This is a genomic window from Microvirga terricola (genome assembly GCF_011777495.1).
GTDB lineage: Bacteria > Pseudomonadota > Alphaproteobacteria > Rhizobiales > Beijerinckiaceae > Microvirga > Microvirga terricola.
Genome location: NZ_JAATJS010000001.1, coordinates 731,245 through 788,915, shown reverse-complemented (window position 1 = coordinate 788,915; position 57,671 = coordinate 731,245). Strand labels below are relative to the sequence as shown.

General features: G+C 60.9%; 48 protein-coding genes and 1 pseudogene (1 of these 49 running past the window's edge). 24 read left to right on the top strand and 25 right to left on the bottom strand.

Going from position 1 to position 57,671, the window contains the following annotated elements; all coding sequences use genetic code 11:
* The first annotated feature begins 109 nt into the window (after window positions 1–109).
* Window positions 110–328, top strand: coding sequence for a DUF1127 domain-containing protein (locus HB375_RS03765; RefSeq protein ID WP_167671591.1), 219 nt, complete (start codon window positions 110–112; stop codon window positions 326–328).
* Between the two features lie 33 nt (window positions 329–361).
* Here the strand turns inward: HB375_RS03765 and HB375_RS03760 are convergent, their stop codons facing one another.
* Complete coding sequence (locus tag HB375_RS03760; protein ID WP_167671590.1) at window positions 362–991, bottom strand: 2-hydroxychromene-2-carboxylate isomerase; 630 nt, start codon at window positions 989–991, stop codon at window positions 362–364.
* A 215-nt stretch (window positions 992–1,206) separates the two neighbouring features.
* On the opposite strand from HB375_RS03760, the gene HB375_RS03755 reads away from it, so the two are divergent.
* The 3 genes from HB375_RS03755 to HB375_RS03745 all read left to right on the top strand — a co-directional run bounded on the left by HB375_RS03755 (window position 1,207) and on the right by HB375_RS03745 (window position 5,743).
* Window positions 1,207–2,439, top strand: coding sequence for an argininosuccinate synthase (locus HB375_RS03755; RefSeq protein WP_167671589.1), 1,233 nt, complete (start codon window positions 1,207–1,209; stop codon window positions 2,437–2,439).
* 178 nt (window positions 2,440–2,617) lie between these two features.
* Window positions 2,618–4,564 carry a cadherin domain-containing protein gene (locus HB375_RS03750; protein ID WP_167671588.1) on the top strand — a complete coding sequence of 649 codons (1,947 nt, stop codon included), beginning with the start codon at window positions 2,618–2,620 and terminating at the stop codon, window positions 4,562–4,564.
* Window positions 4,565–4,639: 75 nt separating this feature from the next.
* Window positions 4,640–5,743 (top strand): site-2 protease family protein, encoded by a 1,104-nt coding sequence (locus HB375_RS03745; protein WP_167671587.1) that lies wholly within the window; start codon window positions 4,640–4,642, stop codon window positions 5,741–5,743.
* Between the two features lie 9 nt (window positions 5,744–5,752).
* Here HB375_RS03745 and HB375_RS03740 read toward each other — a convergent pair whose 3' ends face one another.
* Window positions 5,753–6,139 (bottom strand): YybH family protein, encoded by a 387-nt coding sequence (locus HB375_RS03740; protein WP_167671586.1) that lies wholly within the window; start codon window positions 6,137–6,139, stop codon window positions 5,753–5,755.
* 296 nt (window positions 6,140–6,435) lie between these two features.
* On the opposite strand from HB375_RS03740, the gene typA reads away from it, so the two are divergent.
* On the top strand, window positions 6,436–8,265 hold the full coding sequence (gene typA, locus HB375_RS03735) for a translational GTPase TypA (RefSeq protein ID WP_167671585.1): 1,830 nt from the start codon (window positions 6,436–6,438) through the stop codon (window positions 8,263–8,265).
* Window positions 8,266–8,517: 252 nt separating this feature from the next.
* Here typA and HB375_RS03730 read toward each other — a convergent pair whose 3' ends face one another.
* Entirely contained in the window at window positions 8,518–9,207 is a 690-nt protein-coding gene (locus tag HB375_RS03730; RefSeq protein WP_167671584.1) for a glutathione S-transferase family protein, read from the bottom strand.
* A gap of 100 nt (window positions 9,208–9,307) precedes the next feature.
* On the opposite strand from HB375_RS03730, the pseudogene HB375_RS18570 reads away from it, so the two are divergent.
* Window positions 9,308–9,439 (top strand): annotated as a pseudogene (locus HB375_RS18570) (hypothetical protein); the annotation flags it as partial.
* A 330-nt stretch (window positions 9,440–9,769) separates the two neighbouring features.
* Here the strand turns inward: HB375_RS18570 and cysK are convergent.
* The 6 genes from cysK to ubiE form a co-directional block, all read right to left on the bottom strand.
* A complete protein-coding gene (cysK, locus tag HB375_RS03720; RefSeq protein WP_167671583.1) occupies window positions 9,770–10,732 on the bottom strand; it encodes a cysteine synthase A in 963 nt (320 codons plus the stop codon).
* 77 nt (window positions 10,733–10,809) lie between these two features.
* On the bottom strand, window positions 10,810–11,253 hold the full coding sequence (locus HB375_RS03715) for an RrF2 family transcriptional regulator (protein WP_167671582.1): 444 nt from the start codon (window positions 11,251–11,253) through the stop codon (window positions 10,810–10,812).
* Between the two features lie 10 nt (window positions 11,254–11,263).
* Entirely contained in the window at window positions 11,264–11,716 is a 453-nt protein-coding gene (dut, locus tag HB375_RS03710; RefSeq protein ID WP_167671581.1) for a dUTP diphosphatase, read from the bottom strand.
* Window positions 11,713–12,924 carry a bifunctional phosphopantothenoylcysteine decarboxylase/phosphopantothenate--cysteine ligase CoaBC gene (coaBC, locus tag HB375_RS03705; protein WP_167671749.1) on the bottom strand — a complete coding sequence of 404 codons (1,212 nt, stop codon included), beginning with the start codon at window positions 12,922–12,924 and terminating at the stop codon, window positions 11,713–11,715. Before coaBC ends, dut begins: the two co-directional genes overlap by 4 nt.
* Window positions 12,925–12,926: 2 nt before the next feature.
* On the bottom strand, window positions 12,927–14,498 hold the full coding sequence (gene ubiB / locus HB375_RS03700; RefSeq protein ID WP_167671580.1) for a 2-polyprenylphenol 6-hydroxylase: 1,572 nt from the start codon (window positions 14,496–14,498) through the stop codon (window positions 12,927–12,929).
* Between the two features lies 1 nt (window position 14,499).
* Window positions 14,500–15,249 (bottom strand): bifunctional demethylmenaquinone methyltransferase/2-methoxy-6-polyprenyl-1,4-benzoquinol methylase UbiE, encoded by a 750-nt coding sequence (gene ubiE / locus HB375_RS03695; protein WP_167671579.1) that lies wholly within the window; start codon window positions 15,247–15,249, stop codon window positions 14,500–14,502.
* A 203-nt stretch (window positions 15,250–15,452) separates the two neighbouring features.
* On the opposite strand from ubiE, the gene mutM reads away from it, so the two are divergent.
* The 11 genes from mutM to gyrB all read left to right on the top strand — a co-directional run bounded on the left by mutM (window position 15,453) and on the right by gyrB (window position 28,473).
* Window positions 15,453–16,334: a bifunctional DNA-formamidopyrimidine glycosylase/DNA-(apurinic or apyrimidinic site) lyase gene (gene mutM, locus HB375_RS03690; protein ID WP_167671578.1), complete on the top strand. Its 882-nt coding sequence runs from the start codon at window positions 15,453–15,455 to the stop codon at window positions 16,332–16,334.
* Between the two features lie 199 nt (window positions 16,335–16,533).
* Window positions 16,534–17,331 carry a DUF2189 domain-containing protein gene (locus HB375_RS03685; protein ID WP_167671577.1) on the top strand — a complete coding sequence of 266 codons (798 nt, stop codon included), beginning with the start codon at window positions 16,534–16,536 and terminating at the stop codon, window positions 17,329–17,331.
* A 75-nt stretch (window positions 17,332–17,406) separates the two neighbouring features.
* Window positions 17,407–18,180, top strand: a complete 774-nt coding sequence (locus HB375_RS03680; RefSeq protein WP_167671576.1) for an enoyl-CoA hydratase — start codon at window positions 17,407–17,409, stop codon at window positions 18,178–18,180.
* Between the two features lie 3 nt (window positions 18,181–18,183).
* Entirely contained in the window at window positions 18,184–18,975 is a 792-nt protein-coding gene (locus tag HB375_RS03675) for a TSUP family transporter (RefSeq protein WP_167671575.1), read from the top strand.
* A gap of 166 nt (window positions 18,976–19,141) precedes the next feature.
* Window positions 19,142–19,408: a 30S ribosomal protein S20 gene (rpsT, locus tag HB375_RS03670; protein ID WP_167671574.1), complete on the top strand. Its 267-nt coding sequence runs from the start codon at window positions 19,142–19,144 to the stop codon at window positions 19,406–19,408.
* Between the two features lie 772 nt (window positions 19,409–20,180).
* The gene (gene dnaA / locus HB375_RS03665) at window positions 20,181–21,638 is read left to right on the top strand and encodes a chromosomal replication initiator protein DnaA (RefSeq protein ID WP_167671573.1); all 1,458 of its coding nucleotides are present in this window, start codon (window positions 20,181–20,183) and stop codon (window positions 21,636–21,638) included.
* Window positions 21,639–21,790: 152 nt separating this feature from the next.
* Entirely contained in the window at window positions 21,791–22,909 is a 1,119-nt protein-coding gene (dnaN, locus tag HB375_RS03660; RefSeq protein ID WP_167671572.1) for a DNA polymerase III subunit beta, read from the top strand.
* A 195-nt stretch (window positions 22,910–23,104) separates the two neighbouring features.
* A complete protein-coding gene (gene recF, locus HB375_RS03655) occupies window positions 23,105–24,268 on the top strand; it encodes a DNA replication/repair protein RecF (RefSeq protein ID WP_167671571.1) in 1,164 nt (387 codons plus the stop codon).
* A gap of 181 nt (window positions 24,269–24,449) precedes the next feature.
* The gene (locus HB375_RS03650) at window positions 24,450–25,145 is read left to right on the top strand and encodes a VIT1/CCC1 transporter family protein (protein ID WP_167671570.1); all 696 of its coding nucleotides are present in this window, start codon (window positions 24,450–24,452) and stop codon (window positions 25,143–25,145) included.
* Between the two features lie 118 nt (window positions 25,146–25,263).
* The gene (locus HB375_RS03645) at window positions 25,264–25,878 is read left to right on the top strand and encodes a LysE family translocator (RefSeq protein ID WP_167671569.1); all 615 of its coding nucleotides are present in this window, start codon (window positions 25,264–25,266) and stop codon (window positions 25,876–25,878) included.
* A gap of 168 nt (window positions 25,879–26,046) precedes the next feature.
* Window positions 26,047–28,473: a DNA topoisomerase (ATP-hydrolyzing) subunit B gene (gyrB, locus tag HB375_RS03640; RefSeq protein WP_167671568.1), complete on the top strand. Its 2,427-nt coding sequence runs from the start codon at window positions 26,047–26,049 to the stop codon at window positions 28,471–28,473.
* 146 nt (window positions 28,474–28,619) lie between these two features.
* Here gyrB and HB375_RS03635 read toward each other — a convergent pair whose 3' ends face one another.
* The 4 genes from HB375_RS03635 to HB375_RS18470 form a co-directional block, all read right to left on the bottom strand.
* Window positions 28,620–30,014, bottom strand: coding sequence for an HlyD family type I secretion periplasmic adaptor subunit (locus HB375_RS03635; protein WP_425515157.1), 1,395 nt, complete (start codon window positions 30,012–30,014; stop codon window positions 28,620–28,622).
* Window positions 30,014–32,161 (bottom strand): ABC transporter transmembrane domain-containing protein, encoded by a 2,148-nt coding sequence (locus tag HB375_RS03630; protein WP_167671566.1) that lies wholly within the window; start codon window positions 32,159–32,161, stop codon window positions 30,014–30,016. Before HB375_RS03630 ends, HB375_RS03635 begins: the two co-directional genes overlap by 1 nt.
* An 18-nt stretch (window positions 32,162–32,179) precedes the next feature.
* Window positions 32,180–32,503: a hypothetical protein gene (locus tag HB375_RS03625; RefSeq protein ID WP_167671565.1), complete on the bottom strand. Its 324-nt coding sequence runs from the start codon at window positions 32,501–32,503 to the stop codon at window positions 32,180–32,182.
* Window positions 32,504–32,598: 95 nt separating this feature from the next.
* Window positions 32,599–36,522: a DUF4082 domain-containing protein gene (locus tag HB375_RS18470; protein ID WP_167671564.1), complete on the bottom strand. Its 3,924-nt coding sequence runs from the start codon at window positions 36,520–36,522 to the stop codon at window positions 32,599–32,601.
* A gap of 948 nt (window positions 36,523–37,470) precedes the next feature.
* Here HB375_RS18470 and HB375_RS03615 point away from each other — a divergent pair.
* The gene (locus HB375_RS03615) at window positions 37,471–38,526 is read left to right on the top strand and encodes an AraC family transcriptional regulator (protein ID WP_167671563.1); all 1,056 of its coding nucleotides are present in this window, start codon (window positions 37,471–37,473) and stop codon (window positions 38,524–38,526) included.
* Window positions 38,527–38,550: 24 nt separating this feature from the next.
* On the opposite strand, the gene wecB is transcribed toward HB375_RS03615, so the two are convergent.
* Together wecB and wecC are read right to left on the bottom strand one after the other, a co-directional pair.
* Window positions 38,551–39,630 (bottom strand): non-hydrolyzing UDP-N-acetylglucosamine 2-epimerase, encoded by a 1,080-nt coding sequence (gene wecB / locus HB375_RS03610; RefSeq protein ID WP_343232349.1) that lies wholly within the window; start codon window positions 39,628–39,630, stop codon window positions 38,551–38,553.
* A gap of 103 nt (window positions 39,631–39,733) precedes the next feature.
* Window positions 39,734–41,065 (bottom strand): UDP-N-acetyl-D-mannosamine dehydrogenase, encoded by a 1,332-nt coding sequence (gene wecC / locus HB375_RS03605; RefSeq protein WP_167671562.1) that lies wholly within the window; start codon window positions 41,063–41,065, stop codon window positions 39,734–39,736.
* A gap of 623 nt (window positions 41,066–41,688) precedes the next feature.
* Between wecC and HB375_RS03600 the strand changes: the two genes are divergently transcribed.
* From HB375_RS03600 to HB375_RS03590, 3 genes are read left to right on the top strand one after another with little or no spacing between them, the layout of a single operon-like run.
* Complete coding sequence (locus HB375_RS03600; protein ID WP_167671561.1) at window positions 41,689–42,465, top strand: sugar transferase; 777 nt, start codon at window positions 41,689–41,691, stop codon at window positions 42,463–42,465.
* A 41-nt stretch (window positions 42,466–42,506) separates the two neighbouring features.
* Window positions 42,507–43,016: an acyltransferase gene (locus tag HB375_RS03595; protein WP_167671560.1), complete on the top strand. Its 510-nt coding sequence runs from the start codon at window positions 42,507–42,509 to the stop codon at window positions 43,014–43,016.
* Window positions 43,017–43,070: 54 nt separating this feature from the next.
* Window positions 43,071–44,531 (top strand): oligosaccharide flippase family protein, encoded by a 1,461-nt coding sequence (locus HB375_RS03590; protein WP_167671559.1) that lies wholly within the window; start codon window positions 43,071–43,073, stop codon window positions 44,529–44,531.
* A 12-nt stretch (window positions 44,532–44,543) separates the two neighbouring features.
* Here HB375_RS03590 and HB375_RS03585 read toward each other — a convergent pair whose 3' ends face one another.
* From HB375_RS03585 to HB375_RS03545, 9 genes are all read right to left on the bottom strand, one after another.
* A complete protein-coding gene (locus HB375_RS03585) occupies window positions 44,544–45,680 on the bottom strand; it encodes a DegT/DnrJ/EryC1/StrS family aminotransferase (RefSeq protein WP_167671558.1) in 1,137 nt (378 codons plus the stop codon).
* Complete coding sequence (locus tag HB375_RS03580; RefSeq protein WP_205800020.1) at window positions 45,680–46,660, bottom strand: NAD-dependent epimerase/dehydratase family protein; 981 nt, start codon at window positions 46,658–46,660, stop codon at window positions 45,680–45,682. The genes HB375_RS03585 and HB375_RS03580 overlap by 1 nt, the downstream gene beginning before the upstream one ends.
* Before the next feature lie 66 nt (window positions 46,661–46,726).
* Window positions 46,727–47,842 carry a DegT/DnrJ/EryC1/StrS family aminotransferase gene (locus tag HB375_RS03575; RefSeq protein ID WP_167671556.1) on the bottom strand — a complete coding sequence of 372 codons (1,116 nt, stop codon included), beginning with the start codon at window positions 47,840–47,842 and terminating at the stop codon, window positions 46,727–46,729.
* Window positions 47,839–48,885: a Gfo/Idh/MocA family protein gene (locus HB375_RS03570; RefSeq protein WP_167671555.1), complete on the bottom strand. Its 1,047-nt coding sequence runs from the start codon at window positions 48,883–48,885 to the stop codon at window positions 47,839–47,841. The genes HB375_RS03575 and HB375_RS03570 overlap by 4 nt, the downstream gene beginning before the upstream one ends.
* A 10-nt stretch (window positions 48,886–48,895) precedes the next feature.
* Window positions 48,896–49,417 carry an acyltransferase gene (locus HB375_RS03565; RefSeq protein ID WP_167671747.1) on the bottom strand — a complete coding sequence of 174 codons (522 nt, stop codon included), beginning with the start codon at window positions 49,415–49,417 and terminating at the stop codon, window positions 48,896–48,898.
* A gap of 134 nt (window positions 49,418–49,551) precedes the next feature.
* On the bottom strand, window positions 49,552–50,430 hold the full coding sequence (locus HB375_RS03560; RefSeq protein WP_167671554.1) for a glycosyltransferase: 879 nt from the start codon (window positions 50,428–50,430) through the stop codon (window positions 49,552–49,554).
* Window positions 50,427–51,233, bottom strand: coding sequence for a class I SAM-dependent methyltransferase (locus HB375_RS03555; protein ID WP_167671553.1), 807 nt, complete (start codon window positions 51,231–51,233; stop codon window positions 50,427–50,429). Before HB375_RS03555 ends, HB375_RS03560 begins: the two co-directional genes overlap by 4 nt.
* A gap of 45 nt (window positions 51,234–51,278) precedes the next feature.
* Window positions 51,279–52,205 carry a glycosyltransferase family 2 protein gene (locus HB375_RS03550; protein WP_167671552.1) on the bottom strand — a complete coding sequence of 309 codons (927 nt, stop codon included), beginning with the start codon at window positions 52,203–52,205 and terminating at the stop codon, window positions 51,279–51,281.
* On the bottom strand, window positions 52,206–53,474 hold the full coding sequence (locus HB375_RS03545) for a hypothetical protein (protein ID WP_167671551.1): 1,269 nt from the start codon (window positions 53,472–53,474) through the stop codon (window positions 52,206–52,208).
* A gap of 197 nt (window positions 53,475–53,671) precedes the next feature.
* Here HB375_RS03545 and HB375_RS03540 point away from each other — a divergent pair, with 197 nt between their 5' ends.
* Window positions 53,672–54,910: a glycosyltransferase family 4 protein gene (locus HB375_RS03540; protein WP_167671550.1), complete on the top strand. Its 1,239-nt coding sequence runs from the start codon at window positions 53,672–53,674 to the stop codon at window positions 54,908–54,910.
* 65 nt (window positions 54,911–54,975) lie between these two features.
* A complete protein-coding gene (locus HB375_RS03535; protein ID WP_167671549.1) occupies window positions 54,976–56,100 on the top strand; it encodes a glycosyltransferase in 1,125 nt (374 codons plus the stop codon).
* Window positions 56,101–56,114: 14 nt separating this feature from the next.
* Here HB375_RS03535 and HB375_RS03530 read toward each other — a convergent pair whose 3' ends face one another.
* The gene (locus HB375_RS03530; RefSeq protein WP_167671548.1) at window positions 56,115–56,465 is read right to left on the bottom strand and encodes a VanZ family protein; all 351 of its coding nucleotides are present in this window, start codon (window positions 56,463–56,465) and stop codon (window positions 56,115–56,117) included.
* A 557-nt stretch (window positions 56,466–57,022) separates the two neighbouring features.
* On the opposite strand from HB375_RS03530, the gene HB375_RS03525 reads away from it, so the two are divergent.
* On the top strand, window positions 57,023–57,671 hold the 5' portion of the coding sequence (locus HB375_RS03525) for a calcium-binding protein (protein WP_167671547.1). It continues 800 nt past the right edge of the window; 649 of the gene's 1,449 nt are visible here — the first part of the coding sequence; its start codon is at window positions 57,023–57,025; the stop codon falls past the right edge of the window.

The window sequence follows — 57,671 nt, the reverse complement described above, 5'->3', positions numbered from 1 at the left end:
CTATTGCCCAAGTTTTCCTTGGCTGAAGCTCAAGGACTTCTCGTTTGAATGCAGTTTAGAACAGGAGCATTGCTTCGCCTAGAACAACCTGATGTCGAGGAGCCCGACCATGGCTGCCGCCCTTTGCGTAGAAAATCTTCTGCCCCATCCCGCGCGGACGACCCGCGGGACCGCGTGGCTGGAGCTGCTCATGAAAGTGGAAGCCTGGCTCGACGACCGGGCGAGCCGTCGCGCGCTCTACCGCCTGGACGAAGCGGCCTTGGCGGATCTCGCGTTGTCGCAGGCGGATGTGGAGCGCATCAACAAGACCGCCGGAGACGCCTCGTAGGGCGGTCCCAAAAACATCCTACTTTCGCGCCGCTCAGACCACGAAGCCGCTGCGCCGGGCGCGGTCGCCCATGGCCCATTCGAGCGCCCGCTCCAGCCGGTCGTTGCCCCAGAACATTTCCCCATCCTCGGCAAAAAAGGTGGGCGCGCCAAAAATGCCGCGGGACTGCGCTTCTTCCCCCAAGCGACGCAGGCGAGTCTTGGTGGCTTCCGTCTCGGCCTCCTCCAGGGTCGACGCCGCGTCGACGCCGAGTTCGGCCAAAACCTCACTGAGGATCACCGGATCGCTGATGTTGCGGCCCTTGGCGAATTCCGCCGTGTAGACCGCTTTCGTGAAGGCCGGGCCCCAGCCCCGGTCGCCGCCGAGGAGCGCGATGCGCGCGGCCAAAAGGCCGTTTTGCGGAAAGGGATCGGGCCGGCAGAACGGCAGGCCGAGACGGGCCGCCTCCCGCTCCATGTCGCGCCACATGTAGCGGCCCTTGCCGGGAAAGACGTTGAAGGGCGAGGAAGTCCAGCCCTGGGCGGCGAAGATCGGCCCGAGCAGGAACGGACGCCACACCAGCGCTACTCCCGCCTCCTCGGCCGCCGCCTCGATGCGCATGGCGGACAGGTAGGAATAGGTGGAGGCGAAGTCGTACCAGAATTCGAGGACCGGCTTGGGCATCGCACTCACCTCTTCCAGGGCTTGAGATTTCCACTTGGGGCCGGACTCGACCGGGTGGGGCTGCCTAGCCCATTCCGAGAAATCCTGGCAGCACCGCCGCCACGCGCCGGGGATGCTTTGGACGCATACCAGTTGCCGCAGCTCAATTGTCAGGTTGCGCTGCTCAAGCTTCCGTTCTAAGTCGCGAACTCCCGATCATTTTGGACATGAAGACTATGGCTTCGAAGCGCGTGAACAAGGTCGTGCTCGCCTATTCCGGCGGCCTCGACACCTCGATCATCCTCAAGTGGCTGCAGACCACCTATGGCTGTGAGGTCGTGACCTTCACCGCCGATCTCGGCCAGGGCGAGGAGCTGGAGCCCGCGCGCAAGAAGGCCGAGCTTCTGGGCATCAAGCCGGAAAACATCTTCATCGAGGACCTTCGCGACGAGTTCGTGCGCGATTACGTGTTTCCGATGTTCCGCGCCAACGCGCAGTACGAGGGCCTCTATCTGCTCGGCACCTCGATTGCCCGCCCGCTGATCGCCAAGAAGCAGATCGAGATCGCCGAAAAGGTCGGCGCGGACGCTGTCGCCCACGGCGCGACGGGCAAGGGCAACGACCAGGTACGCTTCGAGCTCGGCTATTACGCTTTGAAGCCCGACGTGACGGTCATCGCCCCCTGGCGCGAATGGGATCTGCGCTCCCGCGAGCAGCTCATCGCTTTCGCCGAACAACACCAGATTCCGATTGCCAAGGATAAGCGCGGCGAGGCTCCGTTCTCGGTCGACGCGAACCTTCTGCACGCCTCCTCCGAAGGCAAGGTGCTGGAAGACCCGGCGGCGGAAGTGCCGGACTACGTCTATTCCCGCACCGGCGACCCGGAGAGCGCGCCCGACAAGCCCACCGTCATCTCGATCACCTTCGAGAAGGGCGACCCGGTCGCCATCGACGGCAAGAAGCTCGGCCCGGCGGATCTTCTCGCCAAGCTCAATGAGCTCGGCCGCATCAACGGCATCGGCCGCCTCGACCTCGTCGAGAACCGCTTCGTCGGCATGAAGAGCCGCGGCATGTACGAGACCCCCGGCGGCACGATCCTCTACGTCGCCCATCGCGGCATCGAATCCATCACGCTGGATCGCGGCGCGGCTCACCTCAAGGACGAGCTGATGCCGAAATATGCCGAGCTGATCTACAATGGCTTCTGGTTCTCGCCGGAACGCGAGATGCTCCAGGCGATGATCGACAAGAGCCAGGAATTCGTCACCGGCGAAGTGAAGCTGAAGCTCTACAAGGGCGGCGTCCACCTCATCGGCCGCACGAGCCCCTACACACTCTACGACCAGGACCTCGTGACCTTCGAGGAAGGCGCCGTGGCTTATGACCACCGCGACGCTGCCGGTTTCATCAAGCTCAACGCGCTTCGGCTTCGCACGCTGGCGCAGAGGAAGAAGAAGCTAGGGCTGTAAGGCTCGGCCCACGGCGCTTCCAATCGGGAATTTTGCAGCCCCGCGAGGTTCGCCTCGCGGGGTTTTTTATGCCCGAGCGAGATCGTAAGTGCCGTTTCGGCAAGCGGATAACCTGCGTTTACAGTCTAATACTGTTGCAATACAAGCTGCAGTTGCCGCATCTCCAAAAGAGACAACCATGGCCCGTATTGAAGTGACTGCCGCCAATTTTCCGGGAAGCGCCCTCAAAGGCTCCGGAACTGACACTCTCGTGCTTGTCGGAGGCGGTATATTCGATTTCTCTTATGTGACGATGTCCGGTTTCTCCGCAATCGTTGCCGGGTCGCCGGCCTCATATGCAACCGTGAAGATCTCCGGAGAGATGCTAGCGGGCATTGTGTCGGTCAGCAGCTTGTACGGCCTTACGAGTGTTTACCTGACCGGGGAGACAATCGACCTGAGCGGCAAGATCTTCGATAAGATCAACGGGATTTTTATAGCCGACGACAACGCGACGGTTACTGTCAGCAGTCTCCCCCTTGCCCTGAGGCTCAACGCATTCGAGCGCCAAGGAGAGAAGATCGTCCTCAACGGACCGATCGCGACTCCAGCGGCCCGAGATGACCTTCACCGCAATGGATTCGACGCTATTGTGGAGGGTACGAATGTCTGGACGGATGCAGCACCAACGCTTTCCCAGCTCGCCGGTGGCCATCTTTATGTTAAAGAAAGTCAAAGCGTACGTATTGACCCTGAAGGCGACGCCTTCGTTACCGATGACAAAGGTCGGATAGCTTTTCTCGATATTACTTTATCGAACAAAGGCTATTTCTTCACAATGAATCATTTCAAACTTGGAACTAAGTTTAGGATAGTCGACGGCTCTTTTAGTCAAAATTTATTTTATAAGGGGTCTCTTATCGGCACCATACAGGACATCGGTCACAGTGGCCCTGCAAGAATTTCGTTCGATGAGACTGTGACACCCGAGATTGTCTCCGAGTTTATACAAAACCTCGCATACACGCCGGGTGACTTCGTTCACTATCGCAACGTCATTCTCTCAATTGCAGCCGGGGATCAGGGCGGCCGCAAATCGGAAGTGGCCGTTTTCGATGTGACTGCCGAGCCGAGATGGACGCCTACCCAACCGACCCTCAATGGGACTTCGGTCGCCGAGAATTCCGTTGCCGGTACCGTTGTTGGTACTCTGAAAGCGACCGATGCCAATGGCGATCCGATAACATATGTACTTATTGATGATGCAGGGGGGCGCTTTGCCATCCAAAACGACAAACTCGTCGTCTCCGGCAACGTACCGCTTGATTATGAACAGGCCACGCAACACACCATTACCGTCGTTGCGAATGACGGTTGGAGAGACGGTCTACCTGCGACGTTCGTCATTACCATTCTGGACGTCAGGGAAGGGCCGAATGTTGCACCTTCACAGCCGACACTCAGCCGCGCGTCAATCGCGGAGGATGCCGCGGCCAGTACAATCGTCGGCACCCTCAAGGCGACGGACGGCGACGGGGATCCGGTCAATTACGTACTTAGCGACGATGCCGGGGGACGTTTCTCCATCAAAGGCGACAAGCTCGTCGTTTCCGGCAAGGTTCCGCTCGACTTTGAAACTGCATCCCAGCACACGATCACAGTGATCGCTAGTGATGGAGACAAGAACGGCCTCCCCACAACATTCACCATTACCGTCAATGACGTGCTGGAGCGGTTGATTGGCACCGGTGGGAAAAACAAACTGGCGGGGTCCAAGGGGAAAGACCTCCTCAACGGCAAGCTTGGCAACGACACCTTGAGCGGCGGCAGCGATAAGGACATTTTCGTCTTCGACACCAAACTCGGGAAGACCAACATCGACCGGATCACCGACTTCGCGCGGAAGCTAGACAAGATCCATTTCGAAAACGCGATCTTCAAGAAGCTCGGCAAGGCCGGAGCTTTGAAGAAAGGCGCCTTCTACGAGGGAAGCGCAGCTCACGATCAGGACGACCGAATCATCTACAACAAGAAGACGGGCGCGCTTTACTACGATGAGGACGGAACAGGGGCTGCGAAAGCGGTGCAGTTCGCCATCCTCTCAAACAAGCCAAAGCTCGCCTACACTGACTTCTTGGTGATCTGATCAGGCTTCGCCGGATAACCTTCCGAAACCCCTCCGTGCGCCCCACCTTAAGGGCAAGCCCGCGCGGAGGCCCTTATGCTCTGGTCCATTCCCATCGCGCGCATCGGCGAAACGGCGGTGCGTATTCATGTGACGTTCGTGCTGTTCCTCATCTGGATCGGCGCGGCGCAATGGCAGATGGGCGGGCGAGATGCGGCGGTTCCGGGCGTGGCGTTCATGGTGCTTCTGTTCGCCTGCGTGCTCGCTCATGAATTCGGCCATATCCTCGTGGCGCGCCGTTTCGGCATCAAGACTCCGGAAGTAACGCTCTGGCCCATCGGCGGCATCGCGAGTCTCGAGCGCATTCCCGACGATCCGCGCGAGGAACTGCTGATCGCCATTGCCGGGCCTCTGGTGAACGTGGTGATCGCGGCAGTGCTGATCCTGATCCTTGGGATCGGTTTCCATGAGGCTGTCGCGACGGGGCTCGACGATCCGCGGGCGAAGCTTCTTGCACGCATCGCCTCGGCCAACATCATTCTCTTCGCCTTCAACCTGATTCCGGCTTTCCCCATGGATGGCGGGCGGGTGCTGCGTGCGCTGCTCGCCATGAAGCTCGATCACGCGGAAGCGACCCGCATCGCCGCACGCATCGGCCAGGCGACGGCCTTTGTCTTCGCGCTTGCGGGGCTTTTCGTGAGCCCCATCCTGATCCTGATCGGGCTGTTCGTTTATCTCGCCGCGACCGCCGAATCCCAGCATGTCGCTCTGCAGGACGGCACGCGCGGGCTCGCCGTGCGCGCGGTGATGGTGAGGTCGGTGGAAGCGCTCACCGTCTCCGCCACCCTCGACGAGGCGGTGGACCTGATGCTGCGCACATCGCAGAAGGAATTTCCGGTGGTGGACGACGCGGGGCGGCCTGCGGGCCTCCTGACCCGCGACGGCTTGATCCTCGCTCTGCGCGATCACGGACCGGCCGCGCCGGTGCGTGAGGTAATGGACCGCAACGTCACGACCGTGGGAGACTGGCAACCCTTCGAGACGGCGCTGACCCTGCTGAACAACGCGAAGGCCCCGGCGCTTCTCGTCCTCGACCGGGCGCACTGCCTCGTCGGGCTCGTCACGCCCGAGACCATTGCGGAAATGATGATGGTGACGAGCGTCAAGCCGGGCTGGCGCTTCGGACGCCGCCCGGCCTGAAGCTGCTCTTTAAGGCTTCTGCACTTCCGACCGGGTCGGGCCGCCGCCATCGAGGACGTATTTCCACGACCCGTCGGGCTGCTTCTTCCAGATTGTCCCATAGACGCCGTGCTGCTTGATCTCGTTGCCGTCGCGGATCTTGTAGCGACCGAAGGTGTAGCCGAGGTCCTGGCTCGCGGCGATCTCAGCCTTGAGCGGCTCCCAGGTCAGCGACGAGCCCGACACCTTCGAGAAGACATCGATCAGCTCGGTCTTGTTGAGGATCGGCAGGTTCCCCTGGCGCATGAGAACCGTCCCGTCATCGGCGGCAAAGGCGATGAAGGCTTTGCCGACTCCCTCCTTCTGGCCCATGGCGTTGAAGGCCCTGTCGGCCTCCATCAACTGCTCGGCTGACATGGTCTGTCCTGTCGCTTAGGAGATCCCGACCAGGGTCAGAAGGCAGGCGACAATCGCTTTACGCACCGGAAGCATCGGAATCGTCATCGTTGAATGATATTTCGATACGTTATCCGAGTGTCCCGGCCCTGCCTAGGTCCCTTTCGGGGCCGGCCCCGCCTCGAAAAGCGCCCGCCCTATTGCCCAAAAGCCCTCATCGCTATATTGCATCGCAACGAATTCCCTTATTCCGGTTCCGAGAGTGTGCGCGACGCGGGCCCCCGCAGCCGGACGGTTTTGCCTTTGAAAGAGCCCTTATGAAGCTGCGCAATATCGCCATCATCGCCCACGTCGACCACGGCAAGACGACCCTCGTCGACAAGCTGCTCTCCCAGTCAGGCAGCTTCCGCGAGAACCAGCGCGTGGAAGAGCGCGCCATGGACTCGAACGATCTCGAGAAAGAGCGCGGCATCACGATTCTCGCCAAGGCGACCTCGGTCGTCTGGAAGGACACCCGGATCAACATCGTCGACACCCCCGGCCACGCCGATTTCGGCGGCGAGGTGGAGCGCATCCTGAGCATGGTCGACGGCGCCATCGTGCTGGTGGACGCGGCCGAGGGCCCGATGCCGCAGACCAAGTTCGTGGTGTCCAAGGCCCTCAAGATCGGCCTGCGCCCCATCGTCGCGATCAACAAGATCGACCGGCCGGATGCCCGCTACCAGGAGGTCATCAACGAGGTGTTCGACCTGTTCGCGGCGCTCGACGCCACCGACGAGCAGCTCGACTTCCCGATCCTCTACGGTTCGGGCCGTAACGGCTGGATGGCCAAGTCCCCCGAAGGCCCGAGCGACCAGGGCCTCGCGCCGCTCTTTGACCTCGTGCTGGAGCACGTGCCGCAGGCGAAGACCGAGGAAGGCTCCTTCCGCATGCTCGGCACGCTGCTTGAAGCCAACCCCTTCCTGGGCCGCATCGTCACCGGCCGCATCACCTCCGGTTCGGTGAAGCCGAACCAGGCGATCAAGGTTCTGGACCGTGAGGGCAATGTGGTCGAGACAGGCCGCGTGTCCAAGATCCTCGCCTTCCGTGGCCTTGAGCGCCAGCCCATCGAATTGGGTGAGGCCGGCGACATCGTCTCCATCGCGGGCCTCGTCAAGGGCTCGGTGGCCGACACCTTCTGCGCGCCGGAGAACGAGATCGCGATCCAGGCCCAGCCCATCGATCCGCCGACCGTCACCATGTCCTTCATCGTCAACGATAGCCCGCTCGCGGGCACGGAAGGCGACAAGGTCACGAGCCGTATGATCCGCGACCGTCTGTTCAAGGAAGCGGAAGGCAACGTGACGCTCAAGATCGAGGAGGCGGCGGACAAGGATTCGTTCTACGTCTCCGGCCGCGGCGAATTGCAGCTCGCGATCCTCATCGAAACCATGCGCCGCGAGGGCTTCGAACTCGCCGTGTCGCGTCCCCGCGTGGTGTTCAAGAAGGACGACACCACCGGCCAGACCCTCGAGCCCATCGAGGAAGTGGTCATCGACGTGGACGAGGAGCATTCCGGCGTCGTGGTGCAAAAGATGTCTGAGCGCCGCGCCGAGATGGTCGAGATGCGCCCCTCCGGCGGCAATCGCCAGCGCCTGGTGTTCTACGCTCCCACCCGTGGCCTCATCGGCTACCAGAGCGAGCTTTTGACCGACACGCGCGGCACGGCGATCATGAACCGCCTGTTCCACGCCTACGAGCCCTACAAGGGCGAGATCGCGGGCCGCCGCAACGGCGTGCTGATCTCCAACGACCAGGGCGAGGCCGTGGCCTACGCGCTGTGGAACCTGGAAGATCGCGGCCCGATGATGATCGAGCCCGGCTGGAAGGTCTATCAGGGCATGATCGTCGGCGAGCACAACCGCGAGAACGATCTCGAAGTGAACGTGCTCAAGGGCAAGAAGCTCACGAACATCCGCACGACCTCCAAGGACGAAGCGGTGCGTCTGACTCCGCCGATCCGCATGACGCTGGAAAAGTCGCTCGCCTGGATTCAGGACGACGAACTGGTGGAAGTGACGCCGAAGTCGATCCGCATCCGCAAGGCCGTTCTCGACCCGAACGACCGCAAGCGTGCCGAAAAGCAGAAGGAAGCGCTGAGCGCGTAAAGGCTGAAGGCGCGTTCTGGCGAAAAGGCAGAGGCCGCCCTTTGGGGGCGGCCTTTCTCTTTGCGCACGTCATCCCCGATCACCTTCGCAGCCCTCATTGCTTGTCATGGCCGGGCTTACGCCGGCCATCCATGTCTTTGTGCGCCAGAACCGAAGACGTGGAGGCCAGCAACAGGTACGGGCATGACGATGGATCGCCGCCCTGCCAGATTCTCAGGATGAGGAAGGTGGTGTCTGCGGCTCGCCCTGCAATCAAACCGGCGCGAAGCGCTTCATGAAGTCCGGCAGCGGGCGCCCTTCGGATACCAGGAAAGTCGCCATCGGCCCGACCACCTGTTTCACGGCGGGGCGGGCCGACATCCGCTCGCGCCACTGCAGCAATTTCGGCGTCGTCCCGGTCATACCCGCCCCCATACGCGCGCCGAAGAGCTGCGCCATGTAGAAGGCGATATCCGCGAAGGAAAACGACTCGGCGAGATAGTCGTTGTCGCCAAGCACCACCTCCATCTCGTCGTAGAAGCGGGCGGCATTGTCGCGCGATGCGACGGCAGTCGGATCCTGCGGCGCATGCTGAAGGGACATCAGGCGGATGATCGCGGGAAAGTAGACCTCGTCGGATTTCAGTTCGAGCAGGCGCGCCCGCGCCCGCGCCTTCACGTCGGCGGGCCAAAGGGCGGGCTCAGGCTTGAGGTCTTCCAGATATTCGAAGATCTGGGTCGAATCGAAAATCTCGAGCCCGTCGTGGACAAGCACCGGGACCTGCTTCTTCGGATTGATCCGCGCCACCTCCGGATGCTTCGGCTCGTAAAGCTTCTGCATGTGGAAGGGTACTACGACGAGGTCGAAATCGAGCTCCTTTTCCAAAGCCGCGATCTGCGCCTTGGCGCCGAACATGCTCAGGGGACCGGAGAAAAGACGCAGCGGCGCGGTGGACGAGATCATTGGCGGGTCCCTGCGAATCGATGGCGAAGAAACGTACCGCAAGGGCGGGAGCTCGGCAAAAGAAGAGGGCGGCCAAAGCCGCCCTTGGAGCAGGCGCCGAAGGTTTACAGCGCCGATCCGCACCGCACTGGAAAAGTCGCTCGCGTGGATTCAGGGCGACGGGCTGGCGGAAGTGACGCCGAAGTCGATCCGTGTGCGCAAGGCGATCCTCGATGCGAACGATCGCAAGCGCGCCGGCACCGAACGGCCATTTCACCCCGTCGTCGAATCCGCCTCGTCGCCGCCGCCGGGCCGTGGCAGAGAGCCTGTGCCGGGGGTGGCGTCCTCGTTGGTCAGTTCGGGCTTGGCGTGCGGCCCCGCCGCGGGCGGCGGTTCGGAGCGGGGCGGGGTGCCCCTTCGCTCAGGTGTTGCAGACGGTCTTTTCTTCTCGCCCATCGGCCGCTCCTCGAACCACAGATCGAAGATAACTGCGCCGATAGAGTGACGTTCCGGCCGCATTCGCCGGATACAAAACGAAAAGGGCGGCTTAACGCCGCCCTCGAAAAGTCTCTGACGCGAAGGCTCAGATGCCTTCGAACAGCGCGCTCGAAATGTAGCGCTCGGCGAAGGACGGCGCGACGGTGACGATGCGCCTGCCCTTGAACTCAGGGCGCGCCGCAATCTCCAACGCCGCCGCGACATTCGCGCCGGTCGAGATGCCGCCGGGAATGCCCTCCTGCTTCGCGAGTTTGCGCGCCACGTCGAAGGCGGTCTGGTTGCCTACGGTGACGATGCCGTCGATGACGGAGCGGTCCAGCACTTCCGGCACGAAGCCGGCGCCGATGCCCTGGATCTTGTGCGGGCCGGGCTGGCCGCCGGAGAGAACCGGCGAATCCTCCGGCTCCACCGCGAACACCTTGAGGTTCGGCAGGCGGGGCTTCAGCACCTGGCCGACGCCCGTGATGGTGCCGCCCGTGCCGACGCCCGCAACGAAGGCATCGAGCTTACCGTCGGTGTCGTTCCAGATCTCTTCCGCCGTGGTCTTGCGGTGGATCTCAGGGTTCGCCGGGTTGCGGAATTGCTGCGGAATGATGGAGCCAGGAATTTCCTTGTTCAGCTCTTCGGCGCGGGCCACCGCGCCCTTCATGCCGAGCGGGCCGGGCGTGAGGTCGAGCTGCGCGCCGAGGAAGGCGAGCATCTTGCGGCGCTCGATCGACATGGTTTCCGGCATGACCAGGATCAGCTTGTAGCCTCGCGCGGCGGCGACGAAAGCGAGCGCAATGCCGGTGTTGCCCGAGGTCGGCTCGATCAGCGTGGCGCCTGGCTTGATGATCCCTTGCGCTTCCAGCGCATCGATCATGCTCACGCCGATGCGATCCTTGACGCTTGAAATCGGGTTGAAAAACTCAAGTTTGAGAAGAATCTCGGCGTCGACGCCATATTCTTTCGGCAGGCGGTTCAGGCGCACGAGCGGGGTGTTGCCGATCGTATCCGTGATCGAACCGTAGATCTTGCCGTGACCGGGCTTGCGGGCGGATTCAGCCATGGAGCTCTCCTCAGAGTGACTTTGGGCTTTTTATCCCTTTTTGCGAAACCTGTCGATAATTAGATTATATTACATTTCTAGATTGTGAAATCGACGGGAGATGCCATCTCCACCGCCATTTCGGCCTGCGCCTTGTTGCAGAGATCGTCCACCGTCACCCGATCCAATTCAGCCAGGAAGGCCTCGGTTCCGCGCTGCACGAGCGGCGCGACGACGACCTCGGCCAAGCGCGATACCGGGACCGCTCCCTCCTCATCCTGCGCCGCCATGGCCACCCGCACGATGTCCCCCGCCGTGATGCGGCGACGCTCGCGCGCCAGTTCATAGCCACCGCGCGGGCCGCGCACCCCCTTCAGGATGCCGTGGCGCACGAGCGCCTGGAGCACCGGCTCGAGATGGCGTGGCGGCAGGCTATGGCGCGCCGCTAGCGCCTTCGCGGAGACTGGCGTCGGACGCGCATGAAGCGCGATGTCCGTGACGGCCGCGATGGCGAGAAGCGAGCGGCGGGAGAGGAAGTTCATCCCCGATTCCTCACATGCCGGTCGATCCGAAGCCGTTGGCGGAGCGCGCGGTGTCGTCCACGCTTCCCACCTCGACGGGTGTCACGCTGGTCACGGGCGCGACCACCATCTGCGCGATGCGCATGCCGCGCGTGATCGCAAACGGCGCATCGCCGAGATTGACCAAAAGCACCTGCACCTCGCCGCGATAATCCGCATCGATGGTGCCCGGCGCATTCAGAACCGTCACGCCATGCTTGAGCGCAAGCCCCGAACGCGGGCGCACCTGCGCCTCGAAACCGGGCTCCAGCTGAATCACGAGACCGGTGGGAACAAGCGCGCGCTGCAAGGGCGACAGCATGACGGGCGCGTCTTCCGCATTCGCTGCAATGAGATCCATGCCCGCTGCGCCAGCGGTTTCATAGCGCGGCAGCGGCAGACCCTTGGAATGGGCGAGACGCTGGATGCGAAGACGATGAGTCATGCCTTTGATGCTCCGGCGAGAACGCTCAAGTGCTCCACGAGCTTGCGAGCCACGTCGGTTTTCGCCAGGGTCGGCCATGTCTCGACACCAGCGGCCGAGACAAGATGCACTGTGTTCTGATCGCCGCCCATGACGCCTGTAGCGGTCGAGACATCATTGGCGACGATGAGATCGCAGCCCTTTCGCAGAAGCTTCTGCTTCGCGTTCTCGATGACGTTTTCGGTTTCGGCGGCAAACCCCACCATGAGCGGCGGGCGACCTTCCTTGCGGTGAGAAAGGGTGGCGAGAATGTCCGGATTTTCGACAAGCGAGAGCGCGGGCGAGGCCTCGCCGATCTTTTTCAGCTTCTGCGCACCCTCATGGACCACGCGCCAATCGGCGACGGCGGCGGCGAAGATGCCGATATCGGCGGGAAGCGCGATCTCAACGCTTGCCAGCATATCTCGCGCACTCTCCACGCGCACCACGCTGACCCCGGGCGGATCGGCAAGGTCCACCGGACCGGAGACGAGCGTCACCCGCGCGCCCGCTTCCGCCGCAGCGCGCGCGATGGCGTAGCCCTGCTTGCCGGAAGAACGGTTGGCGATGTAGCGCACCGGATCGATGGGCTCATGCGTCGGCCCTGCTGTGACGAGCACGTGCTTGCCTTTGAGCGGGCCTGACGGCGCGAAAAATTTTTCGGCGGCAGCGACGATTTCGAGCGGCTCGGCCATACGGCCCGGACCCGTTTCGGCTTCCGCCATCGGCCCCTCGTTAGGTCCCACCACATGAACGCCGTCGGCGGTCAGCGTCGCGAGATTGCGCTGTGTCGCGGCGTGCAGCCACATGCGCACATTCATGGCGGGCGCGATCAGGATCGGCAGCGTGGTTGCGAGCAGAACCGTCGAGGCGAGATCGTCCGCGTGCCCGCCCGCCATCTTGGCCATGGTGTTGGCGGTGGCGGGCGCGACGATGACGAGATCGGCATCGCGCGCGAGACGGATATGGCCGATATCGGCCTCGTCCTCGCGGTCAAACAGATCGGTATGCGTGCGCTGCCCGGTGAGCGCGGAGGCCGCGAGCGGCGTGATGAATTGTTGCGCGCCGGCAGTGAGAATGCAGCGCACCGACGCGCCGCGTTCGCGCAGGCGGCGGATGAGATCGAGGGATTTATAGGCCGCGATGCCGCCGCCGATGACGAGGAGGACACGCTTGCCCGACAGCACCATCGTCAGAACCCTCCGAACAACAGCATGATCAGCGATGCGGCGATGATCCACAAGGCCACCGTGCCCCATCGGTTGCCGCGTGCTTTCGCGCGACCAATGGCGTCGAGGCTCTCGTCGGTGAGCGCGACGCCCTTGGCGGTGACGTCCTCAACCTGCGCCAGCACGCGCCCGGCGCGCAGCGCCAGATCGGGCAGAGTGGCGGCAAAGCCCGCGAGCGTCCATATTCCCTGGCCCGCCTGCTCGATGCGCCCGATGGGGCCGAGGTGACGCTCCATCCATTCGCGCACGACAGGTTCGGAGGTGGTCCACATGTCAAGTTTGGGGTCAAGATTGCGCGCCACGCCTTCGACCACGACCATGGTCTTCTGCAGCATGACGAGTTCGGTGCGCGTCGCCATGTCGAACAAAGCCGTGATCTCGAAGAGCAAGGTCAACAGCTTCGCCATGGAGATTTCATCGGCACGGCGATCATGGATCGGCTCGCCGATGGCGCGTAGAGCCTGCGCGAAGTCCTCCACCGAGTGGTGCGGCGGCACGTAACCGGCCTCAAAGTGCACCTCCGCCACCCGGCGATAATCGCGACGGATGAAGCCCAAAAGGATTTCCGCAAGGAAGCGGCGCTCCTTCATGCCGAGCCGACCCATGATGCCGAAATCGACGGCGACGAGGCGGCCTTTTGCATCCACGAACAGATTGCCCGGATGCATGTCCGCATGAAAAAACCCATCACGGATGGCATGGCGCAGGAAGGATTGCAGAACCGTACGCGCCAGCACGACCCGGTCGAGGCCCGCCTTCTCGATGGCAGCGATGTCGTTGAGGCGAATGCCGTCGATCCACGTCGTGGTCAGCACGTCGCGCGCGGTGAGCGTCCACTCGGGAGAGGGAACGCGAAAATCCGCATCGTCCTTGGTGTTTTCCGCCAGCTCGGACATCGCCGCCGCTTCGAGACGCAGGTCCATTTCGATGGCGACGGAGCGCGCGAGCGTCTCCACCACTTCCATCGGCTTCAAGCGGCGCGCATCCGGCACTACGCGCTCGAAGAGCCGCGCCGCCGCGCGCATGGCCTGAAGATCGCGGGCAAAACCTTCGCGCACGCCGGGGCGCACCACCTTCACCGCGACGATCTCTTCGCCCTCCGGCGTCGTGATGCGCGCCTTGTGCACCTGCGCGATGGAGGCCGCCGCGATCGGCTCGGAGAATTCAAGGAAGAGTTCGTCGACAGGACGACCCAGAGCCGCCTCGATCACGCGCACCGCCTGCTCGCGCGGGAAGGGCGGCATCCGGTCTTGCAACTGCTCGAGATCGCGCGCCGCCGCCACGCCGACGATGTCGGGGCGGGTGGCCAGAAATTGGCCGAACTTCACATAAGACGGGCCAAGCCGCGTCAACGCCACAGAGAGCCGCGCCGCGCCATCGCCCAGGCCGCGCCGCTCGATGATGCGCGCGAAGCGTAAACTGAGCCGCGCAGCAGGCGGCAGGAAGTTAGGGTCGACCAGCGCCAGCGCGCCCTCGCGCGCCAGAACCCAACCGGCGCGCAGATTGCGGAAGAAATGGACGAGGCTGCCGATCACGTCAGATCTTCCAGCCGGAATGGATGTTGACGACGCCCGCCGTCAGCGCCCGGTGCGTGACGCGCTTGAAGCCCGCCTCCTCGATCATCCGCGCGAAGGCGGCGGGTGTCGGGAAGCGGCGGATCGACTCGACGAGGTACTGATAAGAATCCGCATCCCCCGTCACCATCTGCCCGATCTTCGGAATGACATTGAAGGAATACGCATCATAGATCTTGTCGAGGACGGGAACGTCGACCCTGGAGAATTCTAGGCACATGAAGCGCCCGCCGGGCTTCAATACCCGGTAGGCCTCTTTCAGCGCCACATCGATGCGCGGCACGTTCCGGATGCCGAAGGCAATGGTGTAAGCGTCAAAGGTCTTGTCCGGGAGGGGCAGTTCCTCGGCATTGGCTTCGACGAAATCGATGCGCCCCTCATATGTATGCCCGGCGCGCTCGCGCCCGACCTCCAGCATGTCGCCGTTGATGTCGAGCACAGTCACATGGGTCTGCGGGCCGCCTGCATCGAGAATGCGGAAGGCCACGTCGCCCGTGCCGCCGGCGACATCGAGATGGCGGAAGGCCCGGTCGCGCGGCGGGCGCAACGACGTGACGAGGGCATTCTTCCAGAGCCGGTGGAGACCCGCCGACATGAGGTCGTTCATGAGGTCGTAGCGGCTCGCGACCGAGTGAAACACCTCGTTGACCCGGCCCTGCTTCTCGCCGAGCGGCACGGACTGGAACCCGAAATGGGTCTTTTCCTCGGTCATGGCTCTCAAAAGATCCTCTCGTCGCCTCTACAGCTTGATCATGTCTCCTTGAAACACGATCAAGCTTTCGATTCCTTATTGCCGCATGATCCGAGCGAACAACCGGTTTCCACTGGTCTCGATCATGCTCTCTTGCCGCGATCCATAGCGGAACCGCGCCCGGAAGGCTATGTAAGCGGCCTCAACAAAGACAGAGATGGTTGATGCCCGAGCTGCCCGAAGTCGAAACCGTCCGCCGGGGATTGGCGCCCGCCATGGTCGGCGCGCGCTTCACCAAGGTCGCCCAGAACCGGCCGGATCTGCGCTTTCCCTTCCCCGAGCGCTTCGCCAAGCGGCTCGAGGGGCAGGAGGTGACGAGCCTCGGCCGCCGGGCCAAGTACCTTCTGGCTGATCTCTCTTCCGGCGAGGTGCTGGTGATGCATCTCGGCATGTCGGGGCGCTTTCTGGTGACGAAGGACGGCGCCACCGCCGAGCCCGGCAGCTTCTATCAGACCCCTGGCGGCCAGAGCCCGCACGACCATGTGGTGTTCACCCTCTCGAACGGTGCGGTCATTACCTATAACGACACCCGCCGCTTCGGCTTCATGGATCTGGTGCCCCGCCCCGAAATCGCAACCTGTCGCCATTTCGCCGGCATGGGGATCGAGCCCTTGGGCAACGAACTCTCGGGCGAGACCATCGCCCGGCTTTTCGAGGGCAAGCGCACCCCGCTGAAAGCGGCGCTCCTCGACCAAAGGCTGATCGCGGGCTTAGGCAATATCTATGTTTGCGAGGCCCTGTTTCGGACCGGCCTGCACCCCGAGGCAGCAGCCGGATCGCTCGTCTCCAAAAAGGGCCAGCCGACGCAGAAGGCGCATGTTCTCGCCGAGGTCATCCGCGACGTGCTGAACGAGGCGGTGGCGGCCGGGGGCTCCACATTACGCGACCACGCTCAGGTCGACGGCACGCTCGGCTATTTCCAGCACCGCTTCAAGGTCTATGACCGGGAGGGCGAGGCCTGCGTCACGCCCGGCTGCAAGGGCACCGTGGCGCGCCTTGTGCAATCGGGCCGCTCCACCTTCTATTGCCCGAAGTGCCAGAAATAGACGGAACCGGGCCGCAAAAGCCGTCGTTGCCAACATGTGATCGGCTTTCAGGCGACAGCTTGGCCCGAAAAAGGTACAATTGCCTTAAGTCGATCTGCAGGTTGCGACTCCCACGATAACAGCGGCCTTTGGGGGCGGGGTTCACTGCATCGGGTGGCGTCGTGACCGCTTGAACTTAAAAGTTCGGGAGGTGAACGCCATGGCGAAAATCGACGCCATCGACAATATCAATGCCCCGTTGGATCAGCCCGTCGTGCGCAAGATCGGGATTGCCGATCTCAAGCAATCCCTCCTGGAGGGGCTCGACGATTTCAAGGCCATGCCGACGCACGCCCTCTTCATCGTCCTGATCTATCCCGTGATCGGCCTGTTTCTCGCCCGCTACAGCTTCGGCTCAAAGGTGCTGCCGCTGCTCTTTCCGCTCATGGCGGGCTTCGGGCTCCTCGGCCCCTTCGCCGCTCTGGGCCTCTACGAGCTGAGTCGGCAGCGGGAGCGGGGCGAGGTGTTTTCGTGGACGACGGCCTCGAACGTACTGAAAGGGCCGAGCCTTGGCGCCATCGTGGCACTGGGTGTTTGGCTGCTCGCCATCTTCCTTGTGTGGATGGGCACGGCGCAGGCGATCTACAAAGCGGCTTTCGGCAACAAGCATGTGCCGGAATCGGTCTCCATGTTTCTGCAGGAGATCTTTTTGACCCCTCAGGGATGGACGGTCATCATCGTCGGCAACCTGGTGGGCATCGTCTTCAGCGCCGTGGTGCTCGCCATCAGCGTCGTGTCCTTCCCCATGCTCATCGATCGCCCCGTGAGCCTGGGCACCGCCATCCAGACCTCGATCCGGGCCGTCATGGCCAATCCGGGGCCGATGGTTGTGTGGGCGCTCATCGTGGCGGTGGGGCTCTTCATCGGCTTCGTGCCGGTCTTCTTCGGCCTTGCGGTCACGCTGCCGATCCTGGGCCACTCCACTTGGCACCTTTATCGCAAGCTTGTGGCGCCTTGAGGAAAGATCGCCGATTTTCCTTGCCGCGCCTCGCCGCCTCGCTTAACCGATTGCCCATCATCGAGAGAGGCGGCCATGGCTTATGAAACGATTCTCGTCGAGACACGCGGCAAGGTCGGTCTCATCACCCTCAACCGGCCGCAAGCCCTGAACGCTCTCAATTCGACCCTTCTTGGCGAGGTAAACCGGGCGCTCGATGCCCTCGAGGCGGATCACGGCATCGGCTGCATCGTCATCACCGGCTCGGAGAAAGCCTTCGCCGCCGGCGCGGATATCAAGGAGATGGCCAACCTCTCCTATCCGCAGATCTATTCCGACGACCAATTCGCCGGCTGGGACCGGGTGGCGGGCCGGCGGAAACCCATGATCGCAGCGGTGGCGGGTTTTGCGCTCGGCGGGGGCTGCGAATTCGCCATGATGTGCGACTTCATCGTCGCCGCCGACAACGCCAAGTTCGGGCAGCCTGAAATCAAGCTCGGCGTGATGCCCGGCATGGGCGGCACGCAACGCCTGACCCGCCTCATCGGCAAGGCGAAGGCCATGGAGATGTGCCTCACCGGCCGCCTGATGGGTGCGGAAGAGGCCGAGCGCTCCGGCCTCGTCGCGAAGGTCGTGCCGCTCGCCGACCTTTTGACCGAAGCCCTCAAGACGGCGGAGACCATCGCCTCCCTATCGCTCCCCATCGTCATGATGACGAAGGAGACCATCAACCGCGCCGATGAGACCTCGCTTTCCGAGGGCATCCGCTTCGAGCGGCGCATCTTCCATTCCATGTTCGCCACCGCCGACCAGAAGGAAGGCATGGCCGCCTTCGTCGAGAAGCGCGCGCCCCAATTCAAAGACCGCTGAACCGTGCCCGATCTCGGATTTGATACGATCGCGGCGCTCGCCGCGATCTCGCTTCTGGCCGGTTTCGTCGATTCCATCGCCGGAGGTGGAGGGCTTCTGACCCTGCCCGCCCTGCTGCTGGCCGGGGTCGATCCCGCGCACGCCATTGCCACCAACAAGGTGCAGGGTTCGTTTGCCGCCGCCTCCGCCACCTATACCTTCGGCCGCAAGGGGCTGATCGACTGGGGCGTGACCTGGCCGCTGGCCGTCATCGCCTTCCTCAGCGGAATTGCCGGGGCGCTCAGCGTCGGCTTCCTTCCGCGCCCGGTCCTCGACGGGGTCATTCCCGTGCTGCTCATCGGGATCGCCCTGTTCTTCGCCCTGTCGCCGAAAGTGCGGGATGCGGACGCTCATGCGCGCCTGTCGGCGCTGACCTTCGGCGTGACCGTCCCGGTCGCCATCGGCTTTTATGACGGTATCTTCGGCCCCGGCGCCGGCTCCTTCTATATGCTCGGCTTCGTCACCCTGCTCGGCTACGGGGTGGTGCGGGCGACGGCCCATACGAAATTGCTCAATCTGGCCAGCAATTGCGGCAGCCTCGCGCTGTTTGCCGCCACCGGCACGGTGATCTGGCCGCTCGGCCTCGTCATGGCGGCCGGCTCGTTTCTCGGAGCGCAGATCGGCGCGCGGCTCGCCATGCGCCTTGGCTCCCGGCTCATCCGCCCGCTGCTCGTGATGGTGTCGAGCCTGATGGCCCTAAAGCTCCTCCTCGACCCGGCGAATCCCTGGCGGCTGGCGCTCAGGGCGCTTTTTTGACGCTCAAAGGCAAGCCGGCGTTGACGTTCCAGCCGGTCACGTCTATAAGCCGCCTCACACGAGCCCGCGCGTCCCGCGGGCTCTTCGGTTTCCATTCAATCAACCGGTGCTACGAGCTTGAATAAAGCTTGCCGGCTGCATCGGAGTTCAAGAACGAGGATTGGCCATGGCCAACACCGTGTCCGCCAAGAAGATGACCCGCAAGATCGCGAAGCGTACCGCGATCAACCGGTCGCGCCGCAGCCGCATGCGCACCTTCGTCCGCAAGGTCGAGGAAGCCATCGCCGCCGGCAACAAGAACGAGGCCGCAGCCGCCCTTCGCGCCGCCGAGCCGGAACTGATGCGCGCTGCCCAGAAGGGCATCGTGCATGCCAACACCGCCTCGCGGAAGGTGTCGCGCCTCGCTCACAGCATCAAGGCTCTGAGCGCGTAACGCGCTTAACCCCTTTTGACGTTCAGGAACCCGGCCGCGAGGCCGGGTTTTTTTGTGTCTGAAGTGCGGCGGACACAGGCTCTCTTTTATCCACACAGCCCCTTGACTTGGGCCCTTGTTTTCGGGGTGAGAAGCGCTTTGCCACAATTGTAAACTGCGCATAAAAAGATGATTTAATTCAATATCTTAGCAGGCAAAGGTTCGGAAGGCATCGGAATTCGTGCCTAAATTTACCCGAATCAATCCTGAATCATTGTTGCTGAAAAAGTCTTTTTTGCAGCCCCGATTGGATTGTGGCGAAACCGTGAATCGGTTGAAGAGTCAGGGCTTTGTCGCATCTCCGGAAAAGCTGTGGACGAGCTGGTGACCCCCTCCGATGGGGATGGAAGCTTAGCCGGACGATTGACCCGTGTTGCGCCCCCCACCCCCCCTGTGTAAGGTCGCCTCACTTCGACGGTCCGCCGCGAAGTCATCCTTTCAAGTTGCAAGGTTTAGAGCTCATAAAGACGGGGATAGAGCATTGTTTCATATGTCTAGGAAGCAAGCGAAAGCCTACCCCGGCCCAGAGATCACTTGGATTAGCTTGAGAGGATGTTCTTGAGGGGCCCAGTCAGGCTCTCTCAACTTAAACACAAAAAGTATAGTCTTCAGTTCAATTGGGACGTCAGGTTGGGGGCGACCTGCGAGACCATAGTGTCTTTCGCATTCAAGAACCGGTCGTGGCGTCGGGACGCGGACCTTTAAAGGCCCGGTCCCGCAAAGGGGGATATTGATGTCTAGCATCGCTGCTTCAAATGAGCAGACCGCTTCGGACGTGTGGGTACGGGTGAAGCGCCGTCTGCGGGCGGAACTCGGCGAGGATATTTTTGCAAGCTGGTTCGGACGCCTGGAGCTGGACGCGATCACCGACGGCTGCGCCTATCTGACGGTGCCGACCCGCTTCCTGAAGAGCTGGATCGAGTCTCACTATTCCGACCGGGTTCTCACGCTTTATCGCGCCGAGTCCCCCCATGTAGAGCGCATCACCATCGGCGTGCGCTCGACCGTTGGCAGGGATGCCGCGCCCGCCCGGCGCGCGCCCGAAGCGCCGCGCCCGAGCAATGTCACGACCCTCGCGGCCGGCCCAGCAGCGGAACCGAAGCCGCTTGTCGCCCCAGCGCCCGCCGAAGAGCGCGGCGAAGGCTCCGATCTCGGCGGCGCGCCGCTCGATGCGCGCCTGACCTTCGACACCTTCATCATCGGCCGTTCCAACGCGCTGGCGCATGCGGCGGCCGACCGGGTCGCTCACCATCAGGCGGGTCCGGCCCTCTACAATCCGCTTTATCTTCATGCTGGCGTGGGCTTGGGCAAGACGCACCTGCTGCATGCCATCGGCCATGAGATGCGCGCGCAAGGTCGCCGCGTCATCTATCTCACCGCCGACCGCTTCATGTATGGCTTCGTTGCGTCCCTGAAGGCGCAGACGTCGCTGGCCTTCAAGGAGCGTCTTCGAGGCATCGACCTTCTGATCATCGACGACGTACAGTTCATTCAAGGCAAGCAGATCCAGCAGGAATTCGGCCACACCCTGAATGCGCTCATCGACGCGGGTCGCCAGATCGTGGTGGCGGCGGACCGGCCTCCGGCGGACCTGGAGAGCCTCGACGAGCGCGTGCGCTCGCGCCTTGCGGGCGGCCTCGTGGTCGAGGTCGGCGCGCTGGACGAGGCCCTGCGCGCCTCGATCCTGACCACCCGCATCGAGGCCCTGAAAACCGTGCACCCGACTTTCGATGTCAGCCCGAACGTGGTCTCCTACGTCGCGCGCGCCATCACCGCGAATGGCCGGGATCTCGAAGGCGCCGTGAACCGGCTCCTGGCCCACGCGACCCTGACCGGCTCCGCGATCACGCTGGAGACCGCCGAGGCCGCGATCCGCGACCTCGTGCGCAACCGCGAGCCGAAGCGGGTCAAGATCGAGGACATCCAGAAGCTGGTGGCCTCGCGCTACAACGTCTCCCGCTCGGACATCCTCTCCGAGCGCCGGACCGCCGCCGTTGTCCGCCCGCGCCAGATCGCCATGTATCTGTCGAAGGTGCTGACCCTGCGCTCCCTGCCGGAGATCGGCCGCCGCTTCGGCGGGCGCGACCACACCACCGTGCTCCACGCGGTGCGCAAGATCGAAAAGGCTTTGGGCGAGGACAATGCGCTCAACGACGAGGTCGAGCTCCTGAAGCGGATGCTGCAGGAGTAATCCTTGCAATCACAAATGGGGGCTGTTGACGAAAGCAAGCCACGCGCTTGCTTTCTCCGGCAACCTTAGCCAATCTTGCCGCCCGCTTGATCACCCGGCCTTCCGGCCGCGGGGGAATCGGCTGACGGCTTCCAACGAGAACGGTGTTGGGTATGAGAGTTACTGTTGAGCGCGCCGCCCTTTTGAAGGCGCTGGGCCATGTTCACCGCGTCGTCGAGCGCCGCAACACCATTCCGATCCTGTCGAACGTCCTTCTGCGCGCGGAAGACGGCTCGCTGCGTCTGAGGGCGACCGACCTCGACATCGAGGTGACGGAGACCATCCCCGCCGACATCACCGATGCGGGCTCGACCACGGTCCCCGCCTACATGATCTACGACATCGTCCGCAAACTGCCGGACGGCGCGCAGGTCTCGCTGGAGATGACCGGCGACACGGGCCAGATGCAGATCCGCTCCGGCCGCTCGCGCTTCATGCTGCAAGCGCTGCCGGAGAGCGACTTCCCCGATCTCGCCGCGGGCGATCTGCCGCACAGCTTCACGCTCACCGCCGCCGATCTCAAGCGCCTGATCGAGAAGACGCAGTTCGCGATCTCGACGGAAGAGACGCGCTATTACCTGAACGGCATTTATCTCCACACGATCGATGTCGGCGGCGCGACCATGCTGCGCGCGGTGGCAACCGACGGTCATCGTCTCGCCCGGGTCGAACAGCCCGCCCCCATGGGTTCGGAGGGCATGCCAGGCGTCATCGTTCCGCGTAAAGCCGTGGCGGAGATCGTCAAGCTCGTCGAGGACGGCAGCGAGAATGTCGTCATCGAACTCTCCTCGGCCAAGATCCGCCTCACCTTCGACGGCGTGGTCCTGACCTCGAAGCTCATCGACGGCACCTTCCCGGATTATCAGCGCGTCATTCCGAGCGGCAACGACAAGCTTCTGACCGTCGAGCGCGGCGACTTCGCCAAGGCGGTCGACCGCGTCTCCACCATCTCGTCCGAGCGCGGGCGCGCGGTGAAGCTCGCGCTCAACGACGGCCGCCTGACGCTCACCGTCAACAACCCGGATTCGGGCAGCGCGACGGAAGAGATCGAAGTCGATTACGATTCCTCGCCCATCGATATCGGCTTCAACGCCCGCTATCTGTTGGACATCACCTCGCAGCTCGACGGCGACACGGCGCTCTTCAAGCTCGCCGATCCCGGCTCGCCCACCATCGTGCAGGACCGCGAGGGCGCGCCGGCGCTCTACGTGCTGATGCCGATGCGCGTCTGACGTTTTGCGACAAGTTTTTTGTCTCTGACATCACCGGGCTTGTCCCGGTGATGTCGTTTTTGAGGGCGCCCGCGTGTCGGGGTGGCTAGGACAAGCCCGGCCATGACAGACGAGGAGCCGCGCCTCACCTCCCCTCTGGGAGAGCGGGTGCGTCGCGCTTGATCTTTCACGCCGCCTCCCCGATGAAGACGGGGCATGTCCGCTTTCCTTCCCTCCGCTTCGCGCATCGCGCGCCTGATGCTCCAGGACTTTCGCACCTATGCGAGTCTGGACCTTACGGTCGCGCGCCCGCTCGTCGCGCTCGCGGGCGAGAACGGGGCGGGCAAGACCAATGTGCTGGAAGCGATTTCGCTCTTCATGCCGGGACGGGGCTTGAGGCGCGCCGAACTGGCCGAGATGGCGCGCAAAGACGGGCCGGGCTCGTTTGCCGTGTCACTGACGCTCGACACGCCTTTCGGCGAGCATCGCCTCGGCACCGGGCTCGAACAACCCGTCGAGGGCGGCCGCGCATCGCGCACCTGTCGCGTCGACGGCGCGACGGTATCCTCACCCACCGCCTTTGCCGAGTATGTCCGCATCGTCTGGCTCACCCCCGATCTCGATGCGCTGTTTCGCGGGCCCGCCGGCGACCGGCGTCGCTTTCTCGACCGCTTCGTGCTTGCGGTCGATGCGGAACACGGCACGCGGGCGAATGCGCTTGAGCGGGCCTTGCGCTCGCGCAACCGCGTGCTGGAGGAAAACCCCGACAACCGCTCCTGGCTTGATGCCATCGAGCGCGAGGTCGCCGAGCTCGGGATCGCAGTTTCCGCCGCGCGGCGGGAGACGGTGGCGCGGCTCGGCGCACTGATCTTGGAGACGCGCGAAGAGGCCTCGCCCTTTCCTTTCGCCACCTTGAGCCTCGAAGGCGAGATCGACCATCTCGTGGCAACTCTCCCCGCCGTCGATGCGGAAGACCGCTACCGCGCGCTGCTGCGCGAATCCCGCCCGCGCGACCGCGCCGCGGGCCGCACCCTCATCGGGCCGCAGGCGAGCGACCTTCTGGTGCGCCATGGACCAAAGGACATCGCCGCAGAAACGGCCTCGACCGGAGAGCAGAAAGCGCTGCTGATCGGCCTTGTTCTCGCCCATGCGCGGCTTGTCGCCAGCATGAGCGGCATCGCCCCCTTCGTCCTTCTCGACGAGATCGCCGCCCATCTTGACCCCAAGCGCCGCGCGGCCCTGTTCGACGCGCTGGAGAGCCTCGGCGGACAGGTCTGGATGACGGGCGCGGATGAAGGTTTGTTTGCCGAGCTAGATGGGCGGGCCGATCTCTTGCATGTTGCCCCCGGTCGCATCACGCCATTTGAAAGCCGCCGATGAGGATGTCCGAGAGGCAGGCACCTGCTGATCGTCCGGCGGAACCTTATCGCAACAGGCTGGGTTGACGCGCTTGGCATTGCCCTTGCAACATCCGGCTGCCTGAACCGGCCTTCGTCCTTCCCTCGGCAGCTTTCATCGGTTGGTGGGAAATCGGTCGTCCCAGTTGCTCAAGGAGGCCCGCATGCATCCGCTTCATCGGGAAAGCCATTTGATCCAGCGGATCGGCTGGCTACGGGCAGCGGTCCTCGGCGCGAATGATGGCATCATTTCAACGGCAAGTCTTATGGTCGGCGTCGCCAGCGCTTCGACTTCAGCCAGTGAAGTCCTCGTCGCAGGCATTGCCGGACTCGTGGCGGGAGCCATGTCGATGGCAGCAGGCGAATATGTCTCGGTAAGTTCGCAAGCCGACACGGAAAACGCCGATCTCGCGCGGGAGCGGAAAGAACTCGCCGAGCAGCCCCAGGAGGAACTGGAAGAGCTGACCCAGATCTATGTAACGCGAGGCGTCGAACCGGCCCTCGCGCGGCAGGTCGCCACGCAGATGATGGCCAAGGACGCCTTCCAAGCCCACGCACGAGATGAGCTGGGTCTCTCGGAACATGTGGTCGCCCGCCCAATCCAGGCGGCTCTTACCTCAGCGGTGACGTTCGCAGCAGGCGCCGCCCTGCCCCTCCTCATCGCCATCGCCGCTCCGCCGAAGGGGACAGCCCTCGCCATCTCCGGGGGATCCCTTGTGGGCCTTGCCATTCTTGGCGCCCTGGGCGCTCAGGCAGGCGGAGCCTCGGTGATCAAGCCGACGATCCGCGTCACATTCTGGGGCGCATTTGCAATGGCTGCGACCGCCGTCATCGGCTCCCTGGTCGGACATGCGGTCTAGCGACCTCGAGGCGGCGCGTGAATGAGATCGTCTCGCTCAAGCCTGGATAATTTTGACGCCTTCCACATCGGGCCATAAAGGTACGAAGCTTTTCATCATCGATTAAATAGGTGACCGCATGGATCTGACCGGCCTTCTCGTCTTTTCGACCGCGCTGCTCATCGCCGCCGCCTCTCCGGGGCCGGGGATTGCGGCCATCGTCGCGCGGGTTCTGGGGCGGGGCACCAAGGGAGCGGTAGCGTTCACGGCGGGTGTCGCCATTGGCGACGTGGTGTGGCTGACCTTCGCCATCGTCGGGCTCGCCGCCCTGGCGCAGACCTTCCACGAGGTCTTCTTGGTCATCAAATGGGCCGGCATCGCCTACCTGCTTTATATCGCCTATAAGCTTTGGACCGCCCCTGCCGTGGCGCGGGAGGTCGAGGCCAACGAGGTCTACGAGCACCCGGCCAAGCTTTTTCTCGGCGGCCTTGCCGTGACCATGGGCAACCCGAAGGTCATGGTGTTCTACCTCGCGCTCCTGCCCACCATTCTCGACCTGACGAAGGTGACGATGCTCGGCTATGTGGAGCTGGTTGCGGCCACCCTTGCCGTGCTCACCGTGGTGCTCGGAGCCTATATCGTGCTCGCGGCCCGCGCCCGGCGGCTGTTTACCAGCGCGAAGGCCATCAAGGCCCTGAACCGCACCACCGGAACCGTGATGGCGGGGGCTGCAGCGGCGATCGCGGCGCGCTGAAGCGACGCATCCAATCCTGACTTTTCCAGACCTTTTCGCGGCCTATCCGCGCGCGTATACGCGCGCGGGGATGAAATTTCGCCCAAAAGTGCCTAAATACTTGATCTAACGAATCAAACGACCGAGCGCGCCCCGCTTCCCCCTCCGCGCCTCTTGTAAGGACCCCAGATGGCTGAACCCGCAGCGAACGTGAATGCCGACGCTTATGGCGCGGACTCGATCAAGGTGCTCAAGGGCCTTGATGCGGTGCGCAAGCGGCCCGGCATGTATATCGGCGATACGGATGACGGCTCGGGCCTGCACCACATGGTGTACGAGGTGGTGGACAACGCCATCGACGAGGCGCTGGCCGGCCACGCCACGGAAGTGACCGTGACCCTCAACGCCGACGGCTCGGTGACCGTGACCGACAACGGCCGCGGCATTCCGACCGACATCCACCCGGGCGAGGGCATCTCGGCGGCCGAGGTCATCATGACCCAGCTCCATGCGGGCGGAAAATTCGACCAGAATTCCTACAAGGTTTCCGGCGGCCTGCACGGCGTGGGCGTATCCGTTGTGAACGCGCTGTCGAGCTGGCTGAAGCTTCGCATCTATCGCAATGGCAAGGCGCACGAGATCGAGTTTCGCAACGGCGACGCCGTGGCCCCGCTCGCCGTCGTCGGCGACGCGGAGGGAAAGCGCGGCACGGAAGTGACCTTCCTCGCTTCGACCGAGACCTTCACCATGGTGGAATACGATTATTCCACCCTCGAACACCGCCTGCGCGAACTCGCCTTCCTGAATTCCGGCGTGCGCATCATTCTCACCGACAAGCGCCATGCGGAGCATAAGCGGGAAGAGCTGATGTACGAGGGCGGTGTCGAGGCCTTCGTGCGCTATCTCGACCGCGCCAAGACCCCGCTGATCCAACAGCCTGTCGTGATCCGCTCGGAGAAGGACGGCATCGGCGTCGAAGTGGCGTTGTGGTGGAACGACTCGTATCACGAGAACGTCCTCTGCTTCACCAACAACATCCCGCAGCGCGATGGCGGCACGCACCTTGCAGGTTTCCGCGCGGCGCTGACGCGCCAGGTCAATGGCTATGCGGAATCCTCCGGCCTGACGAAGAAGGAAAAGGTTTCCCTCACCGGTGACGATTGCCGCGAGGGCCTGACCGCCATCGTCTCCGTGAAAGTGCCGGATCCAAAGTTCTCCTCGCAGACCAAAGACAAGCTCGTCTCGTCCGAAGTGCGACCCGTCGTCGAGAACGTTCTCAACGAAGCGCTAAACAACTGGCTCGAAGAGCACCCCGCTGAGGCCAAGACCCTCGTCGGCAAGGTGGTGGAAGCCGCTGCCGCCCGCGAAGCGGCGCGCAAGGCCCGCGAACTCACCCGCCGCAAGGGCGCCCTCGACATCGCGTCGCTGCCGGGCAAGCTCGCCGATTGCCAAGAGCGCGATCCGTCCAAGTGCGAATTGCTGCTGGTGGAGGGTGACTCTGCAGGCGGCTCCGCCAAGCAAGGCCGCGACCGCGCCTTCCAGGCCGTGTTGCCGTTGCGCGGAAAGATCTTGAACGTCGAGCGCGCGCGCTTCGACAAGATGTTGTCCTCGCAGGAAATCGGCACGCTGATCACCGCGCTCGGCACCGGCATCGGGCGCGAAGAGTTCAACATCGACAAGTTGCGCTACCACCGCATCATCATCATGACCGACGCGGACGTGGACGGCTCGCACATTCGCACGTTGCTCTTGACCTTCTTCTTCCGGCAGATGCCGGAGCTGATCGAGCGCGGTCACCTCTACATCGCGCAGCCGCCGCTCTACAAAGCCACGCGCGGCAAGTCCTCGATCTATCTGAAGGACGAGCGCGCGCTCGAGGACTTCCTGATCGACGCGGGCATCGACAACGCGACGCTGCGGCTCGAATCCGGTGTCGAATTCCAAGGCGATCAGTTGAAAGGTCTGATCGACGAGGCGCGCCTCGTGCGGCAGGTTCTGTCGAGCCTTCACTCGCGCTATGATCGCAAGGCGGTGGAGCAAGCGGCGATTGCCGGCGCGCTGCGCCCCGACGTGGTGGACGATCCCGAGCGCGGCCCGGCTGCAGCGACCTATATCGCCCAGCGCCTCGATGCGATTTCGGAAGACCTCGAACGCGGCTGGACCGGCGAAGTCCGCGAGGGCGGCTACGTGTTCTCGCGCGTCATACGTGGCGTCCGCCAGGTTGCGGCGCTGGATCAGGCCCTCATTGCGAGTCAGGAAGCCAAGAAACTCGACGAGCGCTCGAAGTCCCTGCAGGACGTCTACGCCAAGCCAGCTGCGCTGGTGCGCAAGGCCGACGAGATGCAGATCGATGGACCGCTGACGCTCTTCACCTCGGTGCTGGCCGCCGGCCGCAAGGGCCTGCAGCTGCAGCGCTATAAAGGTCTCGGCGAAATGACCGCGCAGCAGCTCTGGGAAACCACGCTTGACCGCGACGTGCGCTCGTTGTTGCAGGTGAAGGTGAAGGACACCACCGACGCCGACGACCTCTTCGTGAAGCTCATGGGCGACGTGGTGGAACCGCGCCGCGAGTTCATTCAGGACAATGCGCTGAGCGTCGCGAATCTCGACGTCTGAGAACGCGGCTCATCAACCGTTAAGCCAGTACGGCGAGAAATCGAATAGGGCGAAGCAGTAAAGCAAACTGCTTCGCTTTTTTCATGTGCGGGAAGCCGCGATGAGCCGGAAAAAAGGGATCGCCGGAAAGCCTCAGAAAAGGCACGTCACGGCTCTCTTATGGCCTCGTCGAACCCGCGAAGGAGAGGATAAAGGAAGTAGGAGATGACACTCCTTCGCCCCACTCCGATTTCAGCTTGAACCGCCATGCCCGGGAGCAATCGAAAGCCGCTTGGAACGGACGTCAGGTTGACATCGTCGAGCGACAGCCGGGCCTTGTAAAAGAGAAGGCCGCCCGTCCCGCTCTCCGTCTCTTTCGAGCCCGCCGGGAAAGCATCCTGGCTGATCGTCCTGATCGCACCTGATGCGGTCCCGTGCTTCTGAAACGGGAAAGCGTCGAATTTGATCCTCGCGGGCTGACCCGGATTGATATGGCCAATATCTTTCGGCTCGATGGAGACCTCAGCTTCGAGCGCTACATTTGTTGGGACAAGAACAACAAGCGGTTCAGCTTGACGGATGACGGAACCGGCCGAACGCTGGGCGGTCTCGAGCACGACGGCATCTGTCGGCGCTGTCAGGGAAACAAGGCTGCGGCGCAGCTCTGCTTTCTTCAGCTCTTCCGACGCTGCCTCCCGCCGCCCTCGCGCCTCGACCAGAGACTCCAGAGTCGAACGCGCGAAATCCTCGAGAAACTCCTGGCGTTGCGAACGGGCCTTCTCAAGCTCATGTCGGGCTTCCACCTGTGCCCCCCGCAAGCGCGCGATGGTTGCTTCCACATCTAGACGCGCGTCGCGTGCTTGAAGAAGATTGAGTTTTGATCCGGTCTGGTGCTCCATGAGGATCGTGCGCATCGCCTCGATATCTTGGATGCCTTCGAGCCTTTTGACCAGAATTTCCTCTTCCTTACTGCTCTTCGCCAGGCTTGCTTCAGCCCGCGCGATCTCTTGAGCAAGGTTGTTCAGCCTGCTGTCACTGAAGGCTTTGCGCTGTCTGGCGAGTCTCGCCTCAACCACCTGATCCGTGTTGGCTTCATCCGAGGGAACATAGACCTTGCCGGACAATTCGGATTCGAGTCGATTGACCATGGCATCGGCCGCCTCGAACTTTCCTCTCAATTGTCTGACGTCGGCCTGGGTAAAGGTCGGATCAAGCACGGCAAGAACCTGCCCGGCTTCGACAATCTGGCCGACACGGACCTCGATGCGCCGGAGAACGGAATTCTCAAGCGGTTGGACAACGATATTCGGCTCGGTCGTGATGAGCTTTCCTCTGGCAACCGCAATTTCTTCAACTTCAGTGAGGCATGCCCACGCGACGGCCGTCACGATCAGCGCGGTGACAAGATAGAGCGTGAGCCGCGCCACACGGCGTGGAACCCGTTCCTCAACTTCGATGGCATCAGGCTGGAATTCCGATATCAGCGCCAGCCGCCTCCTGGACGCCGGAGCAGGGAGTCGACTAGCACCGCGATGCTTCTCTAGACTACGGTTGGACGGCATCATGCAGCATGCCTCGTCTGCTGATTCCAGAGATGCCGGTATGTGGTGCATGACGTCAAAAGCTGATCATGGCGCCCCGCCGCAATAACGCGTCCACGATCAACAACGAGAATTAAATGGGCATCGACCAGGGTCGAAAGTCGATGAGACACGATCAGCACCGTGCGCCCCTCAGCAATCTTGCGTAGGTTCTGCCGAATAATCGCCTCGCTATCGGGATCAAGCGCGCTTGTCGCCTCATCGAAGATCAGCAAGCGGGGATCCGTCACCAACGCGCGCGCGATCGCGAGGCGCTGCCGTTGTCCGCCTGACAGGTTCCCGCCATTCTCTTCCAGCATGGTATCGAACCCACGCGGAAGCCGCTCGATAAACTCCTCTGCACCAGCCGCTTTGGCCGCCCGCGCAATTTCCTCAAAAGTGGCCGATGGTTTCGCCGCAGCAATATTCTCCCTCACGGTTCCACGGAATAAGAAATTATCCTGAAGGACGACGCCAACACATTTGCGGAGATGGACGAGATCAACCTCGCGGACATCGTATCCATCGATACGGACAATGCCCTTCTGAATCGGGTAGAGGCGCTGAATCAACCGCGTGATCGTCGTTTTTCCGGAGCCGCTGCGCCCCACGATGCCAACAATGCTGCCTGCCTCAATCGTAAATGAGACATCGTCAAGGGCTGGTGGCCTTTCTGGTTGATACGAGAAGGACACGTCTTCAAATTGAATCTCTCCCGCCAAGTCCGGACAAAGCCCCCGTTGATGCAAATCGGTTTCTGGAGCCCGATTCATCACCTCGCCCAACATCCGAACGGAAAGAGCAACCTCCTGGTATTCGTGCGCCATCGTCAGGATTTGAACCAGGGGGCCGGAAACGCGTCCGGCCAGCATATTGAAGGCGATGAGAGCACCGACGGTCATTTCGCGACTAAATACATCAAGCGCACCGAGCGCTATGATCGAGACGCTCATGAGCTTTTCGAGAAGTCCCGTCAGGCTTTGCGCTGCGGCTGAAATCCTCTCGACATCGTAGCGCATCATCACGGATTGCGCGGAGATGTTGTCCCAGCCACGTCGGTGAAGCGGCTCCATCGCCAGCGTCTTGATGGTGCGCATCCCGTGCATGGCTTCGACAAGCTGCGCTTGCCGCTCCCCCTCGGCCTCGTACAATCCGAGCAGGCGGCGGCGAAACGGGCCGATCAAGAGGCCAATGGCGATCCCCACACATGCCGTAAACAGCAACACGACGATCGTGAGTTTCACGCTGTAGAGAAAAAGAACCGGAATGAAGACGAAAAGCGAGAAGCCATCAAGTATGGCGGTCAGGAGGCGTCCTGTGAGGAACTCGCGAATGCGAGCCGCCTGTTGCATGTGCTTCACCAGCACGCCGGCCGGAATTCGTTCGAAATAGGCAAGCGGGAGTGAAAGAAGGTGCGCGAATGTCCGCACCGCGACACGCATGTCGATGCGATTGCTCGCATAAAGAAGAAGATAGCGCCGCAGGAACGTGAAAGCAGATTCAAAGACGAGCGCGAGAATCACTCCGCCGGCCAGGACGTAGAGTGTCGCATAAGACTCGTGCATGAGAACCTTGTCGATCACCAATTGGGAGAAGATCGGGACCGCCAAGCCAAGAGTGTAGAGAACAAGAGCCGCCGCGATGACCTCGCCAAAAAGACGTCTCTGACGCAAAAGCTCTGGGGCAAACCAAAGGAAGCCAAAGGGGCGCTGGGCATCCTTGAGGCGGCTGCGCGAGGGCTTGATGAGAATAACATCTCCAGCCCAGGCTTGGCAGAATTCCGCTCGCGACAAAATGAGCGGCTCCGGCAGAATGGCCTTTGGGTCGAGAACCAGAATTCTGTCGCCATCGTCAGATCTTTCGACCCCGGCGACGACGACCCAATTCTCGTTGTTGAGCCGCGCGAGCGCCGGAAACGCCTCATCGAGATCCAGCAAGGCTGACCAGCTCAAAGAGCCCCGGCGCGCCCTGAGACCCGACTCTCGCGCCATCCGGAGAAGGAGCTGGCTGGTTACGGGGCCCTCGCCGATTGCATAGGTGTGCGCGAGATACTCCGCAGAAAGATCCACGCCGTGCTGCCGGGCGACGGCAGCGAGGCAATGCAACCCGGTCTGAAAATCACCGCTCACGAATGATCCTCACGGGCATCAGTTCGAAAAATTCGGTGACGAATTTCGGCCCAGGCTCGAGAGCGTTGTTTCCTCGGCCGTCCCGTTGACGCGCCTATCGTCGATTGAGGAAACCGGAGTCTGTTTAATAGACCCGGCCTCGATCAACCCTGCCACGGCTTTCTGCATGAGCTCGACGGAGTTTGCAAACGCATCCACTGGCATCACGATCCTCTGCCGAAGGACCGGTTTTGGATTGCCATGAATGTCCCGCTCCGCGGGCGACAGGCTCATTAGATCAATGCGAACGATGGGCCCTGTCACCGTGATTTCGGACACGCCATCGGAGTAAACTTCTTGCATATCGTCTCTCCTGAAAAGTCCGCGCAGATGTGCGGGAGTCTCTTTTAAGTCCGGTCTGATCTGTTCATCGGGCAAGCCGTCTTATTCTCCTTATCTCAAGCCACGGCCTGCGGAGTGAACAGCACGTCGACCCAGTAATTGGTCTTTTGGTAACTGCTGGTGGGGAACAGGCTCGTTGAGCCATAGGCGTAGATGCCATTGCGGTCCGAAGTCGTGTCCGCCAACGCCGTCAAAGGTCCGCTGACCACATCTGCCGTGAAGTAGTTGCTCGTTGCGGCGTAGTGGCCATTGCTATGGTAGGAGGCGATATAGACCCCAGGAATGATCGAAATGGGGCTGGAGAAGGTGGCGGTTTGCCAGCCGCTCGCCGTCTCATTTGTAAATGTCACGGTGCCGAGAAGCGCTCCGTTTACTGTCCACAAACTGCCTTGATGCGTTCCGGTATCTCCGGTCCCCTTATAGAATTTGATACCGGTTACGGTTCCCGCGACCGACGATTGGAAGCGCGTTCCGAGCTCGACCGGACTGGCATCCCTGTCGGACAAGATCGCCGGTGTGGCCGAGGGCTGGAAGATGCTGACAGCGGTCCCTCCCGGCGCTGTGACATTGACACCGACATTCGCCGAAGACGTTCCCCCTTTTCCGTCAGAGATCGCGTATGTGAACCCGGCCGCTCCGGTATAGCCGTTCGCGGGGGTGAAGGTAACGGCAGTGCCTTGCGCATTCAGCGTCGCAGTTCCGTTCGTCGCGCCGCTCACGCCCGTGACTGAGAGCGGGTCCCCGTCCGGATCGGTGTCATTCGCCAATAATGATGACGTTGGAATTGTGAGCGTGGTATTTGATGCCGTGCTGAATCCATTGTCGTTGTTGGCTACTGGCGGACGGTTCGTTGCGCCTCCCGATGGGTTGAACAGCACATCGACCCAGTAGTTCGTCGCCTGATACGTATTGCTTGGGAACAGGCCGCCTGATCCATAGGCGTAAACCCCATTTCCGGCCGATGGCGCGGTCAAAGGCCCGTTCGCTGTTGCCGTCGTAAAGTAGTTGGGAGTTGCCGCGTAGTGGCCATTGCTGTGATAGGAAACCACGTAGGTGGTTCCAGCGACGAGCGAGATCGGGCTCGAGAAGGTCGCTGTCTGCCAACCACTCGCGGTCTCGTTTGTAAACGTAACGCTTCCGAGAAGCGCCCCACTTGCAGTCCACAGGCTGCCCTGGTGCGTCCCCGTATCGCCAGTGCCTTTGTAGAACTTGATGCCAGTGACGGTGCCTCCAACGGACGACTGGAACTTCATCCCGAGTTCGACTGAACCGGTATCGGAATCCGACAGGATCGTCGGCGTTGCGGAAGGCGAGAACAGACTGACGGCATTTCCACCAGAGGTGCCTATGTTAAGGCTGACATTGGCAGAAGCCGTACCGCCGCGACCGTCGCTGATGCTGTAGGTGAACCCTGCCGTCCCGGTGTATCCCGCCGACGGCGTGAACGTGATCGTGTTTGCGGCAGCATTGAAAACGACTGAACCGTTGGTCGCGGTTCCGGCACCTGTGATACTCAGCGGATCGCCGTCAGGATCAGTGTCGTTGGCGAGGAGGAGGGCAGCCGCAATCGTGAGAGGCGCGTTCTGACTTGTCGTGAATCCCGTGTCATTGTTCGCAACCGGTGAGCGATTGGTGGTGCCACCGGAAGGGTTGAACAACACATCGACCCAATAATTCGTCGCCTGATAGGTGCTGGTCGGGAACACGCTCGACGTGCCATAGGCATAGACACCGTTGCCAGGCGCTGATGCGGTCAATGGTCCGTTGGTGGTTGCCGTCGTGAAGTAGTTCGAAGTCGATGAGTAGCGACCACCCTCTGCGTGATACGAGGCCACATAGGTTGTGCCCGGCGTGATAGTGACGGGGTTCGAGAATGTGGCTGTCTGCCAACCGCTGGCGGTCTCGCCGGTAAAAGTCACCGTCGCCAGCCGGGTGCCTGTACTCGACCAAAGGGTGCCGGTGTGCGTACCGGAATTTTGAGCGCCTTTATAAAAGCGAATACCGCTGATCGTTCCCGCGACCGAGGATTGGAACTTCACTCCCAGTTCGACCGATCTGGAATCGTTGTCGGATAAAACCGCTGGCGTCGCCGTTGGCGCGAAAAGACTGACATAGGTCGGGCCGGTCACCGTGATCGTGCGACCGGCGCCCGGAGTTTCCAGATTGACGCTGTCATCCACCGCCCGCGTCTTGATCGTATAGGTGCCAGCCGTTGTCGGAACCCAAGTATAGGTCCAGGTCGCGCGGCCCGTCGCGCGATGCCATGTGGCACCGGAATCGGTCGACACCTCGACGGCCGCCACAACACCGCCACCGCTATCGGAAGCCGTGCCGGTGATCGTGACAGATTGGCCCGCGGCGATAGAACCGCCTGCGTTGGGAGACGAGATGGATGAGACGGGTTTGATGGTGTCGGTCGATTGCGTCGTCGGCACGAGACCGCCTTCGAGCGTGCCGGGTTGAATGCCCATATCGGCGAGCAGGTTGACCATCGCCTGCTTGACCCGGGGGTCCACCGGCACTGTCTCGTTGTCGTGGTTGTCGTCGAGTCCCCACGCCCAATAGACCGTGCCCGCGCCGAACACCAGGGCGCCGCTTGGCGCGCGGTACAGCGTCAGGTTATGCGTCGCTGTGCCGTTGCCGACCGTATTGCCGTAGTCGAGCAGGTATTGCGTCACGGGCAGCGTCGTCGAGGACAGCGGGATGAGCCCCGCTGGCCGAAAACCGTTGTCTGGGGACTCGTCCCATTCGTAGCCGAGATAGCCTACCGGCAGCGCCGCCGTCTGGCCTGGCTGCAGATTGGCGATGCTGGTGTTGCGCCAGAACCGCAGATTGGCGAATTCCGAGCCGATCGTCATCGCGTCGCGGCGGTAGGAGTCGACCTGGAAGATGGTTCCGGTGAGGGCATTCTCCGGCTGGCCGCCGCCCTGCGCGGTCGACGATACGAAACGCGGATCGCGGAAGGTTCCGGTCCACTCGTTGCTCGGATCGATGTCGCCGTTGGACCAGGTCTCCTTGTAAGAGACGAGAGTGCGATAGGGTGTCCCGTCAGCGCTGAAGCTCGACGCCCAGCGCGTCTTCCAATAGACCTCATTGCCGCTCCAGAACGAGAGATTGACGCCCGCATCGCGCGCCGCCTCGACATTGGCTCGCTGCTGCCCCGACCAGTATTCGTCATGCCCGACCGACAGGAACATCTTGTGGTTCGTCAACAGGCTGCCGAACCGGTCGGTATCGACGCCGGCCATGTACGACATGTCGTAGCCGTTCTTTTCGAGCCACATGAGCGCGGGATACTCGGCGCCGAAGATGTAATCCTGCGGCCCCGACTCGAGACCGCCGCCGCGAGTAGTGATCGGGCGGTTGTAGCTCACCGCATAGGCGCGGCCATTTCCCAAGGAGCCCGTCCCCGGACCGTTGCCACCATAGAAATTCGCGCCGCCCCAGGGATTGTAGGCCTGCCATGTCGTGTCGGAGGTCTGGAAGATGATGTTGCTGGTGCTGCTGTCGTCGCGAACGATGAACGGAATGTGGTTGGCGCCGGTCACGCCGTCCTGCCGCACGAGCTTGGCGATGTAGATGCCGGACGTCGCATCGGCCGGGATGTTCCAGGACGCCGAAACCGACCAGTTGCCGGCATCCACCGCCCCTGTCGCACTGTCGCGCAGGGGCGTGGGTTGGTTCTGTAACCCGGTATGCTGGATCGTGCCGACTTTCCGCGCGCCCATGCCGCCATAGTAGCCAAGGCGATAGATATCGATGCGGTAATTGGTCGAATTGGTGTTGATCTTGAAATCGACCCGTTGTCCGCGATTGATGCTGATCTCGGTTGCGAACCCCTCGATGTTCGCGCTGCCGGCTCCGTCAATGCCCCATTCACTTTCGGGGTTTCCCGGTTTCTGATTTTCGAGAACGATGGCGTTCGGCGACGCCGCGGCAGCCGCTAGCGGCGTGACCGCCGCCGGACTGGCGGTGGTCACCGACCCCTGCCCCCCCCCCTGCTGCGCTCCCCCCGATGCACGCCCAACCGCAGGAGTCTCCGGACCACCGCCCGGAAGCCAATTCATCGATGCGGTTGGAATCAGCGTAGCTGCAGCATCTGTCGGGGCGGCAGTGGTCGAAGTTACATCCTGCATCCGATCAGAGTGGGAGTTCCACGCTGGCGAGACTGTATGCGCCCTCGTCTCGCCTGTGAGAGTGGGTGCGGTAGGCGAGCCGACCGCCTGCCTTATCGCCGGCGTGGGAGAGCTAACATCGAGATGATGTCCGGGCGATTCCGAAGTCCAAGCAAGGGACGTTCGTCCGGTTGCGCCATCCGCTGTCTGCCGAATGTCGTTGGCCGCAGCGCGGAATTCACTGCGCGGCTCCGAACGGGAGAGGGAAGAGGCTGGCCCGCCCAGCCGCAAACTATCGTTGATCCCCTGATCAGATTCCTGCGTTAAATCGGACTCCGTCCGATCCGCGCTAGGCTGTCCGATTCTTTTTAAGAGGCGAATTTGATGCAATAGGTCTTTGACAAATCGATCACCCGACACAAGCATAATGGCCTCCTTAGAGAGGTGATAGCTGATCGGCAGACGGTCAGTGTCTCATATCGATAACGGCTTTGAAACGACGTTTGGAAGCTGCGGTCGAGCAATTATGGGTATTCTTCACTGATCCGCTCGACCTACCGCCATAGGGGACACGGAGGCGGAAAAGCCGAGCCCAATCAATCGTGGCGCACAGACTCGAACCGCATGCATCTCTGACTGCGAGCTATTGAGTAAGTCATTTCGAGTTACTTCCAAAGCCCTCCTTGAACCACTATCGTGGAGCGATAGGCTATTGCCTCGGCTCTGACCTGACGTTTCCGAATTGCCTGAATTGCATCGATGATTTCGTCATCGATTGCCAGCGGAACCACACGCGCGAGAGTCCCGCCGGACATGGATCGTTCACTGGAAGGTCACGCCACGCTCCCGGTATCCATCGGACTGCTATCGCGACTCGCTGCGGAGCGCGTCATCGAAGCGGGCATCGATCTCCAACCGCTTCTCAAAAGGGCAGGCCTCCCGCCGACGTTGATGGACGATCAGTCCCTGCGCGTGAGCGCGCACGGGCAAATCGTCTTCCTCAACCTGGCCGCCGAAATCCTTGATGATGCATTGCTGGGCTTTCATATCGCGCAGAAATTCGAACTGCGCAGGCTTGGTTTGTTCTATTATGCTCTCTCTTCTTCAGCGACGCTCAGTGATGCGTTCTCTTGCGAGGAACGCTATATCTCCCTGCTCAACGAGGCCTTGCGCGTACAGTATCGAAAGACGAACGCGCTCTCTCTCGACTACGAATATGTTGGCATCGAACGCCACCTGGACCGTCATCAGATGGAATTCTGGATCACCGGCACGATCCGCGGTTGCCGCCAGTTCACGAAGCTGGAACTTGTCCCGACATTCATTGGCCTTGTTCATCGCCATGAGGGCGATGTATCGGAGATGGAACGCTATTTCGGCTGCCGTCTTGAGTTCGAGGCTGATCGCGATCGGATTTCTTTCGATCCCCAGGTGGCCGAGCAGCCGCTCGTCACTGCGGATCCTTACCTCCACAATGACCTGATCGCGGTTCATGAGGAGGTGATTTTACGGCGGCCTCGAATGGAAGAGCCATTTCGGACGCGTGTCGAAAATGCCATCACCCCTCGCTTGTCTCATGGCACTGTCAATATCGGGACGATTGCGAGCGACCTCGGACTAAGTCCGCGGACATTGTCCAGGCGACTGGCCGACGAAGGGCTGACTTTTAGCGCCATTCTGGAGAACCTGCGCCTCGAGCTGGCGGACCGCTATCTCCAGAACAGGGATCTTTCCGTCTCTCAAGTCGCATGGCTTCTGGGCTACGCCGAGGTCAGTTCATTCGCCCACGCATTCCAGAGATGGACCGGAAAGACGCCTTCTCAAGCTCGCCGCGATTTTCAACATCGATCGAAAGAAAATTCCGCTTGAGCCGAACGGCGGCCAAGCCGCACCTTAAGCTCCGAGATAGTCTCTGATATGATCACGGATACGCTCTGAAGCGTAGCCGTCGCCGTAGGGTGAAACACCAAGTGCCATGGATCGATAGGCCTCCGGATCATCGAGCAAGCGCGAAACTTCCGTGATAATTTGCGAGCGATCCGATCCCACAAGCCGGGCGACACCGAGATCCACGGCTTCGGGCCGCTCCGTCTCACTCCGCATCACCAAAACCGGCTTCCCGAGTGCGGGAGCCTCCTCTTGCAGGCCGCCGCTATCCGTCAGAACAAGGTCGGACCGCGCGAGGACGCTGACGAGTTGCGGATAATCGAGAGCATTGCACATGCGGACCCTCGGTTGAGATCCCAGCATATCCCTCGCCATCTGGCGTACATTCGGATTCGGATGGACCGGGTATACAAACTCCACGTCGGGATGAAGACGCGTCAGGTCGATGATGGCCCGAAACATCTCCCGCATCGGCTCACCCATATTCTCGCGACGATGCGCGGTCACAAGGATCATGCGCGACTTCTCTGAGGAAGAGAAGGGCATCGGCGGAGAACGATCTTTCATCCAGTAAAGGGCGTCGATTCCTGTATTTCCCGTTACAAAGATATGGCGGCTCGATACGCCATCGCGATGCAAGTTGTCCCGCGCCTTCTCTGTTGGGGCAAAATGGAGAGTACTCAACATCCCCGCGACGCGCCGATTGAACTCTTCCGGGAAAGGCAGCCGAACCGTTGCGGTTCGCAATCCCGCCTCGACATGGCCGAACGGAATGTTCTGATAGAAGCACGATATCGCGGCCACCATCACCGATGTCGTATCACCCTGCGCAAGCAACATATCGGGGGCTAATTCGGTCAGGCATGGGCCCAGGCGATCGAAAATCCTCGATGTCAGCGCAGACAGAGACTGCCCGTCGGTCATGACATCGAGATTTTTATGTAGCGTGATCCCGAAGGCGGATAGTGGCTGCTCGAGAAGCTCACGATGCTGCCCCGTTGCGACGATGATGGTCTCCGCCCATGGGGTTTCTTGCAACTTGAGGATCACAGGAGCCATTTTTATGGCTTCTGGACGAGTTCCCACAATACACAGGATCCGTTTCTTTGAAGTCACGGTGCCGGCCCTCAACACCCGTTGCAAAGACAATTCAATACCCGCAGACAAACCTCTTGTGCGAGCGGGGCATCTACGCGCTTAGCCGCTGCTCTGTCTCGTCGGCGGCGGTTCTGACGGGAAGACCGTTCGAGGCGATAACACGTTGCCGCTGATGAGAGCCGCCGAGGAGGCCTATGGTATCGACAACGACCTTGTTAAGAAACGCGTTCGCCTCAAGGCGCCGAAACTGCTGATGGCCGACTAGGAAAACGACGATGTCCGCCTCGCGCCGTGCTTCATCCGGCCCGACGAGGCGAACATTGGATAAGCTTTCGAGGGCGGGCGGGAGTTTTCGGACGTGCGGCTCGCAAACCAGAATGTTCAGATTTGTCGTACGCGCCAGGTCATGCACGATTTCCAAAGCCGGCGACTCGCGAAGATCGTCCACATCCGCCTTGTATGTCAGCCCATAGCAGCTCACAATCGGTCGCTTGAAACGCTTCGCCAAAGCACGAACGGATTCGACGACGGATTTGGGTTTCCTATCGTTCACTTCGCGCGCGACGCGGATCATACGGCTAAGGTTGGGGGCGCTATCCACGATAAACCACGGATCGACGGCGATGCAGTGACCGCCAACTCCCGGTCCAGGCTGCAGGATCTTGACGCGTGGATGCCTGTTGGCCAAATTGATCGCATCCCAGACATCGATCCCGAGATGGTCGCAGATCATCGACAGCTCGTTCGCGAAAGCGATGTTGATGTCACGAGAGGCATTCTCGATGAGCTTGACGAACTCCGCTGTCCGGCAATCCGTCACCAAAAGGTTTGATCGCACGAATGTCTCATAGAGCGCGACGCCTGACTGCGCGCAGGCGTCCGTCACGCCCCCGATGATCCGATCATTAGAGACCAGTTCCCGCAGCATTTGTCCCGGCAAGATTCGCTCCGGACAATGGCATACAAAGATATCGAACTCACCGGATACGTCCATATAGCGCGGCACCCGCAGGTCCGGACGCGCGGCCGCGATCCGCTCGCAGAGGCGCTCCGTTGTCCCCACAGGCGACGTCGATTCCAGAATCACCGTGCTTCCGACACGCAGAAACGGTGCTATTCCGTCACACGCTGCATTGACGTAGGAGAGATCGGGCTTGTTGCCTTCTACAAGAGGCGTGGGCACCGCGAGAATGAAGTAGTCGGCCGCGACCGGGTCAGTCTGCACTTTAAGCCGCCCCGTGCTGAGAGCCGCTGAGAGCAGCATTTGCAGATCGGGTTCGTGAAAGTGGGGGTGTCCAGATTTGATCGAGGCAACCGCGGCGGCATTAATGTCGAATCCCGTGACTTGATGCCCCTGACTTGCAAGCATGGCGGCGGTCGGAAGACCGATATATCCCAGTCCGGCAACGCAAACTTCAGCCATGTTTTGCCTCGCTCATTGTTGAAGACTAGCTTTGGGAATCGTCAGTGTCGCTCGAAGATTCACCGGGGGGCGACAAGGTCCGTCCGGACAATCTCTGCGTTGATCTCACGTCCTTCGGCCCCAAAACCTTCTCATCAACGACAGCCGAATGCACTTCCTCGTTTGGATTAGCATCTCACTCATCCGTCTAAGAAGGGGCTCAACTCACTCATTCGGGGCATGTTGGATGGCAGCGTGATGGGTGGCACTTACCACGCGAACATAAGCGATCTCTCACTTGATATACGCTGGCGCCGATCATGAGAATGAAACGCGGCACCCATTGCCATATCCGGATGCGACCTCACTTCTCGTCGTTGTCGGTACCGGCTCAGTTCGATCGGACGCAGATAAATTCAACAACGGTGTAATACGAAATATCTGAGATACCTGCCGCCTACCCTTAGGGTACTATTGAGTCATCGAACTGACCGCACATATGATTTGGCCGGTCTTCGCATCATTATTCATGAGCTTCGACATCCATCGTCATCTTGGCAGAGATTGGGTCCAATGCTCAGCTTAGCCTTTTCATAAGGAATAGTACGCTCGGAACTTAGGGCTCTTAATCTCTAGGAATCGCTATGGAACCCGAACAAGCTACACGTGGCACTTTTTATTCGGAAGTTGCGTTTAGGCGACCCTCCCTCAAGACAAGCCCGCGTTATGGCAATGAAGATTTTCGGGCATCCCCCGCGTTACGCGCTCGCGTTCGGGTGAGGCGAGTAGCCCCACCAAAGAGGCTCGCGGGAAGGGCCTTGCAGGCTGTGGCGAAGCGGTGCTTCGATCTCGCAGTTGCCGCTTTCCTGATCATCTTTCTTGCTCCGGCGCTTCTCGCCATCGCAGCCGCAATCAAATTGACCTCGCGTGGTCCCGTTCTTTTTCGGCAGAGGCGCTACGGGCTCGGTAAAAAGCAGTTTGAGATCCTCAAGTTTCGAACGATGTCCATGAATTCCTGCGACCCTGACGGCGTGTTGCAGACTCGTCCGGGCGACACGCGCGTCACCTCCTTTGGCCGCTTCCTACGCAGGACGAGCCTTGACGAGCTCCCTCAGCTTTTCAATGTTCTCAGAGGCGACATGTCGCTTGTAGGTCCCCGTCCTCACGTTCCCGGGATGTTTGCTGGGGGGGTGCTCTACGAAGACCTTGTGCCTGAGTACTTCGAGCGCCTTCGGGTGCGGCCAGGCGTCACCGGGCTGGCGCAGGTTAACGGCCTGCGTGGCAGCACGGAGGACCCTTCCGTGGCGCGCGCCCGCATCCGAGATGATCTGGCCTATATCGATCATTGGTCATTAGCCCTCGATGTGCGAATCCTCATCATGACGGCGCGCACCGAATTTCTTTCCGGAAGTGGCTTTTGATTTCGCATGCGTGCGCTGCGTATTCTCGGGGGCCCAGGACGATGCTCGAAAATCTAAAAGCTCTTCAGAGCACTCTTCAGCTGGAGAAATTGGAGAAATACAAACGGCGCGTTTCCTTTGGCGATCTCATTACCGATCGGTGGGAAAATGCACGCCAGTACGGATTTGGAAATGGATCCTCGTGTTACGACAATGTGCTGATCCTCGGAGAGGTGCAGGTCGGCGAACACACCTGGATCGGACCCAATGTGATTTTGGATGGGTTAGGCGGACTCAGCATCGGGAATCATTGTTCGATATCGTCTGGTGTTCAGATCTACTCGCACGACACAGTCCGGCGGAGTGTCACGTTAGGACGCGCTCCAGTCGATTACACGCCGACGAAAATCGGAAATGGCGTTTATATTGGGCCTAACTGCATCATCGGCAGAGGAGTCTCCATTGGAGATTCTGCCGTCATTGGCGCCATGTCGTTTGTGAATTGTGACGTCCCGGCCGGAAAGAAAGTTTGGGGATGTCCCGCACGGATCGCGGGCGATGTCGAGATATAAACCGCGACACCTCAGTTGGCCCGGCAAGGCGCGGCAAGGGATCGGGGCCGCCTGATGACGAAGCTGCACCGATCGTTCATGTTCTCGGGTATTGAGAAGTATTTGACGCTGCTCATCAGCCTGCTGACAACCGCGATCATCGCGCGCCTTCTGACCCCGGACGAGATCGGCGTTTTCGTTGTCGGCTCCGCTACGGTCATGATGGCAGAAGTCCTGCGGGATTTTGGAACAAGCGTCTATCTTGTGCAGGAGCGTGAGATCTCCTCCGAGGGCGTGAGGACCACATTCACGATCATGCTCCTCGTTTCGATTTTCATCGCGGCGGCTCTCCAGTTGCTTGCTGCGCCATTGGCTGCTTTCTACACCGAACCCAGGCTTGATCCCGTCATCAGAATCGCTTCGATTAGCGTTGCTCTGGGAGCCTTCGCCAGCCCTCCCATGGCCCTTCTGCGGCGCGATCTGGCATTTGGCAGCGTTGCGCTTGTCAACTTGGCCGGCGTTATCACGAATTCCCTCGTTGCACTCCTGATGATTGCGCTCGGCTGGGGGTATCTCAGCCTCGCGATCGCGGCGATGGCCTCATCAGTCGCCATAGCGATCGCTGCCGTTGTCCATCGTCCGGGTCTTTGGATCTTCCGGCCTTGCCTGTTGCACGGGCGCAAGATTCTCGCCTTCGGTGGATATGCGAGCGCCACGGCGGTGCTGAACGTAGCCTTTCAGGTGTTGCCGCAAATGTATCTTGGACGCTTGATCGGCTTTGACGCCGTCGGCATCTACAGCCGCGCAGTCACGCTCTACCAGTTACCCGAGCGTGCGATTGTGAACGCGTTCCAACCGGTCGTATTGCCCGCCCTGGCGGCCGAGGCTCGGGCCGGCCGCGATCTGAAGAAGGCTTATCTGCACGGCCTATCGCTTCTCACAGCGGTGCAGTGGCCCGCTCTGCTGTGTCTTGCGGTTCTCGCGGATCCGGTTGTTCAAGTTCTTTTAGGCGCCCAATGGGGCGAGGCAGCCCCCCTTCTCAAGATCATGGCGCTCGCATCGATCCTTCTGTTCCCAGCTCCGTTGACATATCCGATGCTCATCGCGCTCGGGAGGGTGCAGGACGGTCTGACCGCCAGTTTGGTCTCGTTGCCAATCTCGGCTGCCCTCATCATCGGGGCAGCACCGTTCGGCCTCAAGGCGATTGCGGCCACGATGTTTCTGAGTGCCCCCTTGCAAGTTTATGTCGCGATCTTTCTCATCCGGCGACAAATGCCGTTGCGTTGGATTGAGATCAGCTCCGCAATCTATAAAAGCGCTTACGTCGCGGTCTGCACCGCCATTCCTGCCGGAATTTGCCTCACTCTCAGCGGAGACGCCCGGCCGGTCGCGACACTTGCCCTGGCGGCATCCGGGGCGGGCGCCGGCTGGATAGGTGGCCTCGCCCTGACTCGTCATCCTCTTGCAGCGGAAATGCTAAAGTTCGTCGACCTCGTCTTTTCAGCCGTCAAGGCACGGACGTCCAATCGCCGATAAGCGATCCCGCCCCTATGACAGCGCGTCCTTCAGTGCGGAAACGACATGGTCCTGCACCTCATCCGTCATGTGATGAAAGAGGGGAAGAAGAATACAGGAATCCTGAGCGCGCTCGGATTCCGGCAGGGGAAGGCGCAATCTGAGGTCCGCGTATGCCGGTTCGCGATGCACACACATGATCCCTCTCCGAGTCGCCACGCCGCGATCAAGCATCTTCTGCATGACATCGAGTTGCGAGGCGCCCGACGGCAAACGGACGCAGTAGCTTTGCCAGTTTGTCCTGGCCCAGCTCGGCTCTTCCGGAGCGATCACATCGGGGATATCCGCGAGTTTGGCTTTGTAAGATTGGGCCAGATCCCTTCTTCGTTGGACGATCTCATCCAGCTTCTTGAGCTGCTCGCGGCCGACGGCCGCCTGCATGTCCGTGAGGCGATAGTTAAAACCGGTGACGGGATACTCTTCGATCAGAACTTTCTGGCTGTTATGGCGGACCGTATCCGGCACGCTCATGCCATGTTGACGCCAAAGCCTGAAGAGTCGGTCAAACTCCGCGTTCGACGTGGTCAACACTCCGCCGTCGCCAACCGTCAAAAGTTTGCGCGGATGAAGTGAGAAGCAAACGATGTCGCCGTGAGGGCGTCCTATCCTCTCCCAAGCCTCTCCGATACGGATCTCGGATCCTATCGCACAGGCTGCATCTTCCACCACAAGAAGCCCATGCGCGCGGGCGAGTGGCAGGATCCGCTCCATATCGCACGGCATTCCCATTTGATGGATGCACATCAAGACCTTGGTTCGCGGCGTGATGGCGGCAGCGATTTTGTCCGGATCCATGTTGAACGTTGCAGGATCGATGTCGACGAAGACCGGAATGGCACCGCATTGGCGTGCTGCATTAGCGGACGCAATGAATGTGTGACTCGCCATAATCACTTCATCGCCAGGGTTCGCACCGGCAGCCATGAGCGCGAGGTGCAATGCAACGGTACAGTTTGAAACGGCACAGGCGTATTCCGCACCAACCGCCGCGGCAAATTCTTCCTCGAAGCTGGCGACCTGCGGTCCTTGGGTCAGCCATCCGGACAGGATCACTGCGGCGGCCGCGTCCGCTTCGGCCTTACCAATGAACGGAGACATGATCGGGATCATCAGGCCGCTCCCCTCTCCATGGATGACGCACTTTCCGAACGCCACCAGTTCACCAGTTCCCTCATTCCCTCTTCGACGGGAAGGGTCGCCTCGAAGCCGATCAGTTCTCGGGCGAGAGTTGGATCGCACAGGCGCCGCGGGACCGGATTGACTGCGCGCTCCGGCTCGTGGATCGGGCTTAGATGACTGCGATTCATGGCTCTCGCGAGCAGATGCGCCAGCTCGAGGAGAGAGGTTTCATGCCCGCTTCCCACATTCAACGCGACATCCGTGACGGGCGATATCGCGGCAAGAATATTTGCTCGCGCAACATCCCTGACATGCACCAGGTCCATCGTCTGCTGGCCATCTCCGAATATGATGGGTGCCCGGTCTGCACCAAGCCGCTCCATCCACCGGATCATCACCTCCGTGTAGCGGCCGTGGATGTCCATACGAGGGCCGAAGACGTTGAAATATCGAAGTGCGACATAGTCCAGCCCGTACATGTCGTTGAACGAGCGAAGAAGCCCCTCGCCGAAAGCCTTCGCTGCGCCATAGAGCGTCCGGTTTGCATAGGGATTCTGGTGTTCCGTGGTCGGGAATTCCTCGGCCAACCCATAAACGGAAGCCGAAGAAGCCATGACAATCTTGCGCACCTTTGAGCGGACGCATTGCTCAAGAAGATCGAATGTTGCGTCAACCATTACTTCCATGGCAGCGCGCGGCTCCGCTGCGCAATGGGTGATGCGGAGGGCCGCTTGGTGAAAGACCGTATCCGTGTCCTCGACGAGACCGGCGATCAGTGATCGATCGCGAATGTCTCCGATGATAAGCCGAACTGGCCCCTTTGCCATGGCGTGAGTGAGATTCTCAGGCCGGCCTCGGACCATGTTATCGACGACATTAATTTCCCGGCAGCCGCATTCGACGAGAAGATCGACGATATGTGATCCTACGAATCCGGCTCCGCCCGTCACGAGAACTCGCTTATCCTTCAAGACGTGTTCAGAAGGCATTATGGGTGTCTCCGTATGAAGAGCCTGGCGTTCACCTGACCTGAGACGTCAGAGCACCGTCGCATCCGAATGCTCGACGATGCGGATGAGTGCATCGGCCACAGTGTTGATCTGTTTCTCGGTCATCTCGGGGAAGATGGGGAGGGACAGAAATTCGCTGGCCAACTGCTCTGCAACGGCAAGGCCGCCAGATGCCTTCACAAGGGCAGAATAGGCGGGCTGCAGATGGACAGGGCGTGGATAGTGGACCCCTGTTGCGATTCCTTCTTCCATGAGAAGTCGCCGGGCATCGTCCCGATCTGCAATCCGGACGGCGTAGACATGATAGACATGGTCCGCGCCACGCGGCTCCGGAATACGCAGCCCGGCATCTCCGAGGAGGTTGTCGTATTGCGCGGCAACCCGGCGCCTCGCGACCGTCCAGGACGAAAGAAATTTTAGTTTCACGCCCAAAGCCGCAGCTTGCACGGTATCCATGCGATAATTGTAGCCAGGCCTCACGTGATTGTATTTTCCTTCCTGGCCCCAGTCCCGCAGGCAGCGGAGAGTAGCGGCGATTTTCGGATCGTCAGTGACCAGTGCCCCACCTTCGCCGCAAGCTCCGAGATTCTTGCCCGGATAAAAACTGAAGCAGCCAACCGCGCCGAAGGTTCCGGCCTTCCGCCCATTCCATTCGGCGCCATGCGCTTGCGCAGCGTCCTCGATAACCATGATGCCATGATGCTTCGCGATGTCACAGATGGCATCCATCTCCGCCAGTCGTCCGTGGAGGTGCACCGGCATCACCGCTCGGGTGCGTGGTGTGATCGCAGCTTCAAACGCAGCCGGATCCATCGTGAATGTCTCGGGATCGACGTCAACGAGGACTGGCGTGGCGCCGGCATATAAAATGGCGGCGACTGTGGCGACAAATGTCATCGACACCGTGATGACTTCATCTCCGGGACCGATCCCGCCGGCCAAGAGAGCGAGATGAAGCGCCGAGGTTCCGCTATTGAGGGCGATCGCCTCGCGCGCACCACAGTACGCAGCAAAGTCTTGCTCAAATTGTCGAACGGGGTCGCCAAGCACGTAGTCACCGCTTCGCAACACCTCAAGCACCGCCTTCTCGAGCGGCTCCTGAACGGAGCGGTATTGGGCCTTGAGATCGATAAGCGGAATCATGATGCCTGCCTCATGCCGGTGAGCTCAACGGGGTGACCACGCTGCCGAAGCGATTGCGACGCCGCTTCAAGCATCGTGACGACGCGCAGTCCGCTGGCGCCGCTGGTCAAGGGAGACATCCGCTGTCCGATGCACTCCACAAAATGCTCGATCTCACTAAGAAGTGCTTCCTTCACAGGCAGCTGCGGTGTCCATACGTCGCCCATACGGTAATTGAGCAACATGCGGTATACATCCTCGCGCTGTTCCGAATTCTCAACATCTCCGTCGTGATCGACACCGCGATCATAAACCTTAACCTTCTCACTCGGCTCGACATCGTCATAGACGATCATGCGACGGCTTCCGCCGATCAGCGTCCGGCGGATTTTGACCGGCGCGAGCCAATTGACATTGAGATGCGCCGTTGCGCCACCGTCGAGATAGAAGGTGATATGCGCCATATTCTCCGGGCTGCCTTTGATGTGGCCAGCCCCCGTGGCCGAGACTGCGATGGGGCTAATGCCTAAGGCAAAATCCAGGATCGCAAGATCATGGACAGCGAGGTCCCAGATGACGTTCACGTCCCTTTGAAAGAGACCAAGATTGATGCGGGTCGAGTCGTAGTAGTAACAGTCGCCGATAACGCCGGCGACGACGAGTTCTTTTATTTTCTGCACTGCGCCTGTATAGACGAAGGTGTGGTCGACCATCAGGATGAGGCCGCGCTTTTCCGCCTCCTCGATCAGGATGGACGCTTCACGTGAAGTCGCGGCCATCGGCTTTTCGACGAGGACGTGCTTTCCGGCTTTGAGAGCGGCGAGCGCCAAATCGAAGTGAATACGCGTGGGCGTCGCAATGATCACCGCATCAACGCGGGGATCCGCGACAAGGGTCTTCCAGTCCTCAACAACATCGACGGAACCATAGCGCACGGACGCTCGGGCACGGGCCGCGGGGGATTGATCGGCAATCGACACGACGCGGCACCCGCCCGCCTCAGTCGCGCAACGGGCAAGATTGGGCCCCCAGTATCCATAGCCGATAATACCGATACCGATCATCGAAATCCCCTCAACGGTTGTCGGCGATCTCTACGGGCTGCTGCGTGGCCGGCCCATCCGCGCGGTCGCGGCAGTCTCCAATGACACGGGCCGGCACTCCCGTCACAATCGCATAATCTGGGACGTCACGCGTCACGACCGCGCCACAGCCGACGATCGCTCCCTGGCCGATTGCGACCCCACAGCGGATCGTCGCATTTGAACCGATGGAAGCGCCTCGGCGCACGATGGTTGGCACCAATTGCCAGTCGCATTCGGTCGCCACATCGCCATCCTCGTTCACGGCACGAGGGTAGATGTCGTTCGTGAACATGACTCCGTGGCCAATAAACACTTCATCTTCAAGCGTGACTCCTTCACAGATGAAGGAATGGGAGGAGACCTTGCACCTCGCACCCACTGAGCTTCCTCGTTGAATTTCGACGAAGGGTCCGATTCTTGTTCCGTCTCCGATTTCACAGCCATACAGATTGACAAGATCGGGATGGGTAACGGTGACATGTCCGTTCATTTTGACGTCGACTATGGGCATCAGCTCTACCGCGAACATTCCTAGCGCACAGGCTATCGCGTCGCGGCAGGAAGAACGCATGCTAATGAGATGTACTCCATTCGGAATGGATGGAGTGCCGCGTTTTCGGGGGCGATCTGATCGTTAAGCCTTTCTCAGATGCGCCAGCCAAGAACTTGGCGAAACATCCACCCCGCTCGAAGAACGCGAAGATAAAACAGGGTCGCAATTCCCAATGCTCTCTCCGCCGGCGTTCGCAAGCGCGCGCTGAGCAAAATCTTGCGCAGATCCAGCATCGGCGAGGCAAGGACCAGGCCAGCCCGCACAGCCCAACGCACTCGCGGGAAGGGTGATTGGGTTTGCAACGCAAAGGTCTCTGATACGACTCGCTGCCATTTCCTTTTCAACTCAGCCAGGGTCGCGCGACTTGGGTGGGTCACCAGGACCCTCGGGTCATAAACCAGGCAGAATCGCTTCTTGAGCGCGCGATGGCACCAATCGACGTCCTCCGAAACGCCTTGGCGGAAATCCCCTACTTCCTTGAAGACGTGGCGCCAGGTGAGCAGGTTCGCTGAAACCGAAAATCCCTTTTTCTCGACATAGTCTTTCTGATTGAAGGCGAATACGGCCTCGAAAGACTGGGCACCGCTCCGTGGCGGCGGCGTCTCATCGAAAAGTTCAACAGAACCACCAACGATGTCAGCGGTATCGAGTGCGGTTCGGCCGGCCGCAATCCAACCTGGTTGAGGCACGCAGTCTGCGTCCGTGAAAAACAGCATGGGCGCTTGTGTTTCCCCGACTCCCCGATTCCGGGCAGCAGCAGCGCCTCGCAATGGCTCGACAAGAAATGTAACGGCGGGAAACGCGATATGGAGATCCGTGAGATCCTTGTCGGATTGATTATCCACGACAACGATCTCAGCCCCGGCGGAATCTGGATCCGATAGGAGAGCCGACAGGCATCTGCGCAGTCTCTCGGGGTCATTGTAGTGCGGTATGATAACCGCAATCTCCGCTGCACCCTTTTCTGTCACGGCCGCACCGGTGGGGCGGGCCTGCAGATGTGCAGAACCTCAAAGGGATTGAGCCTGAGTTTTGTCGCCGCATCATGATCGACGTCGAAGGCGCTGTAGTGCTCAACAAGGAATCCGGCCGCCTCCAACCGCGCCGTATAATCGGCCTCTGTGTAGATCCGGACATGATCGCGTTGTCCGTAAAGGCGAATCTTCTCCTCTTCGGTCTCGGAGCCGTCTCCTTCGATGCTCTTCTTCAGCTTGAGCGACAAAGGCACCTGAAGGATCGCAATACCTCGCGGTGAAAGAATGCGCCTGATTTCGCGCATGGCAGACACGTCGCTGACAATATGCTCAAGCACGTGATTGCATACAAAGACATCGACCGACCCGCTTTCCAGCGGAATATCAAGAAGGTCCATGCGACGAACGGAATTGAGATGACGGTAGCGTCGCGGATCGATGTCTCCGGCAATGTAGCGTGCGCCTGCCTTCCCTGCGATATATTTTGTGAGTCCTTTCTCGGGAGCAATATGCGTTATCGACGGGGATGCGCCGTCATTGAAAACATTGCGCTCCAGATAGAACTTCACGAGGCGATCGCGGTCGCTTGCGTGGCATACCGGACAGCAATCGTCGACCTTATACATCCCCCCGACCACCTGGAGACGTTCCAGAAGCGAGTAGCCATATCCCTGCGGCAAAAACCGACGCACGCGAGCTCCACAGACATAGCACTGGCGAGAGAAGCCAAAGTATATGACTCGACGGGACAGTTCGATGATCGGGTAGGGAACGGATTTAGAGATTGCCGCCTTCATCATCGCATCGCCCCTTCCGATATCCTTCTTGAATTCCAGCTTCGATGTCTACAGTTTCGGAGCGCGAGCCCAGGCATTTCGATTGGCCCAGACCGTTTCCCACGTTCCGGTCTTATGTCTTCGCCATTTGGTAATCCGGTCGAACAGCATCCGGCCAAATATGCCTGCCTGGATAGTCAGTCGCGCGGCCATCGCGGGCAGGGGGCGCCAATGAAGTTTTATCCAGAGAAGGCGTGCGGCCAGAACCATGGCGATCCGATCGGCTCGATCGGGCGTCGACGCTCCGCCGTGATGCACGATGCACGCATCAGGTGTGAACAGTCGGCTCAGGCCGAGCTCGCGCATTCGCCAGCAAATGTCATCATCTTCACAGAACATAAAGAAGCGCTCGTCGAAGCCGCCGAGCTTTCGCCAAATCTCCAGCCGGACCAGTACAAAGCAGAAAAAGAGGATGTCCACATCCCGTTCGGTGTCTCGCTGCCAGCCGGGGTAAACCTCAGGATTGAAGATCGGGCTTTTTTCGAAAAGGAATGCGAGGCCGAGCGCGCGATAAAGTGTACTCCGCAATGTCACGAATGAGCTGACGGATGTCGGGTTCAGCGCCCCATCGCCGAACAAGGTGCGCCCACCCCAAGCACCCGCCTCAGGCCGGCGTTGCGCGAACGCCCAAAGAGCCTCAAGCGCCCCTGGCAACACGACCGTGTCCGGGTTCAGGAAAAGCACGTAGTCTCCCGTCGCCATCTCCGCGCCGCGATTGTTTGCGGCCGCGAAACCGATATTCTTCTTGAGAGCGACAATCCTGACGGATGGAAAGAGCGACGAGAGCCGCTCATACGATCCGTCGCGAGAGTCGTTGTCGAAAATGATGAGCTCGATCTCAAATTGATCGGAAGACGTCGCGATGACCGAGTTCACGCATTCTATTGTCAAGTCAGCGGTCTTGTAGTTAACAATGACGATTGAAATTTTCTGCATTCAGAGGTTCCGTTCCGGCCACTGAGGGTTCTCGCGAGCGGCGCGACCAGATTCTTCCGATTGCAGGAGTCTCCTGTTATTTTTCCATGCGTAGATGAGCCATCCGAGCTCGTAGGGTCTGCACTCGTAGTCGATGCGTGTTGGCGGGAAGAGGAGATCGAGACCCGGCACGTGAAAGCCGGCTTTCAGGGCAGTGGTCACAGCGCTGATCGAACGGACCGCCTTGCGCGATTCCCGGCGGCCGACCTTGCGCCAGATCACGTTTCGACGGTCGCAGACGAGACTGACGCCTACCTCGGGCGGCGCCTTGAGCCAGGCCAATCCCTTGACAATCGACGGCCAATGGTCCGCCCCGCCCGCCTCCCAGAGATCCAATAGCGCCATCGGTGCCATCGCGTGCTGGTGCACGCTGTAAACCGGATAGCCCTCGACGACGCGGCCATCCCGGATGTCGTAGTGCCACCACCATTGCCCCGCCGGTCCCTGGCAGGCGCAGATGCGCGCAGCGCAGGCATTCGCCGCCGCGAGAGCCGCCGCATCTCCTAAAGCGGCCGAGAACCGCGCCAGCGCCTGGATCGGATAGACCTGATCGGCAAAGCAGCCCACATGCGCCCGGAACCGGCCGCTGGCGCGAGCCGGCAACATGTGGGGGAACAGCCCGCCGGCGCCCTGCGCCGCCTGCAGACGCGCGGCCGCCCGCCGGCTCAGCGCGTCGGTCTCGGTCAGATGACGCACCGCCAGCGCCGCGGTCAGGGCCCAGGCGCATTCCACGGTCGAGAGTGGCCGGTCCGAGGTCAGTGCGGCCCGCAGCCGCTCCAGAAGATCCGCCGCCAGAAAACCCGCTCCCTCAGCGGCGACCCACACCGCAAGCGCCACGGCCCCGAGATCGGAGCTCGACCCGGCCTGCTGCACGACCCGCCGCACCAGCGTGGCGGCGGTACTGCCGCTAAGGATCTGCCGCTGCTGCTCCTCGTCGACCTGCGCCGCCCCGAGCGCCACGATAGCGGCATAGCGAAGGTTCTCGCCCTCCGGCCGCACCATCGATCCCACGGGGCCATCTGCCGCGCGGACAGTCTGGGCAAAGCCGTCCTCGATCGCCATCCCCGGCAGGCCGCGCCGCGCCAGGGCAATCAGCTCGTCGACCCGGGCCCGCACCGCGGGTGAGCGCGCGGCCAGCGCTTGCAGCCGGCCGACACCGCCAGACGCAGATCCCATCGTCGGGCCCGGCCCCCGATCCGGGTCGGACAGCGCCAGCTTCGGATCGTCCATGGGCCACAAGCCTTTCGCTAGATTCGGCCCTCGATCATGCCCCAATCCAACTCCGCGCCCATTCGCAATTGCGGCGTACCCCGATCGATCACAACACAAAAACGGGCGGAAATGATAAGAACCAACCACAGTTGCGATGGATCTCTCAGCAAGACTGTCATGCTTTCGAAGAACCGTAGCCTGAGGGGCGGAGCGACGTGAAAAGAGTCAGTCAGGCAACCCCGGAAATTGCCCGTCGCCTTCGGCAAGTCCGGCAGATCTGGCGGTCCGAAGGGCAACGCGGCATCAGCGACCGCGTCAGAACAGCCCTGGCCTCGTATATCAAACCCACAACCGAAAAGTGGCCGGTTCGGCCTGCAGACGTCCTTGCCGCAGATCTGACGCGTCCCATTCAAGCGCCAAGCCGAATGGCACAGCCCGATGAGCCGATTGCCGTCAATTGGGTGATGCCGCCCGGCAGCCCAGGATCAGGCGGACACACGACGATCTTTCGCATCATCGGATATCTGCAACGCATCGGGTACATCAATCGTGTCTACTTTTATGATCCGCAGCTTGGGGATCATCAATATTACGCGGACATCGCCAGGCACTATTACGGATTCGCGGGCCCGATCGCCAACGTGGACGACACCATGGCAGACGCGCACGCCGTGGTGGCGACAAGCTGGCCGACTGCCTACCCGGTTTTCAACGCGCCCTGTTCGGGCAAACGCTTCTACTTCGTTCAAGACTTCGAACCTCACTTTTATCCGGTGAGTGCCGCCAGCATCCTGGCGGAGAATACCTATAAAATGGGCTTTCATGGCATCACCGCCGGCCGATGGCTCGCGGAGAAGCTCCGCGCGGAATTCGGGATGACCGCTGATCATTTCGAGTTTGGCTGCGATACATCCCGCTATCATCGTGCGGCGGGGACCAGGCGAAAGGGCGTGGCGTACTATGCGCGAAGCGGCGCCGCACGCCGCGGTTTCGAGCTAGGCATCATGGCTCTTCAAATTTTTGCCCAGCGGAATCCGGACATCGAACTCCATCTCTACGGCGAAAAAGCCAGCGCTCTTCCATTCGCGTACATTGACCACGGGCTTGTATCGCCCGATCAGCTCAACACGATCTACAACCGTTGCTTTGCCGGCCTGAGCCTGTCGCTAACGAATGTTTCCCTCGTGCCTCACGAGATGATCGCGGCCGGGTGCATCCCTGTCGTAAACGATGCGATTCACAATCGGATCGTCTTGAACAATCAATTCGTCCGTTACGCTCCGCCGACACCACACGCCCTCGCGATGGAACTGGAGGCGATCGTCAAGGATTCCAATTTTGAGCAACAATCTCAAGCCGCGGCATCCAGCGTGACGTCTTCGACCTGGGACGCCGCTGGAGAAAGCGTCGATGCTGCATTTCGGCGCGTTCTGAGATCAAGCGAGAGATCGTGAATGCAGGGTTTCACCTCGACGCTTCAAAGACAGAAGGCACGAGAGTGCCAGGAAGGGTGAGCAGCATGCCGGATCTCCTCAGTCGGTTGTCTCTGCTGGGCATCGGAGGACACCTCGAGCCAGCCCGACCGCTGGGGCGTTCGGCATCCGTGACCGTCGTCATCCCCGTTTACAACTATGGCCGATATCTGCGCCAATGCGTCGCGAGCGTGACCGAGCACCAACCTGGCGTCGACGTGGAGATCATCATTGTTGACGACAAGTCGACCGACGATAGCCTGGACATCGCACAGGCCCTTGCCTCCAAGGATGCTCGCATCAAGATCATCCAGCATCACACCAACAAAAGAGCCATCGCGACATATAATGACGGACTAGAAGCCGCAACGGGCGAGTTTGTTGCGTTGCTTTCGGCTGACGATCTTTTAACGCCAGGTGCTCTGACGAGAGCGGCTGCGCTCCTGCTTGCGAAAAGCTCGGTCGGGATGGTCTATGGTCATGCGATCAGATTTTCATCCGAGCTCCCATCTCCGAGAACCACCGGAACGGAATGGATCGTCTGGCCAGGCGCTGACTGGCTCCGAACGAGGTGCCGCTCCGGCTTCAATGTGATCTCTTCGCCCGAAGTCGTCATGCGCACCTCGATTCTCCGCGCAATCGGCGGCTATCGGCCTGACCTTCCCCATGCCGGCGACTTTGAAATGTGGCTTCGCACGGCCGCTGTCTCCGATATCGGATTCCTTGTCGGCGTCGATCAGGCTTACTATCGCGACCATGCCGTCAACATGAATAAGGAGATGTTCAAGTCGGGCACCGCGCAAGGAAAACTCATCGACTTGAAACAGCGGTGGCAATCGTTCGAGGCCGTATTCTCCGGAGCTGGCCGCGATCTCCCTGAGAAGGAAAGTCTCATTCGGACAGCACGCCGGACCGTGGCGCGACATGCATTGGACCATGCGAACTACGCCTATGCTCGCGGCTTTCACGATTTTCCGATCGATGAGTACGAGCGGTTTGCCTATGAAATTGATGCCGATGCGCAGAATACCAGAGCGGGCCGGGCGCTCGCCCGCCGGAAGCGGCTCGGCATGACATCGCTACCGCTGCACCCCCTGTGGGCTCCCTCAGCTGCCGCATTGCGATTTTCAGAACTGGTGCGCCGCTGGCGACGTCGGAAGATTGGCGTCTAGCGAGCCCGCGGAAACTACCTGCTTCTCCGACTTATTCTCCGCTCGATCAGAGCCACGCCCGCCGCCCCCAAGAGAGCGCCGACCGCTTTCATGGTTGCATCCGAAAGGCGGCCGTGACGTCCCGAGACAAGGTTCTGCGTGCCCTCGAGTAGCCCGACCACCGCAAGCGTCAATAAAACAATGCGGACGCGTTGTCCGGGGTAGCCGAGACAGAACGCTCCGCCGATCGCGGCAAAGGCCGCGATCCGTTCCAAATTTGCGGGCGCTTCCGTCGTCGGACGGAATTGGATCGGCAAAAGGCTAAACGCCGTAACAGCTAAAACAAGCAGCCATCCCACCCACCGAATAAAAACCCTGATCGTCATACCGAGCATCTGCGCGTTAGCGGCGTGCCTGACACTCTTGCCATGGAGAGCACCCCACGTGGACCGTCATCAATATGCTGTTTGATTGCAGATCGGAAAGGCCGGAGAGCCAGTCAAAGCGGCCCGCCCCTGTCCTGGCGTTTCGGCAGGCAAACGATAACCCGGAGAGCACGTAACGCTAGTTTTAGATTCGCCTAAGGTTCTCTGCGCATAGTAATTCCGGACACTCCGCCATGAGATACACGTAAATGCGCAATTAAGATGCCGGACAACTGCCATGATGTGGCCATTTTTGCTAACCCTTCAACGCAGAAACCGATCTCTAAAGGCCATGTTGGGCTGAAATAGCAAAAAGCTGTCCATGAATCACAAGAATGAGCTTTGCCGTGCGGTGTATTTGCTTTCGGCGCGCCAAGGACAGTTGTTTGGTGCGTTCATTGGTCGGCTGGATCAACAATACGTATTGACCTGAAGTTGCGCATGGGTTGGTAAGCGCGTTTGTTGATCCAACATAAATTCAAACATCTTTAATAACCTACAATAAGGGGCGAATTAATATGGCCACTTCTACGCCTACCGTTTCCGGCTTTCCGAATGCTTCGAACACGGGTGTTCCTGCTGGAGTTATTCTGACGCCGTCAGGGGGTATCACGGTCACGAAGGCCGGGACGGTGATCGAGGGCCTGGACATCAAGGGTCAGGTTAATATTCAAGCGGCGAACGTGACGCTGAAGAACTGCAAGATCACCTCGTCGGGCTATGCACCGGTCAACATCAAGTCGGGTCTGACCGGCGTTGTCGTGCAGGACTGCGAAATCAACGGCACGGGCAGCAACAACGACGGCTCGCACGGCATCGCCGGACAAGGAACCTTCCTGCGCAACAACATCTACAATGTCGAGAACGGCATTAACGTGCAGGGCAACAACACCGTGATCGATGGCAATTACATCCACGATCTCAACGCTTCCGGCGCGCCGCACTATGACGGCGTCCAGATCGACGGCGGCGTGTCCAACGTCACCGTCACCCATAACACCGTCATCAACAACCAGCCGGGCGTCTCGGCTGTGATGGTCGACAACTACTTCGGGGCGGTCTCGAACATCAAGATCGACGGCAACTATCTCGCCGGCGGCGGCTTTCCCCTCTACTCCGACGGAACGTTCACCGGCTCGGCGATGACGAACGTGTCCTTCACCAACA

Bases quoted from the DNA above. Each gene is read 5' to 3' on its own strand.
- ubiE (WP_167671579.1), bottom strand. From the start codon at position 15,249: ATGACCGAGGAAAAGACCCATTTCGGGTTCCAGTCCGTGCCGCTCGGC.
- HB375_RS03715 (WP_167671582.1), bottom strand. From the start codon at position 11,253: ATGAACTTCCTCTCCCGCCGCTCGCTTCTCGCCATCGCGGCCGTCACG.
- wecC (WP_167671562.1), bottom strand. From the start codon at position 41,065: ATGGCTGAAGTTTGCGTTGCCGGACTGGGATATATCGGTCTTCCGACC.
- coaBC (WP_167671749.1), bottom strand. From the start codon at position 12,924: ATGGTGCTGTCGGGCAAGCGTGTCCTCCTCGTCATCGGCGGCGGCATC.
- recF (WP_167671571.1), top strand. From the start codon at position 23,105: ATGTCCGCTTTCCTTCCCTCCGCTTCGCGCATCGCGCGCCTGATGCTC.
- HB375_RS03535 (WP_167671549.1), top strand. From the start codon at position 54,976: ATGCCGGATCTCCTCAGTCGGTTGTCTCTGCTGGGCATCGGAGGACAC.
- gyrB (WP_167671568.1), top strand. From the start codon at position 26,047: ATGGCTGAACCCGCAGCGAACGTGAATGCCGACGCTTATGGCGCGGAC.
- HB375_RS03595 (WP_167671560.1), top strand. From the start codon at position 42,507: ATGCTCGAAAATCTAAAAGCTCTTCAGAGCACTCTTCAGCTGGAGAAA.
- HB375_RS03685 (WP_167671577.1), top strand. From the start codon at position 16,534: ATGGCGAAAATCGACGCCATCGACAATATCAATGCCCCGTTGGATCAG.
- HB375_RS03625 (WP_167671565.1), bottom strand. From the start codon at position 32,503: ATGCAAGAAGTTTACTCCGATGGCGTGTCCGAAATCACGGTGACAGGG.
- HB375_RS03615 (WP_167671563.1), top strand. From the start codon at position 37,471: ATGGATCGTTCACTGGAAGGTCACGCCACGCTCCCGGTATCCATCGGA.
- HB375_RS03750 (WP_167671588.1), top strand. From the start codon at position 2,618: ATGGCCCGTATTGAAGTGACTGCCGCCAATTTTCCGGGAAGCGCCCTC.
- typA (WP_167671585.1), top strand. From the start codon at position 6,436: ATGAAGCTGCGCAATATCGCCATCATCGCCCACGTCGACCACGGCAAG.
- HB375_RS03590 (WP_167671559.1), top strand. From the start codon at position 43,071: ATGACGAAGCTGCACCGATCGTTCATGTTCTCGGGTATTGAGAAGTAT.
- HB375_RS03545 (WP_167671551.1), bottom strand. From the start codon at position 53,474: ATGGACGATCCGAAGCTGGCGCTGTCCGACCCGGATCGGGGGCCGGGC.
- HB375_RS03765 (WP_167671591.1), top strand. From the start codon at position 110: ATGGCTGCCGCCCTTTGCGTAGAAAATCTTCTGCCCCATCCCGCGCGG.
- dnaN (WP_167671572.1), top strand. From the start codon at position 21,791: ATGAGAGTTACTGTTGAGCGCGCCGCCCTTTTGAAGGCGCTGGGCCAT.
- HB375_RS03600 (WP_167671561.1), top strand. From the start codon at position 41,689: ATGGAACCCGAACAAGCTACACGTGGCACTTTTTATTCGGAAGTTGCG.
- HB375_RS03680 (WP_167671576.1), top strand. From the start codon at position 17,407: ATGGCTTATGAAACGATTCTCGTCGAGACACGCGGCAAGGTCGGTCTC.
- rpsT (WP_167671574.1), top strand. From the start codon at position 19,142: ATGGCCAACACCGTGTCCGCCAAGAAGATGACCCGCAAGATCGCGAAG.
- HB375_RS03740 (WP_167671586.1), bottom strand. From the start codon at position 6,139: ATGTCAGCCGAGCAGTTGATGGAGGCCGACAGGGCCTTCAACGCCATG.
- HB375_RS03530 (WP_167671548.1), bottom strand. From the start codon at position 56,465: ATGACGATCAGGGTTTTTATTCGGTGGGTGGGATGGCTGCTTGTTTTA.
- HB375_RS03555 (WP_167671553.1), bottom strand. From the start codon at position 51,233: ATGATGAAGGCGGCAATCTCTAAATCCGTTCCCTACCCGATCATCGAA.
- mutM (WP_167671578.1), top strand. From the start codon at position 15,453: ATGCCCGAGCTGCCCGAAGTCGAAACCGTCCGCCGGGGATTGGCGCCC.
- HB375_RS03730 (WP_167671584.1), bottom strand. From the start codon at position 9,207: ATGATCTCGTCCACCGCGCCGCTGCGTCTTTTCTCCGGTCCCCTGAGC.
- cysK (WP_167671583.1), bottom strand. From the start codon at position 10,732: ATGGCTGAATCCGCCCGCAAGCCCGGTCACGGCAAGATCTACGGTTCG.
- dnaA (WP_167671573.1), top strand. From the start codon at position 20,181: ATGTCTAGCATCGCTGCTTCAAATGAGCAGACCGCTTCGGACGTGTGG.
- HB375_RS03635 (WP_425515157.1), bottom strand. From the start codon at position 30,014: ATGCCGTCCAACCGTAGTCTAGAGAAGCATCGCGGTGCTAGTCGACTC.
- HB375_RS03565 (WP_167671747.1), bottom strand. From the start codon at position 49,417: ATGCCCATAGTCGACGTCAAAATGAACGGACATGTCACCGTTACCCAT.
- HB375_RS03755 (WP_167671589.1), top strand. From the start codon at position 1,207: ATGGCTTCGAAGCGCGTGAACAAGGTCGTGCTCGCCTATTCCGGCGGC.
- HB375_RS03650 (WP_167671570.1), top strand. From the start codon at position 24,450: ATGCATCCGCTTCATCGGGAAAGCCATTTGATCCAGCGGATCGGCTGG.
- HB375_RS03760 (WP_167671590.1), bottom strand. From the start codon at position 991: ATGCCCAAGCCGGTCCTCGAATTCTGGTACGACTTCGCCTCCACCTAT.
- HB375_RS03585 (WP_167671558.1), bottom strand. From the start codon at position 45,680: ATGATCCCGATCATGTCTCCGTTCATTGGTAAGGCCGAAGCGGACGCG.
- HB375_RS03645 (WP_167671569.1), top strand. From the start codon at position 25,264: ATGGATCTGACCGGCCTTCTCGTCTTTTCGACCGCGCTGCTCATCGCC.
- HB375_RS03745 (WP_167671587.1), top strand. From the start codon at position 4,640: ATGCTCTGGTCCATTCCCATCGCGCGCATCGGCGAAACGGCGGTGCGT.
- dut (WP_167671581.1), bottom strand. From the start codon at position 11,716: ATGACTCATCGTCTTCGCATCCAGCGTCTCGCCCATTCCAAGGGTCTG.
- HB375_RS03550 (WP_167671552.1), bottom strand. From the start codon at position 52,205: ATGCAGAAAATTTCAATCGTCATTGTTAACTACAAGACCGCTGACTTG.
- HB375_RS03570 (WP_167671555.1), bottom strand. From the start codon at position 48,885: ATGATCGGTATCGGTATTATCGGCTATGGATACTGGGGGCCCAATCTT.
- HB375_RS03575 (WP_167671556.1), bottom strand. From the start codon at position 47,842: ATGATTCCGCTTATCGATCTCAAGGCCCAATACCGCTCCGTTCAGGAG.